Origin of the sequence: Enterococcus sp. 2201sp1_2201st1_C11_2201SCRN_220225, assembly GCF_040925905.1 — a bacterium.
GTDB lineage: Bacteria > Bacillota > Bacilli > Lactobacillales > Enterococcaceae > Enterococcus_C > Enterococcus_C asini_A.
The window spans coordinates 1-57671 of the sequence record NZ_JBCOJC010000007.1; the positions used below are offsets into that span (position 1 = coordinate 1).

The window sequence follows — 57671 nt, forward strand, 5'->3', positions numbered from 1 at the left end:
TTCCAAAACTGGCTGGCAAGCCTTTTTCAGGCGTTCATCAGGATTTAGTACTAAAGGTAAAATCATCGGTACTCCTTTTCTTGTAACCTTACTAAATAAAGTTCATCGGTTCATTGTCAATGGAAACTAAAAGTCCTTGGCGCTGGTCTTGTTGACTGTTTACCAAAATTTGCTCTAAAGCCTGTTGCAAATAAGGCTCTTTTTTATATTTAATAATCAGCTGATAGTAATAGCGCTTTTTCACTCGAGCTACATTTCCCGGTGTGGGTCCAAGGAAAATCGCTTGAGGCGTCAACTGTTTACTCAATTCATTGGCTAATAAAAAGAGTTTTTGCGCCGCTTTTTGCTCTTCTTCATGACTCACGGTAATTTTCACCGTGTAATAATAAGGGGGATACCCACTTTGATGGCGAATAAACATCTCTTGTTGGTAAAAAGCCTCGTAGTCTTGTTGCTGGGCTAGTTGAATTGCATAATGCTCTGGATTAAAAGTTTGAATCAAAACTTCACCGGCTTTTTCCGCCCGACCTGCTCGACCACTGACTTGAGTTAAGAGCTGGAAAGTCCGCTCACTGGCGCGAAAGTCTGGCAAGTTCAAAGCCGTGTCTGCATTTAAGACACCGACTAAAGTAATATCAGGGAAATCCAGCCCCTTGGCAATCATTTGTGTTCCTAGCAAGATCTGGGCTTTTTTCTCCCCAAAAGCTCGTAAAATTTTTTCATGGGCGCCTTTTTTTCGTGTGGTATCCACATCCATCCGCAAAATCTTGGCGTCAGGAAAAAGTCCTTGTAGTTCTTCTTGGACTTTTTGGGTCCCAGTGCCATAATAACGAATTTTGCGACTGCCACATTCCGGACAAGTATTGAGAATGGCTTCTTCGTGACCACAGTAATGACAGCGCAGGCGCTTGACATCCATGTGCAAAGTTAGCGAGATGTCACAGTTCGGACAATCTACCACATGACCACAATCTCGACACATAACAAAAGAAGAATAACCACGACGATTTAACAAAAGTACGATTTGTTCGTCATTTGCTAAGCGGTCCGCAATTTTTTCTTTTAAGACTTGAGAGAAATTTCCTGGATTTTTGTGGCTGTATTCTTCTTTCATATCCACAATCGCCACACTCGGCAAGCTAGCTTCAGGATTCGCCCGCTGGCGTAAGCGCAACAGCGTGTAAACATTTTTCTGAGCTCGGGCTCGAGATTCCAAGGAAGGCGTGGCACTGCCGAGAACGACAGGACACTGATGATACCCACCTCGCCAAATGGCCAAATCTCTTGCATGGTAACGGGGAGTTTCATCTTGTTTATAGGTGGCTTCATGCTCTTCATCCACGATAATCAAACCAATATTTTCTAAAGGAGCAAAAATTGCTGAACGAGCTCCCACTACCACTTTGGCTTCTCCCCGTTCGATTTTTCGCCATTCATCATAGCGTTCTCCTTGGGACAAAGCGCTGTGTAAAACTGCCACGGCGTCCCCTAAACGACTTTTAAACCGTTCTACCATTTGAGGAGTTAGCGCAATTTCCGGTACTAGCATAATTGCACTTTTACCAGCTGCAATCACTTGGGCAATACTTTGCAAATAAACTTCAGTCTTGCCACTACCAGTAATTCCTTCCAGCAAAAAGGTGCGGGCTTCTTGTTTTTGAGCTGCTTCATTAATTGCCGTTACCGCAACCAACTGATCTTCATTTAATGCCAAAGCTGTGGTCTGTTCAAATTCTCGATTTTCAAAAGGATCCCGATAAGTCTCCACCTCAGAAAAACTCAACCAGCCACTTTCTGCTCCTTGATTTAAGACATTTGTGGAGATTCCTTGCTGGGTGTACTGTTTTACTGGCAAAGACTCACCTGCTGCCGCTTCCAGCATGGTTAATAGCTGAGATTTCCGGATAGCGGTTTTCTTCAACTGATTTTTTGCCGTCACAAACTCTTCTGGTGACAAAGTAGGCGTCACCAAACGAATGGTTTTGACTTTATTTTTCGTATGTACTTCATAACGCAAACTAATAGCCCCAGCTTGGCGCAATTTTAATAAGGTGCCTAGTTGCCCGCTATTTTGGGCACTCAGCCAATCCAGTTCCCCTGCTTGGTCAAATAGTGCTTCCACGCCAGCTTCTTTTACTGCCATAAAATCTTTTAACAGTAATTTCTTCTGATACTCTGCCTTCATAACACTTGGCAGCATCGTTTGCAGACAAGTGATTTTAAAAGCGAAAGTGGTTTCCTTCATATAGTCTGCCATGGCTAACAGTTCTTGATTTAAAACTGGTTCTAAGTCTAACACCCGCAAAACATCTTTGGTTTCAGCGATTGCTTGATTGGTTAAACCTGTGACAAAGCCTTGGATATGACGGTTGCCATTACCAAAGGGAACCTCGACTCGCATTCCTGGCTTAATGATTTCTGCTAGTTTTTCCGGGATGCCATAGGTAAAAGGCTGATCCGTTTGCATGGCTGGCACATCGACAATAACTTCAGCATATTTCTCCACAGTATCCCTCCTTGGCAAATTTTTTCTTCTATTATTGTACCCAAAAACTACCTGTTTGTCTGTAGCGGGAAATCCCCGTTAAGACAAGCTTTTTACGAGAAGCACTAGGTCAATAAGAAACCAGAAGAAGTTTCTATCAAGATAGAAAGCTCTTCTGGTCTTTTCATAATTATCGTGGATTAGAAACTGTTCTAAATCTTTTGTTCGTTGCGAATACGGGTTTCCAATTCTTTCGTTTTCATTTCTTCTTGGCTTTTCCGTTCGTCTTCTTGTAATTTAATCCGTGCCCGTTTGATTTCAGGATGTGGATCATTGATTACGGTTTCCGCTTCGATTTCTTCCAAAGCTTGACCTACACCTTTTACGGATTCAAAAGATTCTAAAGTAGGTTTTGCCCCTGCATCTAATTCGTGAGCCCGTTTACTGGATAAGATAACTAATGAATATTTAGAATTCACCCGGTCTAACAACTTATCGATTGAAGGTTTTAACATCATAAGCTTACATCTCCTCTAACATTTTAATATATTTTCCGATTACCCGATCCACGCGAAAATGTTCGCTGGCAATGATGTTTTTAATGCGGGTGACCGCTAGTGGCACTTCGTCATTGACTACGGCATAGTCATACAGAGCCATCATTTCGATTTCTTCTCGGGCGACTCTCATCCGCTCTTCGATAATCTCCATAGCATCGGTGCCTCGATTGACAATCCGGTTTTTTAGTTCATGTAAATCCGGTGGCGTTAAGAAAATAAAGACGCCATCAGGAACTTTTTCTTTTACTTGCCGCGCCCCTTGAACTTCAATTTCCAAAAAGACGTCTTTGCCTTCTTGTAACGTTTTTTCCACATAAGGTAGCGGGGTGCCATAGTAATTCCCCACATATTCGGCATATTCCAACATATCGCCGGATGCGATCAATGCTTCAAACTCCTCCCGGGTACGGAAGTAATAATCCACGCCTTCCACTTCTCCTGGCCGCATGGGGCGAGTGGTCATGGAGACAGAATATTGAAAATCATTGTCGTCACTTTCAAAAATGGCTTTCCGGACGGTGCCTTTTCCTACACCAGAGGGTCCGGATAACACGATCAACAACCCACGATCTGACATAATTCGGTCCTTTCCTAAAAAACAAAGCACTCGGCTTTGTTTCAGTCTTTACTTATTTTTCTATTTTGCACTTTTTTCCCGAAAGTTTCAAGGGTCTGTTGCAATCTGGAGAGAATCTTTACCTTTACTCCTTAAAAGCCCATATTGGAAAGGGTGTTGATCACATTGGTCACTTCGTCTTTACGCTTTTGGGCTTCTTCAATGGGATCTTTGACCTCTTCCACATCAATACGAGCTAAAAATTTGCGATTGATGATAACATAGCCCTCATTTACCAATACGTACAGTTCGGTTTCCGTCACTTTTACACAAGCATCTTGCCAAGACTCAAAGGGATCCTTAGCAGAAGGCACCGTTCGCTTCACCACAGTCCGACCAGTTAAGCCATGAAAGGTCACATCATAGTATTTCATTTGATTTCCCACCTTTGCTTTTTTCTTCATTATAACCAGTAGTCTTTATTTTGACGAAGATTAGCCATCAAGAAGCGTTCCCACTTTTTGAACTCTTTTTCGCTTATTCCACATTTTGCACTTGTTCACGAATTTTTTCCACGGTAGTCTTCATGTTTACTACCAGCTCTTTGATTTCAATAGCACTGGATTTAGAGCCAATGGTATTGATTTCCCGATTAAACTCTTGAATCAAAAAGTCTAACTCTCGGCCCACTGGTTCTTCTTTGATCAACAAGCGATCGAAGTTTTGCAAATGAATGGTCAAGCGGTCGATTTCTTCTTGAATGTCGCCCCGTTCCAACTGAATTGCCAACTCGGTTAACAGCCGTTCTTGCTCTACCGTTTCTTTTAGATAATCTTGAAGTTTCTTTTCAAAACGTTCTTTGAATTCTGCTTGATAAACTGCAACAAAATCTTTTAGCTTTTGCAAGGAAGCTTCGATTTGTTGGCGGTTTTCCACCATGACAGCTTCCAAGGCCAAACCTTCTTTGGCGCGATTGTTGGCGTTTTGTTCGGCGGCTTGCGTGGTGGCTGTCACAAGCAATTCTTCCAAACTCTCATCTTCTTCTTTGGCTTCGGTGATTTCCACAAAATCCGGTAGCGCAACGATTTGTTCTAAAATTGCTCGTGGCTCTAAATCCACCACGCCATAGCGAGACTGACCTTCTTTTTGTAATGAGTCTAAGAGCTGATCAACTAGCCCCCAGTGAACAGTCACTTTTTTGCTGTCATCGCTGGTTTCTTTCAATGTGATAAAAGCATCGACTCGCCCCCGGGGTAAGTATTCTTTGATGATTTGACGCAGCTTTTGCTCATAGGAATTGACTTGCTTGGGACTGCGCAATTGAATATCTAAAAAACGATGGTTGACACTTTTCAGTTCTACTTCCACGGTGTAATGCTGATTTTCTGATTGTCCTCGGCCAAAACCGGTCATACTTTTTAACAACTGCCTCGTCTCCTTTACATCTTGCTGATAGCTTCTTTCAATGCTTGAAATTCTTCATTGCTCAAGGTAACGCCTTTGCCCATCTTTTCATGATTTGGTGCCCAGTCTCTAATATCAAATTTCGCTGGCCGTCCATTCCAACTGACTAAATTAAATTCCTTACGCCAGCCTTTGGGATTTTCTGATAAAACGGCAATTTCTTCTAAGATTTCATATGAAAATTCCTGTGCCATCTGTTTTTCTCCTTTACTCTGCTTGAAATAATGAGGCGATAAAAGCCCCCATAACCGCCGTAACCGGGGTTAATTCTAACAAACGTCGACTGGGTTTGACTTGACTAGTGAAGCTATTCCACCAATAAAGCAATTGGCGAGCCTCCGACCAAGCCACCAGACGTTCTCGATACAAATGAAGCCATTCTGCCATGGACAATGCCCCAGTCACTGGCGTATCTTGTGCGTGAAAGGCTGTCTTTAACGCTTCCACGAAACTTTCTTCTTGATAGATGTTCTCCGGAGCAACATTTAACAACACGCCCGCCAATTCTAAAAAGACTTGCCCTGCTGTTTCAAAGCAGACCGGTTGTTGATAGTCTTTTTCTAGTTTCTGCCAAAAATCCGGGGTGTTGATTAATTTCCACAGCGGATCTTGACTGTGACGTAAATTACGGCAAAACTTTTGCCAAAGAAGCTGTCCTACCTTTTTTTCTTCAAAAGTATACCAAAACCCGCTATAGCGACCAAAGTACTTCATCGTCTCTTGGTAGCCCAATTGGTAATTAATCCGGGACCGTTCCCGGTCAAAGACCAAAAAGCTCCCTAACGTCCAAGGAGAATTCAAGGGAATTTCCGCCACTTTTGTCGATTCGTTCCACCGTTTGACAAAACCGGGACCTTTTACGTCCACTAAGATACACTCACAAGCGCCCTTTTTTAAAGCGACATCAATGGGAAGATTGTTGCGATAACCCCCGTCCATATAGTACTCTCCAGCAATTTCTTTCGCTTTCATGGCCGGATAAAAAGAAGCTGAGGCAATCAGCCAGTCTTGGCTTTTTTTAGCCTGGCTTTTGTCAAAGTGAACCACTCGCTCCTCAAAATCCGGTAGATGGGTCGTACAGACATACAGCTCACTGGAACTTTGACGCATCTGCTCCTCATCTAAAGCATTTTGAATCAGCTGATTTAACGGCTCTGTACTCGCCCCATTTTCTCGTAAAGCCGTCACCGTCAATGAACGCATTTGTTGCAAAAGAGTGGCCAAGCTGGTGATACTTTCCGCTGCTTGGGGAAATTGTAGGACCTGATCTGTGGACAAATCTAACCACAACTGTTTGCCCCGCTCCACATCGCCTACTAAAACCAAGCCACCATTTAAAGCTCCTACAGACGTCCCGGTGACAATGGGCAAATCGATTTCCAATTCTTTTAGTGCTTGCCACACCCCAATTTGATAACCCCCGCGAGCCCCGCCGCCGCCTAAGACTAAGGCAGTGTGATAAGTCAAAACTTTCTCATAGCCTTCACCTTGCTTATCAAAACCTTTTTTCAACAGCCACTCCTCGTTAGCCGCTGTAGTTTCTAAAACCAACTTTAGTTTTTTCACAAAACGGGTTCGGGCATAGTTTTCCAACAATTCCACTAAGGTCGTCCAAGTAATCTCGCCGACTACTAAAAGATTGGTTACTTGTAAGCTTTCTCGCAACTCTTCTACAACTTCAAAGTACAAAGTATGCTCCAAAGCCTTCATACAATAAGCCCGACCAGATTTCACCCCCACCAAGTATTGCTCTTGAGCCCGGGAATGGGCATGAAAAAAGGGCAAGACCAGCTTACTTTGACGAAAATCGAGATTGTTTTGAATAAAATGGCTAGGATAAATTTGTTTTACATTCATCGTGCAACTCCTTTATTTATTGCCAATAAAACTCATGAATCTGATTGCGATAAGGTTCGGATTCTTTTAAAGGATAAACCACAAAATCATGCATCATACCCGTCACTGATTCCAAAATCAGATGAGTACCGCTTGTTTGCTCTACCAAATCTTTCAAGCGCAAAACATCTGGATGCAAAATATCCGCCGTACCACTGATCACAAAAAGTTCCCCTAAATAACTTAAATCACCAAATAAAGGAGACACTCTAGGATCTGTTAAAGACAAATTCCCCGCATAATTTTTCGCCGCTTCTTTTAGGCGATTGCGTTCCAATAATACATCTTGTGCTTGTAATAACGCCACCCGGGGATCTTCCAAAGTCAAATCCAACCAAGGAGAAACCAAGGCTAGTTTTAATGGACGATGAGGATGATCCATCGCTTTTAGCTGTTGTGCCACGCTTAAGGCTAAGCCGCCACCAGCAGAATCTCCAAAAAAGTAAAAGCGGTCATCTGGATACAAAAAACTCAAGCGAGAAAATGCCGCCAAGGTTCGGCTTAAAGTAATTTCTGCTGTATTTTCCGGAGCCAGCGGATAATCAAAATAACTGACTTTTAATCCTGTGGCCACCATCCCCGCCTGAATCTCTTTATGAAAAGGAGAGGCTTCCAAAGCATAACCTCCACCGTGGAGATAAAAAACATGCCGGTTAGTGGGATGTTCAGGAAAAAGAGTGATTAGTGGCGAGTCTTCAATCATCTCTTTTCGTTGAGGTAAATCACTGCGCTTTAACTGGCGTAGCGTGATTTCTCGCCGTTTAGGAGGAGTGACCATATTTGCACCCACGATTTTTTTCATATTGATTACTTTAAAAACTTGTTTGACAAAATTTGCCGAAAAACGCATCTGCTCAGTCCTCCCTATTTTATTCTTAATAAAACATGGTATGATGGTTTTATCTATTATGCCAAGCATACCTTACTTGAACTGGAAGTGTCTATTATTTCAAAACAAAGTCGTGATTTAGCCTTCGATAATATGCGAGGCTTGTTAATTTTCTTAGTGGTCTTCGGGCACGCTTTAGAATATTTTCGCTTAAGCTTTCCGCCGGCACAATTTTTGTATGTCTTCATTTATTTTTTTCATATGCCGGTGTTTATCTTTATCTCCGGCTACTTTTCCAAAAACCTTCAAAGAGGTCGAGAACAAGCGGTACGCCAGTTTCTTTTGCCTTATCTCTTGTTAAATTTGATTTTAAGTATCATCATGCTCGCCATTGGCAAAATCGATCAAATCTTGATTTTAAATCCCGGTTGGACTCTTTGGTATCTTTACTGCATGTTTGGCTGGCGCTTGCTGCTGCCTGATTTGGTTAAAATCCGCCACATCTTTATTGTGAGTCTCATAGTAGGCGCCCTTTCCGGTTTTTTAACGGAGTTCGGCACTTATATGGCCATGGCCCGAACCTTTGGCTTTTTACCTTTCTTCTTAGCCGGTTATTTTTGCACTCCGGCCCACATTGAAAAGATTCGCCACTGGCCTTATCGTAAACTGATTAGCATTGGGGTGGTACTTTTAGGACTGGTTACTGCCGCATTGTGGGTTAAACTTGACTTACCTGCAGAGATTCTCTGGGGCGATCGGGCTTACGCTTTAATGGACTTGCCATTGTGGCAGACTTTGCCGGCAGATTTGTATTTTTATGCTTTAAGTTTTGCCTTTATTTTTGTCTTTTTAACTTTAGCCACTGGCAAGCATCACTTCTATACTTCTTGGGGGCAAAAAACCTTAGCTGTTTACTTGCTCCATGTCTATCTCGTGGCGCCTTTAGTCGAATTTACAGAAAAAATTGCCAATCCATTGATTCACTATGCCTTACTCTTTATTGGAAGTCTGGGAATTTTATGGTTGCTAAGCCGCGATATTGTCACCAAGAGACTAACACAAGTTTTAGACAGTATCACAAATTTTGTCATGCCACCAAAAAACAACTAAAAGACCTGTGAGAGTAGCAATTTTCCCCACTCTCACAGGTCTTTTTTTTGATTATTTGACTTTAATTTTTAGCCCTTTGCCAACTTGAAAGACACTGAAAACTGCCCCAGAAACCAACAATGCTTTTCCTGTATTCCGAGCCACTTTTGCCAAGCGGGCGCCATCCATTTCTTTGCCCCCTTCGTAAGCTTCGGTGATCTGTTCTTGGGCAAAATCAACACTATCGATAATCCCCTCAGTGCTCATCTGAAGGACTTCTGCCAGCTTAGCTTTCCCCTGTTGCATTTTTTGGCGATCTCTTTTAATCAAGCCAATTCCGCCGTCAATCACCCCATCCAAGGTTTGGCCAGCATACTTTCCAGCTTTTTTATTTCCCGCAAAAACTTCTGAACCAGCTTCTTGCAAGACCTTAGCTTGGGTCAATTCCCCGGCAAAGTTCAAGGCACCACCCATGACACCTCCTGCCAAAGAACCAGCACCTTCGCCTAATTTTTGAAATAAATCCATCTTTATCACCTCTTCATTCAAAAAGTTACTATGTTCTATTATCACCATAAAACTTTTTGAATGGAACGACAAGAAATTACAATAATACTGCCATTATTCTTTTAAAAGACTTAATCCTTCTTCCAAAACAGCAGCCCCATTTAATATTTCATAGTTTTCTTGACTGATTAATCTAAAGGGAATTTTTTTTAAGCTTAGCAAATCCTCCAAGCGCTGAATTTCATATCTTGACTGTGGACCTATGAGGATACCATCGATTTGTTGCTCATTGATAATCTGACTTGCAATTATTGCAGGTGCAGAGTACACATGAATATTTAAGTTATTTTCGTCAATGCTCTTTTGAATATTCCTTACTAGCATACCAGTTGTGATTCCTGATGCACAAATTAGCAGGAGGCTTTTTCCATCCATTACGATTCTCCTTTCAAGAACTCAAATATGGAATTACAACATTTTATTTTCCTTTGTTCTTGTTGTAAATATCGAAGGCCACAGCTAGTAATAATACCATACCTTTAATAGCTTGTTGCCAGTCAACACCAATTCCCATTAAAGACATTCCATTATTTAGCACTCCCATTACTAAGCCCCCAATAATGGCTCCTAAAACAGTTCCAACCCCACCATAAGCAGAGGCACCACCAATATAACAAGCAGCAATCGCATCTAGTTCAAATCCGTTACCTGCTGTTGCAGTAGCAGCATTAAGTCTAGCCGAGAAAATAATTCCGGCAATTGAGGAAAGTAAACCCATATTCATAAACATGATAAATTTAATCTGTTTTGTTTTAATACCAGAGAGCGCAGCCGCTTTTTCATTCCCACCTGTTGCGTAAACGTACCGCCCTACCGTTGTTTTGTTCGTAACAAAACGATAGACCATAATTAAAACTGCCAAAATAATCAATACATTCGGGAAACCTTCATAAGATGCCATAATATACGTAAACCAACCAAGCATAGCAATAACCAAAATCATTTTCGTAAAAAATAAAGCGTTTGACTCCATTGGAAATCCGTAAGATGCTTTCTTTTGTCGATTTCTAAAAGAAAACCAAATGAATAAACAAGCAGTAATGATACCAACAATCAACGAAACAAGATGTAATCCGCCACCGCTAGAAATGTCGGGCAAAAAACCAGAACTGATTTGTTGGAAAGCAGTTGGAAAAGGTGCCAATGATTTACCATCTAAAACAACAATCGTTAGACCTCTAAAAATCAACATTCCAGCAAGAGTGGCAATAAAGGCAGGGACCTTGACAAAGGCGACCCAGAAACCTTGAAAAGCTCCGATTGCAATGCCAATCAGTAAGCATAGTAGTATAGCGATTGGTGTTGACATACCCATTTTTATAGTGAAAATTGCTGAAAGTGCTCCAATAAACGCCGCAATGGATCCAACAGACAAGTCAATATCCCCTAAGATGATTAGAATGACCATTCCAATTGCAAGAATAAGAATGTAACTATTTTGAAGAATAATATTAGTAATATTTAGTGGCTTTAGCAATACACCATCAGTCATAACTTGAAAGACAACCATGATAATCGCAAGGAAGAAATACATACTGTATTTTTGGAAACTCCCTTTAAGAATTCCTAGGATTCCATCTGACTTTTGAGTATTATTTAATTTTTTTTCTTGTTTTAATTCCATTTACGCTCCCACCTTACTTGTCATGTGTTCCATTAGTATTTCTTGATTTGCGTCTTGTTTTAAAACTTCGCTAGTGATTGTACCTTCATTCATGGTGTAAATCCGATCACACATTCCAAGAATCTCAGGTAATTCAGAAGAAATAATGCAAATCGCTTTACCAGCTTTAGCCATTTCTTGAATAATTGCATAGATTTCGTACTTAGCGCCGACATCAATTCCTCTAGTTGGTTCATCCAAAAAAAGAACATCTGGTTGGGAAAGCATCCATTTAGCTAGAACTACTTTTTGTTGATTTCCGCCACTTAAACTATCAACCGTCTGGAAAATACTATTACTTTTTATTCTCATTTTCTCTTTATAGTATTCGGAATTTTCGATTTCTTTATTCTCATCAATAACTGTCGATTTGGATATTCTTTCTAAACTGGCCATAGAGATATTTTGGTTAATATCTTGAATCAAAACAAGACCATTTCCTTTGCGATCTTCCGTCACATAAGCTAATCCGGCATCAATGGCTTGCCCAACGTTATTAACCTTGATTTCTTTACCATCTTTCTTAATAGAGCCGCTAATTTTATTACCATAACTTTTTCCGAAAATACTCATGGCTAATTCCGTTCTACCCGCGCCCATTAATCCGGCAATGCCAACAATCTCACCTTTTCGGATGTAAAAACTCGCATCATTGATTACTTTGCGATCTGGATCTTCCGGATGGTAAACATTCCAATTCGAAACTTCAAAATATTTTTCTTTAATATCCGGCGTGTAATCTGGATATCGATTGTCTAAGTCTCTACCTACCATCCCTTTGATAATTCCATTTTCAGTAACTTTATCCTCTTCTTTATCTAATGTACTGATTGTTTTGCCATCTCTCAAAATAGTTATTTGATCTGCTACTTTCATAATTTCATTGAGTTTATGGGAAATGATAATACAAGTCATCCCTTGACGTTTAAATTCTAACAATAACTCTAACAAGTTTTCACTATCATCCTCATTTAAAGCCGCAGTAGGTTCATCCAAAATAAGAATTTTCACTTCTTTTGAAATAGCTTTGGCAATTTCAACTAATTGTTGTTTCCCAACACCAATATCCAAAACAATAGTGGATGGATTTTCAGAGAGCCCCACTACCTCCATTAATCCCTGCGCTTTTTTCATTGTCATATCAAAATCAACTACACCGTACTTTGAGATTTCATTACCCAAAAATATGTTTTCGGCAATTGATAAGTAAGGAATCAAAGCTAGTTCCTGATGAATAATTACTATGCCTTTTGCTTCACTGTCCTTGATATCTTTAAAGTGACATTCTTCTCCATTAAAAAGAATTTTTCCAGAATAATTTCCTGCCGGATAAACGCCACTTAATACTTTCATTAATGTAGATTTCCCAGCACCATTTTCTCCGCACAAGGCATGAATTTCTCCTCGCTTAACTTTTAAATTAACATCATCGAGGGCTTTAACCCCTGAGAAATCTTTAGTGATATTTTCCATTTCTAAAATATAGTCAGCCATTGGGATCTCCTCACTTTTAAGATATAGCTGAGCTAATTTTTAGCTCAGCTATATCGATTCAACCTATTTCACTTCGGATTCTTTCAGATAACCACTGTCAATTAATATTTCTTGGTAGTTGTCGCTATCTACTGATACTGGTTCAAGTAAATATGTTGGAACGACTTTTTCATTGTTATCATATGTTTCAGTATCATTTACTTCTACTTTTTTGTCATTGAGAATTTGATCTACCATTGTAGCAGCAACACCAGCTAATTCTTGCGTGTTTTTAAAAACAGTCATGGTTTGATCACCAGCAATAATTGACTTAACAGAAGCAGCTTCGGCATCTTGACCTGTAATAACTGGCATTGGTCGATCACCCGAACCATAACCGACCCCTTTTAAGGAAGACACTACGCCCATCGCCACCGCATCGTTTGGAGCTAGTACAGCATCAACTTTTTCATCAGTATAAGATGCACTTAACAAGTTATCCATTCTTGCCTGAGCCGTTGCACCATCCCAGTTTTTAATTGCAATTTTGTTAAAGTCCGTTTGTCCGCTTTTTACAACTAATTTTCCTTCATCAATAAATGGTTCCAAGATTGACATTGCTCCATCATAAAAGAAGCGCGCATTGTTATCATCAGGTGCACCACCAAACAATTCAATATTAAAAGGACCTGCTTGGTTTGCTAAATCTAGTTTATCTACAATATATTGCCCTTGAATAACACCTACTTCAAAATTATCAAAAGTTGCATAATAATCGACACCCTCTGCATTCATAATCAAACGATCATAGGCAATAACAGGAATTTCTTCTTTTTGAGCTTTAGAGACAACATCTGTTAGCGCTTCCCCGTCAATTGAAGCGATTACAATTACATCAACGCCTTTAGTAATCATATTTTCTATTTGGGAAACTTGAGTGGGTACACTGTCCTGAGCATATTGAATATCTGTTTCGTAACCTTTTTCCTTTAATTGACTAACCATATAGTCTCCATCTTTTTCCCAACGTTCAAGAGCTTTTGAAGGCATAGCAATACCTACTGTTTTACCATTTGCATCCGCTCCAGAATCAGATCCGCCTGATCCACATGCTGCTAATGAAAAAATCCCTAATCCTGCCATTAATGTCATTGCTAATTTGCGTATTTTCATTCTTCTCTCTCCTTAAATAGATTCTATATTATTAATAAAAACTACACATACTTCATTTAAGCCTTTACTACACCAAAGCATCATTTAATTATCAAAAATAATACCCCGCAAGCAAGCTTGTTTTAATTAACTCTTTATACGAAAACATAGTTCTAATTATCTCTGTAGCACTTGCTTTTGAACCCATTTAATAAATGTTTTTCAAATAACCATCATCTCCATACTGTAACTAATAACTATTTTTTGAATAAGTCACTTGACAGTTCTAATGCTCCAACTCCCTTGCTTAATATTATGTCTAGAAAATGAGCCTACATTCCTCCGCTTCTTTCTAAAAAAATCGAATTCAAAAAGAAACATAATTTTGGAGTTCTGCTATTCAAATTACTAGTATGTCGCAAAAGTAATTTGTGTAACCTTCGTCAGAAAATAAATCTTTTCGTTTAGTTCGTTTTATAGACAAACCAACTTTACAAATAGTGTATCCGGTTACATTTGATTCGTCAAGTGTTTTTCTATAGCTTTTAATACTTTCCTTATTTTAGTGTTAATGAAAGTTTATAAATGAAATTCTTATCTAATAATTAAATTATAAAAAAGTAAATTAATCTATTAAATCAACATAATCCCCTTCCTAATATATACAAAATAAAATAACTTAATATCAATTATCTTAATTCATTTTATCATTTGTCAATTAACCTAAACTCAGCCTCATCACTACTTATGTAACCCAAAAGACTTCCATTATCATATGGTAGTTCAATGATTTTATTAGAATATGGTTTCATTTTAAAGCCACAAATTGAATACTCAGCTACAGTATTGAAAACCATTTCTCTTCCCAACCAATCAGAATGTCTGATATCCACCTTTCTTAATCTTGAATTGAGTATGCTTTCCTTATTCCTCAGACAAATCAGGGCTATAGGACTCACAACTTGTATTTCTTTAGCCGGATCATGAGTTGGTGCAACATAGATGACTTTTTTAGTTATCTAGCTTAATTTTACAATTATCGGTTGAAAAAAGCAGTAGTGGAAAATAAGCTTCGATTTTCCCACAGCACGAAATATTATAGAACCAAAATAGCCGAGCAACCATTGTTTTTCTGTTGGTTACTCAGCTATTTCCAATTTTTATTTTTTTAAATAAATTGCTAAGGTTAGGATTTTCAGCCATTACCTAATTACGAATCAAATAATCAAAGGCGCCTAATGCGGCCGTGGCTCCGGAACCCATGGAGATAATGATTTGTTTATAGGCACTATCGGTACAATCCCCGGCGGCAAAAATCCCTGGTACATTTGTTGCACCGTGGCTGTCTACCATGATTTCACCACGATTGTTTTTCGCAATTTCTTCAGGTAACCATTCTGTATTTGGCATTAAGCCGATTAAGATAAAGACACCTTGTAGATCTAGTGTGTGACTTTCATTGGTAACCCGATCGGTGTAGCGTAAAGCTTCTACATGGTCACGCCCGGTGATTTCATCAGTTTGGGCATTGGTAATTACCGTCACATTCTTCAATGTAGCGAGTTTGTCTTGAAGAACTTGGTCAGCTTTTAATTCTGGCAAAAATTCTAAAACATAGACATGCTTAGCGATAGTGGCCAAATCAATGGCCGCTTCAATCCCAGAATTGCCGCCACCAATTACCGCTAAATCTTTACCGGCAAACAATGGGCCATCACAGTGGGGACAATACGCAATTCCTTTGTTCTTGAATTCTTTTTCCCCTGGGACGTTGATTGCCCGCCAGCGAGCCCCAGTAGAGAGAATCGCCGTACGAGATTTCAAAGTCACGCCGTTTTCTAATTCGACTTCGATTAAATCCGTTTTGCGAATGGCTTTGGCCCGTTGTCCTTTCATCAAGTCCACTGGATATTTTTTCACATGTTCTTCTACTTGAGCCATGAGCTGTGGACCTTCTGTATAAGGTGTGCCAATCATATTTTCAATGCCTAAGGTTTCAAGAACTTGTCCGCCAAAGGTTTCTACTACCATTCCGGTGTTAATCCCCTTACGAGCTGCGTAAATGGCGCTACTTGCTCCTGCAGGTCCGCCCCCTACTACTAAGACATCAAAAATATCTTTATCAGCCAACGCTGCCGTATCCATTGGTCCTGCAACTTTTTCTACCAATTGTTCAATCGTCATGCGTCCACTGGCAAATTCTTCACCAGCTAGAAAAACAGTCGGCACTGCCATGACATTTTTGGCTTCCACTTCTTCTTGGTACATTCCTCCTTCAATCATCGTATGGCTGATTAAAGGATTCAATACTGACATGATATTCAAAGCTTGCACGACATCTGGACAATTATGACAAGTCAAGCTGACATAAGTCTCAAAATGCAACGGGCGATCAATGGCTTTAATTTGGTTGGCCACTTCTGGATCAATCTTCGGCGGACGTCCCGCTACTTGTAGCAAGGCCAAAATAAAGGAAGTAAACTCATGACCTAAAGGTAGCCCGGCAAAAGTAATGCCACTTTTACCGCCTACAGGATTGATTTCAAAACTTGGTGTACGAGACAAACTTGCGGTTTCCAAGGTAATTTTATCGCTCATTGCCGCCACTTCATTTAAGAACTCAGCAGTCTTTTCAGAATTTTCATCCGTACCTAGACTGGCTAAAAATTGGACATCGCCTTCCAATAACTCTAAATATTGCGCTAATTGTGCTTTCGTTTCGTTATCTAACATAATTTCTCCTTAGATTTTGCCCACAAGATCGAAGCTAGGTTTCAACGTTTGACCGTCTTCTTTCCATTTAGCAGGACAAACTTCTCCGGGATGACTGCGTACATATTGCCCCGCTTTGATTTTATCAATCAAGACGCTAGCATCTCGACCGATACCATCAGCATTGATTTCCATTGCTTGTACCACGCCATCCGGATCGATGATAAATGTACCCCGTTGTGCGGCACCGGCTTCTTCATCCAAAACATCAAAGTTGCGCGCAATGCTGTGATTTGGGTCGCCAATCATAATGTATTCGATTTTTCCAATGGCGTCAGAAGTTTCATGCCATGCTTTATGGGTAAAGTGAGTATCTGTAGAGCAAGAATACACTTCTACGCCTAATTGTTTCAATTCTGCGTATTGTTCTTGCAAGTCTTCTAATTCTGTTGGACAGACAAAAGTAAAATCAGCAGGATAAAAACATAAGATGCTCCATTTCCCCTTGAAATTTTCTTCTGAAACCTCAATAAATTCTCCTACATGGTAGGCATGAGCTTGAAATGCTTCCACTTCTTTACCGATTAATGACATACTACTACTCCTCCGCTTCCTATTGAGAATAAACTCTTATAATTGAAAATAAAATCCTTTAATCACCGGAAAATCCGCTGATTAATTAAAGTGATTATAAAATAAAACCGATTGCACTGTAAAGGAAAGTGCACTCTCACACAAGCAAAAAAGCAACTTAAATCAGTCAGCAAAAAAATTTTTCTCAAAAAGCAACAACTTCCACTTTCTTTCATTGAAATACGAATACTCTCTGATAAAAAAGACCGTTTAAAAAGCTCCTTCCTCACTAGTTTACAAATGAGAAAAAAACTCAATTAATTTTAAGCCCATTGATTGCTACTAATCACTGACAACAAAAAACTCGCCGCTGGTCAGGCGACGAGAGGGAGGAGAAAATGAAAAAGTGTTAGGGGTGTTTGTTGGTATGTATATAGAATAGCCAAGAAATTTGAAGATTTTGTGATGGGAAAAAGGTTAAAGAGTAAAGAAATAATAAATGAAAAGTAAAGAGAACAGCCCACCATAGACAAATTAGCGTCCTGAGTCGAAACTAGGCTGTCGCTAAACTGGCATGGAATAAAAACCTTTAACAGTTTCGTTTTCTTAAAACTAGCGACTTATCCAGCACCACAAAAAGCCAGACAAAATGTCCGGCCTTTTGTGCTAAATATCTTCTAATCCCTCTTGATCTAAAACGGTAATTTGTTTTTTATCGCGACGGATTAAGCTTTGATCTTCCAATAGCTTAAATTTTCGAGAAAGGGTTTCTGGGGTGGTACCTAAAAAGGCCGCCAGTTCTTTCATCTTCATAGGCAAAGTAATTTGAGGGCTTTCAGCAACTACGCTCAAATCCAGCAAGTATGCGGCTAATCGTTCCTCCACTTTTTCCATCACCAAAAATTGGGCTTGTTGTTCCATGCGTAAGGTTTTCTCTGCATTGATTTTCAACAGTTTCAAAGCAATTTTAGGATACTCTTCCAAAAGTTTGGTAAAATCAGCTTGCCGCAAAACACAGACTTCACTGGGAACCAAAGCCTCACCAAAACTTGCAGTATTGGCTGCACCAAAAAGCTGATTTTCCCCTTCATAGCCTCCAGGTTCCACAATGCGCAAGAGCTGCTCTTTGCCACTTGTAGAAAGTTGGTAAACTTTCAAATTGCCTCGCGCCACAATGACCAACTGGGCCTCGCCTTCAGGGGAAAAAGCTTGTTCTCCTTTAGCCAGCACCCGATGATGGGTCAAAGCGTTGACCTTTTTTTGATCTTCTAAATCCAAATGATTGAACAAAGGAACTAAAGAAACACATAAATGTTCTTCTGGCACAATCTTCACCCCCAACATTATCCTACCACCATTTCCCAAAAAGAGTTAGGAAACTGCTTTTTCAACAGCTTTTAAAACAGGGTAGCCAAGGTCTTCTACCGTTTTTTGAATCGCCGCCAAGCTGGTTTCTTCACTGTTAAAGTTGGCTTTTAATTTGCTTGCGTTAAAGAGGACTTTCACACTGTCACTCTCCACGCCCTTCATGCGTTTGACGCCACTTTCTATCTTTTGCATACAGGTTGGGCAAGCTAAGGTTTCTAACGTTAAAATTGCTTTTTCCATGGTTATTTCCTCCTTATTGTTGATTCAACTGATCGGCTTGAGCCAGCATTTCGTAGGTTGCTGTCATGGTAGGGCAAGCGTCACTAGGGATGGCATAGCTTTTGGTCACTTGGCGCAATTGATCAAAATCTGAATTCAAATCTGTCTGGCTTCCTTGAGCAGCGATTTTGTCCGTCATTTGCGTGTAAATTTTCTTTACGTCAAACACTTCTGGATGGTGTTTCCCATGAGCTCTGGTAATGGCCGTGGTGTATAGTGCTAAGGTTTCGGCGTTTTCATTTAAATAAGTTACTGCTGACATGATGATTCCTTCTTTCTTTTATTCAGAAGTTGCATTCGTCCTGTTAATAATCCAACTCCTTGTTACATTTTTAGTATAGGGGTGTTACTTGGAAAAATAATTGACAGTAATCAAGTTTTTCAACTTTCTTTGACTTTGTATCGCAATAGGCGCATGCCATTTAAAATCACCACTAAAATACTGCCTTCGTGAACAAACATGCCAATGGTCATATTCATCCAAGAACTGAAAATTAAACTGGCTAATAATACTAGAACCACTCCAATGGCAATCCCAATATTTTCTTTCATATTACGTGCGGTGGCTTTAGTCAAACCTAACGCGTGAGGCAAACGAGCAAAATCTGAGTTCATTAAGACTACATCAGACGTTTCAATGGCTACATCGGTTCCACCACCCATGGCGATTCCGATATCAGCTAAAGCGAGAGAAGGACTGTCGTTAACGCCATCTCCCACAAAGGCTACGGTTTGACCTTTTTCTTGTAAATTCCCAATATAAGCTGACTTGTCTTCGGGCAACATATTCCCGCGAGCTTCGGTTAAGCCTAATTCTTTGGCGACTAAATCCACGGTTCCTTGATTGTCTCCAGAAAGCAACACTAGGTTTTGCACTCCCAAGTTTTTCAATTGTTGCAAAACTTGTTTCACTCCCGGGCGCAACTGATCCCGAATTCCTAAAAGAAGCTGAAGTTCATCGGCCACAGATACTGCCACCAAGGAATTTCCTTTTGCTTCAAAGTTTTTGGCATCTTGTAACATTTCCTTTGTTAACTGGACACCTGATTGTTTCATAAGAGAGAGATTGCCTACTGCCACTGTTTTGCCTTCTATTACAGCGGTCACACCTCCTCCTTTCACAACTTTTGTCTCCGTCACTGGCAATTTTTCAAAAGTACCCAGATGAGTTAAAACGGCTTTGGCTAAAGGATGATCGGACTCGGCTTCCAGACTGCCCAGATAAGCACGAACTTGCGCTTCTTCCTGATTGCCATAAAAGCGACGATCTGCCACTTCCGGATTGCCCACAGTTAACGTGCCGGTTTTGTCAAAAACCATGGTATCCACTTGGCTGAAGCGATTGATGACTTCACTCCCTTTTAGTAAAATCCCGTGACGTGCACCATTACCAATCCCAGAAACATTGGATACGGGAACGCCAATCACTAACGCACCAGGACAGCCTAAAACTAAAATCGTAATCGCCAGTTCCAAATTGCCCGTAACTGCCCAGACCACAATGGCTAACAATAAGACAATCGGCGTGTAATACTTGGCAAAACGATCAATTAACCGCTCTGCTTCTGATTTAGAATCTTGGGCTTCTTCTACCAATTCGATAATTTTGCCAAAGGTAGTATCTTCTCCTACTTTGTCTGCTTGAATTTGCAACGTGCCATTTTCTAAAATAGAACCGGCAAAGACATTGCTTCCTACTTTTTTGGTCACAGGTAGGGACTCACCGGTGATGCTGGCTTCATTGATATGACCTTCCCCGCTGAGAACATGACCGTCCACCGGCACCTTGGCTCCGGTTTTGACTAAAAGTACATCCCCTTTTTCAACTTCATCCACATCCACTTCTTCGTATTGACCATCTGCCACTTGTAAAAGTGCACTTTCCGGCGCTAATTCCGTTAATTCTTTAATCGCTGAACGGGTTTGATTCAACGTACGTTGTTCCAAATAAGCACCAAATAAAAAGAGGAACGTCACCACAGCCGATTCTTCAAAATTCTGAATAGCGAAAGCCCCAATTACAGCAATGGTCACCAAAAGATCAATACTCACCACCCGAACCTTCAACGCTTGATAGGCCTGAATGGCAATCGGCAAGACCCCTAAAAGTGAAGCAATCACAAAAGCGGTGATCTCCAAAGGCTCATTGTGTAATAAAAAATGAGCACCAAAGCCGATAACTACGAAAATACCATTAACTAAAGCAATTTGATTTTTATGACTCATGATTGTTTTTTGCATCTTAACTCCTCCTCATCTACACACTTAGTATAGCGAGGGGCTTGGTAGAAGAAATTGACTACCATCAAGTTTTGGGATTTCTCACAAAAAAATGCTAAAACGAAATAGAAGGAGGAATTTTTTACGCAAAAAAGACACGACTTTTACTAGCCGTGTCTTTTTGGAAGTAATCAGTTTAGCTCTTTTCCACAATCGTCTCGCCAATCGCTGCTAAGCGTTTGGCTACTTCGTCTGGGGACCAACCGCGCTCTTTGACATAACGATTGTGGTCACTTTGGCGACAATCTGCCGAACAGCCTCCTAGATATTTTTCTTGATTGGCTTCAGAACACAAGATTTGGCGGTTGCACTCTGGATTGCCACAGTTCACATAGCGCTCACAAGGGGTGTGGTCAAACCAGTCTTTACCGATGATAGTTTTGTTCACTTGGTTAATCTCTACTGCAATCCGTTCGTCAAAGACATACATGGCCCCTTCCCAAAATTCTCCTTTGGTTTCTGGAGCTTTGCCATAAGTGGCAATACCGCCGTGAAGTTGGGCTACGTCTTCAAAGCCTTCTTGTAACAACCAACCAGAGAATTTCTCGCAACGAATACCACCGGTACAATAAGTGACAATTTTCTTACCAGCCAATAACCCTTTGTTTTCGGCTACCCAATTTGGCAACTCGCGAAAATTGTGAATCGCAGGTCGTATCGCTCCTTTAAAATGACCTAAATCGTACTCGTAGTCATTTCTAGCATCCACTACCACCGTGTCTTCATCAAACAAACGCTCACGAAACTCTGAGGGCGAAAGATAAGTCCCCGTAAGCTTACGAGGATTGATATCTTCTTCAAGGTTTAACGCTACCAATTCTTTTCGCGGGCGCACAAAAAGCTTTTTAAAGGCGTGCTCTTGTGCCTCATCAATCTTAAATTGGGTATCTTGAAAGCGAGTATCTGCTAGCATAGTTTCCATATAAACTTTAGTTTCCGCTTTTTCACCAGATAATGTCCCATTAATCCCTTCTCCAGCCACTAAAATCCGGCCTTTTAAATTCAAAGAGCGACAAAAAGCCAAGTGCTCCTTTGCAAAAGTTTCCGGGTCTTCGATTGGAGTATAGTTATAAAAAAGTAATACTTGATAGTCCATGGCTTGCTCATCCTTTACTGTTTTCGATAATCTTCAGTATAAAAGGCCATGGTTGGACAATCGAGTTTTCTGCTTGTTGAAAAATGTACAAGAGTCGTGAAGAAATGCAAAAAAAGACAACCCGAACTCTTTTCCAGGTTGTCTACTACTGACTTATTTTTGATAGATGTGTGGCCCTTTGCGCATATTGCGACGATCATTTTTAGGGGTATCCTTTTGTTGGGACTTGCCGCCACCTTGTTTCTTTTCAATTAAGGCTTGCATCTTTTCTTTTGCGTTCATTCTTCCACCGCCTTTTTTCATCTTTGTATTCATAGCACATCTTTTTTAAAGAAGCAACTTTCACTACAACTTTCCTTTACCGAATGCGAACTAACTGACGCTTACAAATTTGATAAACTTGGGTTGCCACCTTGTCCACAAAAGCTTGGTCATGGGAAGTAAACAAAACTGTCCCCGGATAAGCTTGAATCAAGTTTTCCAAAGCTTCAATCGTAGCCAGATCAATGAAATTTGTGGGCTCATCTAAGAGTAAGACATTGGCTGGCCGCACAAAAACTGAGGCTAATTCTACTCGGGTGGCTTCTCCGCCACTTAAGACTGTTAAAGGCTTGTGAACTTCCCCCGGGCTAAATCCTAGATTGTGCAAGATACTTCGCACCAGCTTTTCCGGATATTCCGTTTGTTTCATTAAATAATGAAGCACCGACTCTGGACCTTGTAATTGATAAGACAATTGCTGATAAATAGAGCAGACTACTTTAGGGGAACGAATTACGTGTTCGTTGTTTTCAAGTAAAGCATTTAAAAAGCTACTTTTTCCCACGCCATTGGCCCCTACAATGGCAATTTTCTCTCCAAGCGCAAACTGAAAATCAACTTGTTCTAGCAAAATTTTCTCTCGTTTCAACGTAAAGTTGGTGCCTATAAAAGGATATTTATTGTGTAGTGCCACTGTTTTGCTAGGAGGAAACTTGATTTTTTGCAGTCGTTGAGAAGATTCTGGTGCTTCCAATTGCTCTAAACGACTCGCCAAGGCTTTGGCAGTTTTTTGAAGATTTTTTTCCACCGTATCTTTTTGCTTAGAAGAAGACAAACGGTCTGGGCGAATATTTTTTTGACGTTTTTTTGCCGAAAGTTGTCGGCTCTTTTCCGCTTGCGCCTTTTTGGCAGCAACCGCTACCTCCAAGCGTTGTTTTTCTTTTTGATATTGGTCTTGGGCTTTAGTTGTGACAGCTTCTTGCAACGCTTTTTGTTCTTGATACACATCATAGTTTCCTGAATAAACCGTCACTTGACCATCTTGGACTTCCCAAATTTTGGTCGCCAGTTCGTTTAAGAAAGTTCGATCATGGCTAACAAAAAGCAACGTGCCATAATAATAGCGCAACTCTTCCACTAGTAACTGAATTCCTGTAGTATCTAAATGAGTGGTGGGCTCATCTAATAATAGCCCCATTTCATAGCCAGACAAAAGCTCCGCCAAACGAAACTTCGCTTGCTCCCCACCGCTTAAACCGGGGGTATTTTTGGTTAAGCCAAAACGACTGATTAATTCTCCATCCAGCTCTTTTTTTGCTGGGGTAATTAGCCCAGCTTGGGGAATTTGAGGATAGTATAAAAAATCAATTTCTCGTTGCACTTGGCCACTGTCCGGCTGGATTTCTCCCTTTAGCAAGCGCAACAAAGTAGACTTTCCTGAACCATTGCTTCCTACGATGCCAATGCGCTCATTTTGATACACTGTAAGTTCTTCAATGTGTAAGACATCTTTTATTCCGTAACTTTTTTTGATATTTTTTAATTTGACTGCTAGTTCCATCAGCAAGCTTCCTTTCCTGTTCTAGGCAAAGGACAAGCCGCAAAAAAAGGCATAGCCAATAGCTACCCCCACATTTCGCGAATTAGAAAAAAGGACAGACTTCGCCCTTGAAATTGAGTTTACCTAGACTTTTGAATAGTATTCAATTAACGATTCAAAAGGTTGTAACGCAATCTCATGGATGCTGTCATGCTCTTTTCCCTCCTCGATGGATTTGTTAAAGTATAACATGAAGCAGTTTTTTAAAACAAGTTTCAACTGGCGTATGCCCACGAGTTTGCTTTTTGATACTCAAAGACCGAAGAACATGATAAGCTTACCATAATCTGTAAACAAGGAGGCTCGGTATGCGAATTGGATTACGAACTATCAAAACTGCCCTAAGCGCCACTTTGGCCTTGCTTTTAGCTGAGGCATTTCATTTACTCTACCCTACAGCAGCGGGAATCATCGCTTTATTAAGCGTCACCAATAGTAAGCGTTCCTCCCTTATAACCGGACTTTCTCGTTTGGCTTCATTGGCTTTGGCTACTGCCATCGCCTATCTCTGCTTCACTTTCATCGGCTTTAACGCTTGGGCTTTCGGCGTTTACCTGCTCTTATTCATCCCCGCCACCGTCTACTTTAAGCTCTCAGAAGGCATTTCGGTCAGTTCCGTTTTAGTCACGCACTACTTAATTGAACAAGACCTCTCTTGGCAAATCATCGCCAATGAATTTGCCTTAATGATTCTCGGTGTCGGCTTTGCTTTATTATTTAACCTGTACATGCCCGACCGAGAAAAGAAGATTAAGGAAAATCAACTAATCATTGAAACACTCTTTAAAAAAGTCTTAGAAGAAATGGCGGACTCTTTAGAAGACCCCGAAAAAGAAACCCAGCTATTGACCAATTGCCAAAATATCCGCAGTTTTATTCAAGAAAGCAGCCAAGAAGCCCAGATTCAAATGGAAAATCGTTGGCTAGCTAAAGACAGCTATTACTTGGATTACTTCAATATGCGCCGACTCCAGTCTAATTTCTTAAAAGATATGATTGAACTCTTGGAAAAAACCACCATCGAACCCTTACAGTCCAAACAAATCCGAGATGTTTTATTGTATACTGCCGATCATTTGGCTGAAGAAAACGACGGGCAAGAAAACTTAAACAAAATCGCCGAAGTCTATGATTCTTACCGCACTATGGAACTGCCTCAAAGTCGCGAAGAATTTGAAAATCGGGCACGACTCTTTCAGTTTCTACAACTTTTTGAAACCTTTATTGAAATCAAAGCTGATTTTTATGCACAACAAACCAGATCATAGACAAACCTAGTAAATCTTAACAGCAATCATCTTCTAAGCTAGTCCAAAAGACTAACAAAAAAGCAAAATCTCCCATTATTCTCCCGCGGCAGATTTTGCTTTTTTATAATACTAATTGGCTACGACATTGAAACCTAGTGTGGCAAATATTGAGTCCGACGCTCTTGAAAATCCCCACCTTTAAGACAGACATTTCTCGATCTGTCTTTTGTACATATTCAACTTCAATGATTGGCGTTATCCTAGTTTTCTTCTTTCAGACCCTTTAATTTACGATCCACATTCTGCTGAGTTTTCTGCTTTACCTCTTCCACCCAGGATTTTGTGGCTAAGGATTGCCGGTAATTTTCCGCAAACTGACCCACATCTGTTCCTACATAGTCCAAGACCGGAATCTGATTGGTCGCTCCTTCTTCCAAGAAGTCCACCAGTTGATAAACCCCTGCCAGAGTATCCATCCCTGTGCCTGCCGCAAAACTAAATAAGTATCTCTCTACTTCTTTGTAAACAATTTGATAATCCTTGGGCATTTTTTTGACTCGCGTCATCTGAGCCCGCCACTCTTTTTTATCTTGAACCATCTGTTCTAGCTTTTTAATGGGTTTCAATTCACTGGCCTCCTAACTTTCTTTGAATCCGTTTGTTGATTTTTTGCTGACGCTTATCGAAGTAATGATCCATCCAATTCGGTAGTTCTACAGCTTTACCAAAGTCTTTGGCAAATTCAGTCACATCTGCTCCCACAAATGCTTCAGCAGTTATTCCTTGGGCGGATGCTTCCTCTAATAAATCAATGAGCTGATACTGAACTTCCATTAAATCCAACCCATCAAAGCCTCCATAAGTGGCCGTTAAGTACTCAGATACCTCATGAAAGACGCTTCGATAATCTGCCGGCAAACTTTCTACCCGTTGCAATTCTTCCTTGTATTTTTCTTTAGTTTGTTTCAAATATTTTAAGTCCCAATATTCTCGTTTTATCATCTTATTGCTCCTTTAATCGTGTTAATCGCTCTGTGATAAAGCCCCACTTCTCCCAGAAATAGGCCAGCTCTTTTTTCCCTGCGTCATTTAAGCTATAAAATTTTCGCATAGGGCCAATCTCGCTTTTGCGTTTAACAATAGTCACCAAACCTTTTTTCTCTAAGCGAATCAAAATAGTATAAACCGTACCTTCCACAATCTCATCAAAGCCTAAATCCTGTAAGGTCTTGGTGATTTCATAGCCATAGGTTTCGCCTCGGCTGATGACTTCTAAGATAACCCCTTCCAAAATTCCCTTCAGCATTTCCGTTAAATTCTTCATCTTTCCACCTCTATATTGTATTACTTAGTAGATTAGACACTGCAACTTAAAAATCTCGCATCCCCTTACTGACAGGTACATAATATTACAGAGTAGCTAAGACGTCGACTACTTTGTATTGAAAAGTAGTTGATACCTTTTAAGCGGTCTTCTAAATGATAGAGTACCCCAGAATCTTTTTTTACAAGCAATAGTTGTATCAGTGTCTCTTAGATGCGATAATGAAGCAAATTATTATTAGAAGGTGAGTTATTTATGGATCATCATTATGAATTAGTACCCATAACTGATTCAAAGATCATAGCTGAGCTTAAAAATAAAACATTACAAAGTTTTCAACTCCAAGAAAAGGAACAAAAAGATTTGCTGATTACTTTTCTTAATGATAATAAAATTCAGCTTCAACAAGGATTAAGTGATATTTTTAGTGGCCTTAATAACATAGCCATCGCAAAGACTCTTGAAAAAGGGATCAAAGCCACAACCAAATATGGTGATAAATTCATGGTAGGTTTAGAGAAAGTAAAAAATTCTCAAGGAGTTACAACTGGCGTAACAAATATCTCAAAAAATAAACTATTTTCATCAAAAGAAGTACCTGAGGCATTCACAGGGGGCATTAAAGCAACAAATGGCGGTGTCGGTGGCGGCCAAGTTGTATTGAAAGAAACCCAAGTAATGACAACTATGTCTAAAAGTGCAAAAGTCGCAAAAACCGTGAACGCTTCTATACAAGTAGCGTCTTTTGTTGTCGGACAATACTATATGTCAGAAATCAGTGATGAGCTAATTACATTAAGTAATTCAATGGCCTCAATAAAAGACATGATGAAAAGTGACATTTTAGCAAGTTTGCAGACAATAAGTGATGATTTACAAATAATTGCCGATCACCAAGAAATGTTGCTTAAGGACGAAACGATTCGTAACAACACATTAGAAAAAATAGATCACCTTAAGAGTAAAACGGCCAAATTAAGCAATCAAGCCCATAACAGAATCAACACACTACTTGATCCCCCACTTGAAAGCATCGAAAAAGAAATGATGCGGGTGAAAGACTTACAGGAATGGCAATTTGTAGGTTGCTCTAGTCTCAACTTATTGAATATCGCATCAGAACTGGAGTATATCTTTGGCCTAGGTCATCTTTCACAAAATTATACTGAAAGCCTATTAACCACACACAAAACTCGTTTTAAAAAAATTAAGGATCGAATGAAAGAGTATTCCGAAAAAGTGAACCAGGAATTCAAATTAACAGAACGAAATCCAGAAACTAGAAAAATGAGCAAAGATGGGATAATCACAGAGGTAGGAATTACAACTACTCTTCCCTTTGGCAAAAAAATAGAACCCATCAAGTTAGACAAAAAATTACAAGCCTTTGCAAGTAGCTTGGCTTCGTCTTTAGATGAACGTTTAGACTATGGTTTGAATTTTAATCTTTCTGATTCAAAAATCCAAAAAGAACTAGCGGAGCCTATCCAAAAATTAGTTGAGGAACGGCCAAGGACTTCCAAAATACCACTCATTCAAGCGGCTTTCGATAGTGAAACTCAAATACTAGTAGACGACCAAGGAAAATATTATTATCTCACTGAAACAAATAAGCCCCATACAACCTAGTTATTATCATCCGCTATCTAAAAAAATCCTGACAAACAAGCTGTCAGGATTTTTTTCATTTGTTTTATTTAGCAATCTTAAGCCATATCGCCTGAGGTACTTTCTTGTTCTGAATGAGCTTGTTGGCCATCTTCGGTGATTTTTTTACGGTTGTATAGCGCAAAGACAATCACAATAACGCCCAAAGCCCCAGCACCAACGGCTCCAATATTAGCAGTCAATTGGTAGACAATCCAAGAGAAAGGACTTGCAGCGAAATCGATGGAAGCGACAGATTCAGTTCCTTGAGGGATTAAGGCACCATCTACCATTTGTACTGCCTTGGTAAAGATTGTAGAAAGAGACGTCGCGAACAATACACCGGAAACCAAAGTCAAAATACCAGTGATCAATGAACGGAAGACGTTGCCTTTTGTATATGGCAAAACTAATGGGAAGATATAAATCAATCCAGAAAGAGAAGCCAATGGCAAGAAGCGATTTCCAGGGATAATAACGGACAAGAACAAAATAATTGGCACTAGTAACAAAGAGCAAACAAGGGTAACAGGATGGCCAATTACTAAAGCAGGCGTCATCCCAATATTGATTTTACGACCACCTTTTAATTTGGAGCCGATTAATTCTTGTGAGCGATGAGAAATTGGATTTAACCCTTCAATAAATAGCCCAGTGATTTTTGGAATCAAAACCATAACGGCTGCCATGGTAATTCCCAAAGTAAGCATTTCCGCTACTGAATATTGAGCAATCAAACCAAGGAGAATCCCTACGATAACCCCTAGGAATAATGGTTCGCCCACGATGCCAAATTTTTCTTGCATTTTCTTAGCATCCAAATCGATTTTATTTAAACCAGGAATGCGTTCGATAATCCAGTCAGTAACAATAGCAAAAGGAATAAAACCTACACAGAATGCTTGAGGTATGGATATTCCTTGCAAATCTTCCCCATAAAAAGCTTCCACTTTTTTTTGAGAACGGTCAGCACCAATCAAAGTCACAGCTACCGTCACCACAACAGCGAATAAGCCCCACAAGAAGCTATCCGTTGCAATCGAAACAATCGATCCAACAAAGGCAAAATGCCAATAGTTCCACAAGTCGATGTTGACAGTATTGGTAGTTTTAGTAAGCAACATAATAATATTGACCAATAAACCTAAAGGAATTACAATCGCACCAACTTCAGTTCCGTAAGCCACTGCAGCAGCTGCCGGCCAACCAATATCTAGCGTTTTCAAATCTAAGCCATATAAAGAAACCATTTTATTAACGGCTGGTCCTAAGTTATCTGCTAATAATTTCGTAATCACGCTCAAACCAACAAAACCGATTCCCACTGAAATACCGGCTCGTAATGATTTTGAAACCCCTAATCCTAAAATAATTCCAAAAATAGTAAAAATAATCGGCATCATCACGCTTGCACCTAAGCTCATGATGTAATTAATCACTGCCATTTTTGTGTTCCTCCTTATTTGCTAAGTTATAAATTACAAATTTCACAATCAATAATAGAAAGCAAGGCTGGCCGAACCAGCCTTGTATTCTTTGTATTCACAATTTTTTATGGTTGCTTGCCAATATAAGCCAAAATCCCGCCATCTACATACAATACATGGCCATTGACAAAGTTAGAAGCATCTGATGCCAAGAAGACTGCTGGTCCTTGTAAGTCTTCTGTCGTACCCCAACGAGCTGCTGGTGTTTTGGAAATAATAAATTGGTCAAATGGATGACGGCTGCCATCTGCTTGAAGTTCTCGTAATGGCGCTGTTTGAGGTGTAGCAATATATCCAGGCCCAATCCCATTACATTGAATATTTGCTTCCCCAAATTCAGAGCAAATATTCCGAGTTAACATCTTCAAACCGCCTTTAGCTGCGGCATAAGCGGAAACTGTCTCCCGCCCTAATTCACTCATCATAGAACAGATATTGATGATTTTCCCATGACCTTTTGCAATCATGCCAGGAATTACTGCTTTAGCCACAATAAATGGCGCATTTAAATCAACATCAACAACTTGACGGAAATCAGCAGCAGACATTTCTAACATTGGAATTCGTTTAATAATCCCAGCATTGTTCACTAAGATATCCACCGTACCGACTTCTTTTTCAATGGTATCAATTAATTGTTTGACTTCTGCTTCATTGGTAACATCGCATACATAACCTTTTGCTTCAATCCCAGCTTCTGCATAGTCGGCAACTGCTTTATCCACCAATTCTTGTTTTAAATCGTTGAATACGATTTTAGCTCCTGCTTTGGCTAATGAAGATGCAATTGCAAATCCAATCCCGTATGAAGCCCCTGTGACTAACGCAACTTTGCCATCTAGCTTAAACGCATCTAATGTAAACTCTGACATAAACTCTTCCTCTTTTCCTATTTGGAATATATATTTTCCAAATAAACATTTTTCATTTGTGATTATAAGCGGATACATCGCAAAAAACAAGTCTTTTTTAGAATTTATTGTAAGTATTTTCAAACTTACTATGCCCTAGTGTTATTTTTGAGCATACGAACTTTTAAAAGAACAAAAAAAGCCGGTTAGTCCTAAAAGTTGGACTAATCGGCTTTGTGGCCATTACAGGTTATCATACACTTTCTGATTGTAGACAATGTTCAATTGCGGTTTTAGTTTTTTGAATCTTGGTTACTACTTCTTCCTCAAAAGCAGGAGTATAACGAAACTTAGGAAAACTGACACTCATAGCCCCAATGACTCGATCATTGGCTTCTAATTTAACCGCTATACAGTAGCCATCATTTTCTTGCTCCTCATCATCAATAGCATATCCTCTTTCACGAATCGCCACTAAATCACGACGCAATGCCTCAGGTGTCGTTATCGTATTTTTCGCTAGGGATACTAGCTCGGTTTTGGCTAAGTAGTCAGTCAATTGCTCTTCACTAAAGCTACTCAATACCGCTTTACCCATTCCTGAACTATACAATGACCGCGCTAGGCCTACTTGAGAGGTCATATAAATCCCCTTATTTTGAGGTTCTAATTTATCAATATAAACCATTTTATCATTTTCTAAAACAGAGAGATGAATCGTTTCATCCACTGATTCGCGCAATTCTTCTAAATAAGGGCGCGCAACGGCTAATAATCGTTGGGCTTCAATATTTTGCGTATGATACTTCATAAATTTTGATCCTAAGTAATACAGCTTATTCTGATCACGTATTACATATCCGATATGCATCAAAGTTTCCAAAATTTTTGATAGATTAGAAGGCGAAATTCCCGTCTCCTTGGATAATAACTGAATGGTTTGTCCACCCTTTTTTGCTAAGGCATCAAGAATCTCCGCAGCCTTCAATAACACCGAACCATAAAGCTTCTTTTCTGTCACATTCTTCCCTCACTTGTCCAGGCCGCTTTTCATACTCAGCAGCTTCTCGATAAGTATATCACTTATTTTCTTGTTGGTTGCAAATCCTGTGAAAAAGTATGAGATTTCTTAGGATTGGCCTTGAAAATCTCCAGCATCATAATTGCTTTCAATTAGCAAATACAATCGCTCAATATAAAATAATTGCTGCTGTTTTGAAAATCATTTTTTCCTCATCCGTTTTTCACCGCCATTTTTACTATTTTGGCGGTGAAAATTACATAATGACGGAGAAAATTCGCACAGCCAATTTTCAATTAGATAAGAATCTCGAAAATTCACAGCGATACCAACATCACAAGAACTTATGTAAATACACCAAATGTGATTCAAATGCCTATTGGTGAAATTGCCTATCGTAAATTGTCTCAAAAAGAGTCAGACAAAAATGGTGTCAACTCAAAAAAAGACGCTTCGCAAAATGAATTGCGAAACGCCTGAAAGTACTGATATGAAGCTGTTTTTAACGTTTTGAGATGTGACTCGTACTTATTACAAGTACTTCTATCAATAGAAATCCAATTATATCAACATTACAAACATCTAAAAAACAGTTTGATATGGATAAAATAGGATTAATATTGATATTACTTGAACCAATTTGAACCAAAGATGAATGGTAGTTGAATACAATTTTCTTACTAGTTTATCAATCTTTTTTAGAGTTATTCCTCCCCTCTTATTTATTTGAGACCGTATTGATGGCTGGATAGCTGTCTAATAGGGGTTTCAAGGCCAGAATTAGCTAAGCTACTAGATTCTCGAATAATTGTATAAGCCGGTCACACCTACTTAAATGTGATTGAGAAGGTCAAATATAGGGTCAAAAAATACTCGTCAGTATGTCAGATAGATAAATCCAATTTTACGCCAAAAGCAGATCCTTTTCTCTTAAAATAGTAAGAGCCATCGAAGATTTATGTTTCACTTCGCACGGCTTTTACTTTAATTTTCCAATTTATCAAAAGGACATTTTACGTCTTTTTATCTTTTACCGAGATAGATGACAGTTGCTACTTAATCTAGCAAATTCGCTACACGACTTTTTATATCATCTCTAATTTCTCTGAATTTATTAATGATTTCTTCTTCTGTTCCAGTTGCTTTGGCTGGATCTTCCAAATCCCAATGAACATGCTTAATCCCTTTTGGAATTACTGGACATTTATCTTTGGCATCGCCACATAGCGTAATAATTAGGTCTGCTTGATTAAAATAATCCATATCGATCAAATCAGATGTTTGCGTAGAGATATCTATCCCTTCCTCAGCCATTACTTGAACGGCTCTAGGATTTAACCCATGTTGTTCAATGCCGGCGCTTTTAATTTCAAATTCATCTGTTGGCAAAATCGCTTTCCCATAGCCTTCTGCAATTTGACTACGACAAGAATTGCCTGTACATAAAAAGTAAATTTTTCTCATTATTATTTCCTCCGATATCAGACAATTCTGATGGATTTTGAATGAACCAATTTTTTTGTGCGATTAGATATTTTAACTAACAGTAACATGACTGGCACTTCAACTAAGATGCCAACTGCCGGCGCTTATGTAAAAATATAGATAATCATCTATGTTTTGTCAAATGCTTCTGTCTTTCAGTTCAAATTAATTAGTTTATTATTTGCATTCGATTCAATCTAATTTGAAAATCACTACTTATATAGATGCATCCATACAATCTATATAACTCCTCACATATTCAAATTAAAATTTGATTATTCTATTAATCTATGATACACTACATTCAAATATCCATTAGAATAAAGGAGGAGCTGTATGAAAAACGAAATTTGTGAAATCTCATGTGTTCATGAAGATAAAGTTTTACTAGGAAAAGAAAAGTTACAAACTGAGGATATTTCGAGCTTAAAAAGTGTCTTCAAAATTTTAGCTGATGAGAATCGCTTAAAAATTATCTACGCCCTAAGTTATGAGGATGAATTATGTGTATGTGATATCGCAGCAACTATCGAGGCAACCGTGGCAACAACCTCACACCATTTATTATCATTGAAAAAAAATGGAATTGTTGTGAGTCGGAAAGTAGGGAAATTGGTTTATTACTCTATCAAGAATGATAAATTTGTCCAACTACTAAATTCCAAACTGTATTTAGAAGATGAGGTGCTAGTATGAGTGAAAAAAAACAAGTCTATCGGGTTGAAGGATTGAGCTGTACGAATTGTGCGGCAAAATTCGAAAAAAATGTTTCTCAAATACCAAAAGTTACCGATGCAAAAGTAAATTTCGGTGCCGGAAAAATCTCTATCGAAGGCGAAGCGACTATTGCGGAAATTGAAGCTGCAGGAGCTTTTGAGAATCTTAAAGTTCAGTCCGAACATGATACAGAACCTCGCATTGAAACAAAAGAGCCTTTTGTGAAAAGAAACTGGAACCTATTGGTTTCACTGTTTTTAATTATTTTGGCATTAGGATCTCAAGTAGTTAACGGTGAAGATGCGCTATTAACAGAAGGATTATTTATACTAGCGATTATTATCGGCGGATTTAGTTTGTTTAAAGAAGGATTTTCAGACCTATTAAAATTGAATTTCTCAATGGAATCTCTTATGACAATTGCAATCATTGGTGCTGCAATTATTGGCGAGTGGACTGAGGGCTCAATCGTTGTTATCTTATTTGCAATTAGCGAAGCTTTAGAACGGTTTTCAATGGATAAAGCAAGACAATCAATACGTTCCCTAATGGATATTGCTCCGAAAGAAGCATTAATTAGAAGAAATAATGTTGAACAAATGATTAATGTTTCAAAAATCGAAGTAGGCGATATTATGATCATTAAGCCTGGACAAAAAATTGCTATGGATGGTCAAGTCATTAAAGGCCATTCCTCAGTAAATCAGGCTGCGATTACCGGTGAATCTGTCCCTATTGAAAAAAATATTAATGATGATATCTTTGCAGGAACGATTAATGAAGAAGGTGCACTTGAAGTCAAAGTTACAAAGCATGTGAACGACACGACAATTGCCAAAATTATTCACCTAGTTGAAGAAGCACAAGGTGAACGAGCACCTGCTCAAGCATTTGTCGATAAATTTGCGAAATATTATACACCCACCATTATGGTGATTGCCGCATTAATCGTCATCGTTCCCCCATTATTTTTTAACGGAGATTGGAATACTTGGTTGTATCAAGGGCTCTCTTTATTAGTTGTTGGCTGTCCTTGTTCTTTAGTAATCTCAACACCTGTGTCTATCGTTTCAGCAATTGGAAACTCTGCTAAAAATGGTGTTTTGGTAAAAGGCGGTATTTATCTTGAAGAAATTGGTGGCCTCAAGGCGATTGCCTTTGACAAAACAGGAACATTGACTAAAGGAACACCAACGGTAACAGATTTCACTACAGTTGATTCAAAAGACGAAGAGAAATATTTCTCAATTATTACAGCATTAGAATCATATTCTCAACACCCTCTCGCGTCAGCAATCTTAAAAGAAGCTGATAATAGAGCGATTTCTTATAAATCAGTAGTTGTTGACGAGTTTACTTCAATTACTGGAAAAGGAATACAAGGAAACATTGAGGGGATTACCTATCTTGTAGGGAGTCCAAAGCTTTTTGAATCTATCTTAACAGATAACTCAAAGATTATTGAAAATTACCAAAGACTTCAGCAACAAGGAAAAACAGCAATGCTCTTAGGAACAGATAAACAAATTTTAGCAGTCATTGCAGTAGCTGATGAGTTAAGAGAATCAAGTAAAGCAGTCATTGAAAAATTACATGATTTAGGAATCGAGCATACGATAATGCTGACTGGTGATAATGCTACAACTGCTCAGTCAATCGGAAAACAAACAGGTGTAACTGAAATAAAAGGCGATTTGATGCCTCAAGATAAATTAGATTATATTAAATCACTTAAGGAAACCTATGGAAAAGTCGCCATGGTTGGTGATGGTATTAATGACGCACCAGCATTAGCTGCCTCAACAGTCGGTATCGCAATGGGTGGCGCTGGAACAGATACAGCTTTAGAAACAGCTGATGTAGCTTTAATGGGTGATGACTTACAGAAACTTCCCTTTATAGTTAAATTAAGTCGACAAACATTGAGAATCATTAAGCAAAATATTACCTTCTCATTGGGAATCAAACTATTAGCATTATTACTTGTAGTTCCAGGCTGGTTAACGTTATGGATTGCTATCTTAGCTGATATGGGAGCAACTATATTAGTTACCTTGAACGGCTTACGACTGATGAAAGTTAAATCTAAATAGACAAGTAGTAGCATAAAAAGAGGAAAGACTAGCGACGGCAGCGCCGTATAAGCTAGTCTTTCCTCTTTTTAATGCTGTTGCAGGACGGCGTAGCCGGACTGCATGGGCAAGCCCCTCTTTCTAACAGGGGGCTAACAAAGAACAGGAAACTGTGACAACTACCCATTTGGGAGTGTCCTAGCAGTGTTTTCTTTGTCACATGCTTATCAATCTTGTCACCTTATTTTGATTGCGGATACGCTGCATTTAACAGGCGTTCTTTCTCGATTTCCATTGCGAATGGAAGATAGAGGTATTGTTGTTCTAATAGGTATAGATTATCTTCTGTGTATTGATAGGAGGCTGTTTCTTTTGAATAGACTAATGGGGCGATTCGAACATCGCCGGTCAATTGATTGATCGAGTATAGAAGAATGACTTTTTCACCTAGTTCCTTGGGCAAATGTTTCCCAAAATAGGAATAGGATTCTTGATTTGCTAAATAGACGAGTAAGCGATCCACACTAAAGTTGGAAAAGGTAAAGGGCAGAATGTGCAGAATGTGATTTTGATTATCATGGTGTAAATAGAGTTGAGCTTCTTTACCAAATTTAGTTGAACCAAGGTAAAGCTGCTTTTTCTCATCGATACATTGATAAGTAAATTGGTCTTGTTCCGTTGGTGGAATGAGGTTTATAATAAAAAATTCAATCATCCGATCCATTTCTTTTTCACTAACAAGACCGGCTTGTTTCAGTTCGTCTACTATTAGCCCTTCAATCTTAGGATCAAGCTTACCTGCCTTCTTTTGAAGCATTTCTAAAATGTATTGGTTTTCTTGAGTACCATACAAAAGATATTCGTTGGTGACATGGCCTATTTCTGCAATTTGGTGAAGGGTTTCGGTTTTTGGAAGGTTAATCCCGCGTTCCCAATTATTGACAGTGCTTCGTGGTAAATCACCAATTAGTTTGCCAAATTTCTCCATACTCAACTTTAACTCTTGGCGAATCTGGCGAATTCGATTGCCCACTGCTTGCTTGTCTATCTCCATGAAAAAACCTCCTCATGATAAGTTCTTAAATTTATTATACGTGTGTACTTAAAAAAAGTCAAAATATATTGACTTAAAATAAATACAGGCGTACAATCCATTTGTACTTAAAATAAGTCTGAAGGTTCTTTGACAAGTAAATAGCAGAAGGAGGTTTTTCTATGAATCAAGTGAATCAACATGATCTCGGGGAATCGATTCGAGTTTCTCGAGAAGAAAGGGGGTGGACCCAGCGATATTTAGCAGAAAAAGTAGGGATTTCGAGATCGTTATTATCAAAGGTAGAAAAAGGAACGAGACAATTAAGTGAAGAAAAATTGAATCTTATACTGGATAGTTTGCAAGAAGCGGTCATTCCAGTTAACCGTGTTTTGATTGATTATCTAACCATTCACTTTTTCTCGAATCAACATTTAAAGTTGATTGAAGAGATTATTGGCATGCCTATTGAACGCTTTGAGGAACTGGATTATGCACCAAAGGGCTATATTGGGCAATATGTTTGGAATCAAGTAATCACGATTCGGTATTCCATTGACGATACGGTAAAAGGAACCGTAATGGAGTTTTCAGGTCAAGGCTGTAAACATCTTGCCATGCGTTTGAAGACCGCAAAATCAAACTGGCAAGAGTTCTTTCGTAAGGTATTAGATTATCAGGGAAACTTTACACGGATTGATTTTACTTTAGATGATTTTGTGGGGAGTCTCAGCATTCCAGAACTGAAGCGTAAGGTAACACTAGGCCATGTGTGGACCACTTTTCAAGTGAGTGAATCTCATGGCGGTACGGATATCATAAACAATGAATCAAATGGTGAGACCTTGTATTTAGGCTCAAAGAAGAGTCAGTGTCGCTTTTGTTTTTATCAGAAGGATTATGAACAACGCAAAAGACGAGGAATTCCTTTAGAAGAAGCAGAAGTAAAAAATCGCTTTGAACTACGGTATCGAAAAGAGAAAGCGCAAAGCTTGGCAAAGATTATTTCAAGAACCCATGATTTAACCAAACTGTTCTTTGAGTTACTTAATGGCGCAATTTGTTTTTATGACCGTGATCCAAATGATCCAGGTGCAAAAGTCGATAAAAAATGGGCAGCCTTTATTGGCAATCATGGCGCAATCACCATTTCTTTAGAAACAATTCCTCAAAGCTTTGAAAAAAGTATGAATTGGTTAATTCACAGCGTTTCTCCCACCCTCGCATTTATTCAAGAGGTAGATAATCATTTTGATTCAAATTTGATTAACGAGATTATTAGCTGCGGGGAACTTAGTTCACGGCAGCAAAAAATATTAGAAAATTTGATTGCTGAGCCTGATTATTATCAGGAAGAAGTAGAATTTTATATCCAGTGTCTTCAAAATATGAAGACAGAAAAAATACACAAAAAAAGCAAAGCACAGCTTACACATTAAAATGTATAAACGTACTCCGCCCTAGACAAGTTGAGTATAGCACATTTCCTTGTGTCAGCCAAAAAACATTTTTGGAAAGGAAATAGACTATGAAAAATACAATAACTACTTATGAATTGCCCTATCTACTTACTAGAGAACAAGCTTCTCAGTTTTTAGGGATTGATCCAAAATCTTTTGATAAATTCGTTCGCGCAAACGATGAGTTAGAGCGTTTTATGATAGGAAGACAAGAGCGATACACTGTCACTTCTCTTATCAGTTTTATTAAGACGCACTCTATCTAGCTAAAATATCGTAGGATGGTTGATTAGATGCTTTTCGCCATGTAGAATGGCGGTGTATTCAACTAGCATTTATCAACCATCTTTCAGTGAAAGGATTTGTTATAAATGCCTAGTATAATTAAACGTGGTAACTCATATAGAGCTCAAATTTCACTTTATAACCATGGTCAACATAAGAAATTGACAAAATCATTTAGCTCTAAAAAGGAAGCAACTCGTTGGGCTTTGGAAAATGAATTGGAGAAAGGAAATGGAAAACAATTAGCAGAGCGTACAACAACATTTGCTGACTTCTTTGAAAACTGGATTCATATCATAAAGAAAAACGATGTAAAAGAAACGACTTTTCAAAATTATCAAAGGACTTCTCAAGTGGTGAAGAAATTATTTGGTGATATACAGTTAAAGGATTTGAACGATATTGTAGTACAACGAAAAATAGATAAGTATGCGGAGACTCATTCTCGTAAAACCACTCATGAAGTACTATTGAAAATCAAAACAGCATTACGTGATGCTTATGCTCGTGGCTATCTTGCTACCGATTTTGCAAATTTAGTCAAAACACGAGGGAAAGTTTTGGATAAGAGAAACCGTGCGCTTTCCATTACCGAATTAAAGAAACTACGTACTTATGTCATTAATCATCAAGAAAATGAATTTAACATTCTTGTACTCCTTGCCTTAGAAACTGGTATGAGACGCGGAGAACTTTTAGGTATGCGTCCCGAAGACCTCTTTGAATATGGTGTCCATGTCAGACGTTCTCTTAGTCCAACTTCTGAAGATACTTCGTTAAAAACCAAAAATTCAAGACGAGATATTTCCATTAACCAAGAAGTCTACGATATTCTAAAATCTGTCCCGATTAAGGATAATGGATATTTTTTTGATCCTGACGGCTTTCAACAATCTGCTAAGCTCGCCAGATTACTGAAAAAACTAGATATTCCAAAAACTACCTTCCACGGCCTAAGAGATACCCATGCTTCTTTTCTATTTTCACAAGATATTGATATTGCCTATGTATCAAAACGCTTAGGTCATATCAATATTCAAACAACACAGAACTATTATCTTGAACTGATGCCAGAAAAAAAGCACCAGCAAGATGCTGATGCTTTAAACCTCTTAAATTCTTTGTCAAATTTATAATTTGAACCAACTTGAACCAAAAAATTCTTGTAAACGTTGATACAATAAGGAATTGATTAACGTTTTGAGAATTGAGAAGCTTTACGTGCTTTTTTAAGACCTGGTTGGCAGTTCAACTGTGTTATTTTAAATCAATGAATATCAAAAATGCTGATTTATCAGTATTTTTCGCCTCAAGATTTGTACTGGATTTCAGTCGATTTTAGGCACTCGTAACCACGATTCGTAACCAATTTTGAACGTAAGACAATTTGGTTACGACAAATTCAGAGCATATCAGTATCTACTACACTTCTTTTTTATCTTTCCATTGAAGAAACTGCATGGTAAACCCATGTGGTCTTTTTAACGTTGCAAAGTCAAAGATAAAAGAACAAATCCTCCAAATGTTAGGCGCTCTTTGCGGAGGGGTTCGCCTCAAGCGAATTCCCCTTCGTAAAGAGTTCGCCTTGAACACGAGTGGGCGCTAGCCCGCGAGTGTTGTTTCACCCCCCCTATCTAACAGGGGGGTACAAAAACACGAAAAACAATCGAAAAACTACATACAAACACTGTTATACCAAGGAAATAAGCACTTATTGACAAGTGTAAACTAATTTAAAAAAGTTCACACTTTGTTTTCACTGGTTTTAGCGAGTTTCAAATAGTGTATTGAGCTAATATTTTTAGTTATGCAAGTTTCAATTAGCCTCATTGAATTTTAAACTACCGATTTTGTGCTTCTATTAATGGCCCGTGAATCGTATTACGATTTGAATTCATTTATTAGCTGATACTTAGTCGAACGGCCTTGCCCGACTTTTTGAATCTTATTCTCTGTTTGTAGCCCAGCCAAGGCCCGTTCTATCGTTCGCTGGCTAATATCCGGCAACAAGTTCTCCATGTCAGCTCTGCTTAGAGGTTCAAAAGACTTCTCTAGTTCTTCTACTACCCGCTCTGCTGGTGTTAGCTCCTGATTGATAATAATCTCGAAACGCTCTGAGAAGTTTTCATAGGCTCGCAAAATGATTCCCACAAGATAGCGAACAAACGGCGTATAGTCTTGTTCATTTTCCAACCATCCCACAGAACTCGCCTGTAACGCTTCATAGTAAGTTTGCTTCGATTCTTCAATCAGCATCTCAATACTGATGTACTTGCCGACTAAATAGCCCGACTTGTACAGCAACAGCAATGTCAATAAACGAGACATCCGCCCATTTCCATCACTAAATGGATGAATTGAGAGAAAGTCTAAAACAAAGCAAGGAATCAGCAGTAAGGGATCAATCTCAGCCTTCTGAATGGCTTGATTGTATTGGTAGCACAGCTCATCAATTAAATCAGGTGTCAAATATGCAGGCGCTGGTACAAACCGAACTCGCTCGTTACCATCTAAATCTTTTTCCGTAATAACATTATCGCCACTTTTAAACTTACCTTTGTAACTTTTAGCCGAGTAATTATATAGATTTTTGTGTAACGTTAAAATATCGTTGGGCACGACGCGAATATACTCGTAACTATCATGAATCAGTTTCAACACATCTCGATAACCGGCAATTTCTTCTTCATCCCGATTACGAGGTTTTACTTTTTCCGCTACGATTTGCTTCAAGCGGCCATCTGTTGTTGCAATTCCTTCAATTTTGTTGGAAGCCTCTGTACTTTGAATCAAAGCCAAGTCTGTCAGTTTGCCTAAAATCTCTGGTTTTGTGGCAATATACAGTTCTTGTTTCCCCTTATAATCATGAATCTTGGTCAGCATATTTAGCAAATCATGACTAAGAGAGAGCTTTTTCAACTCATGATAATCAAATTCTTTCACCGCCATTCACCTCTTTTCTCCGCCATTTTATCTTATTTGGCGGAGAAAAACAAATAATGGCGGAGAAAACTATATTTCATCATCACATTAGTTTTACTATTCAAATACAAAAAGCCCTAAAAGTATTTCACAAATTCAATTCAAATAAACTAAGTTTTAGTGAGCTTCGATAATCCAATTTCTTTTAACTGGTAGATTTTTTAGGAAAAAGAGTAAATTCTACGTAAGAGCTACAATTAAAGCTCTAAATGTTGATATTGCTTTTATCAGTTGTGACTGATCTTCAAAAAAACAACTATTCGATGTTAATTTGTAGCTTTTAAATGGGATATCATTGTAAAAGCATTAACTTCTTAACCCTCTACCTGTATCGACTAAATAGTAACAAATAGAATAAAGAACAACAATAAATAAAATAAGTATTGTAATCGACATAGCTATTGGTACATCGGTTGTTCCTAAAAATCCATATCTAAACGCTGAGATCATATAAACAATTGGATTTATTTTTGAAACACCTTGCCAGAATGGGGGCAACATCGATATCGCATAAAATACTCCTCCTAGATAAGTTAACGGCTGTAAAACGAAGGTGGGTACGATCGATACGTCGTCATAAGATTGAGCAAAAACACCGTTTATCAAACCAGCTAATGAAAATAATATTGCAGTCATTAATAACGTGAGAATAACAATAATCCATGAATGAACATTAAGTGGCACAAAAAATAAGGAAATAATCGTTACAAGTGATCCTACGAGAATACTTCGTCCTAACCCACCAATAACAAATCCCCAAATGATGATATGTGTTGGTACTGGAGCAACTAATAGCTCTTCAATATTTTTTTGGAACTTTTGAGAGAAAAAAGATGAAGATACATTAGCGTATGAGCTTGTGATTGCTGACATCATAATTAATCCGGGTACGATAAATTCCATATAAGTGAACCCACCCATATCTCCAATTCGGCCACCAATCATTTTCCCAAAAATGATAAAATACAACGATGTCGTTATAACTGGTGGCACCAGAGTTTGTACCCAAATACGTAGATAACGGTTAGTTTCCTTAATAGCAAGACTTTTTAAAGCAGTAAGATAAATATCACGCATTGGTTTCCTCCAAAAATCTTTTTTCTTCGGTGATTTTCAAAAATAACTCTTCTAAACGATTAGATTTATTCCGCATCGATAAAACTTTCATCCCTTGATCACTGAGTTGATTAAAAATATCATTTACTCCTTGATTTCGTTCAACTTCCACTGATAAAGTCAGATCGTCTTCTAAAGAATACGTATATCCTTCTATCTTAGGAACTGCATCATGAGGTGCTAGATCTAAAATAAATGTTTCAAATTGTAATTTGGATAGAAGTTCTTTCATACTAGTATTTTCAATCAATTCTCCTGATTGAATGATCCCTATGTGTCGACAAAGCATTTCAGCTTCTTCCAAATAATGAGTGGTCAAGATAATAGTGGTTCCATTTTCGTTTAATTCTTTTAAGAAGGACCACATTTCACGTCTCAGTTCAATATCCACCCCAGCGGTTGGTTCATCCAAAATTAATAGCTTTGGTTCGTGCATTAGTGCTCGAGCGATCATCAGCCGGCGCTTCATCCCGCCAGAGAGCATCCGAGCACGTTCGTTACGTTTTTCCCATAAATTTGATTGCTTCAAATACTTCTCACTGCGCTTCAATGCTTCTTTTCTCGGAACACCATAATAACCTGCCTGATTCACTACAATTTGTTGAACAGTCTCAAATGGATTGAAGTTGAATTCTTGTGGTACAAGACCAATTTGCTGCTTTGCTCTTTCTAAGTCTTTATCAAGATCGTAGTCGAAAACTTTTACCATTCCAGATGTTTTATTGACAAGAGAAGTAATAATACCAATGGTTGTCGACTTCCCAGCACCATTGGGCCCTAAAAGGGCATAGAAATCACCCTCTTCAACTTGGAGATCAATTCCACGTAATGCCTCAACACCTGTTCCATAGATTTTTTTTAAATTCGTTATTTCAAGTGCATATTCCATATACTTTTTCCTTTCGTAAAACAATTCTTAAATTAGAAGTCGCTCTAACTTTTATACTGTAAAAAGGCATGTGGTCAATTGACCACATGACCTTATTTTTTCTTACTTTGTTTTTCTTTCCTTTTGGCCAATAAATAGAATACCAAAATTAGCGTAATAAAGTTGATAAATATTCCAATACTAATTGGATAATTTAGTAATTTAGCTAGAATAAATGCCAGTGACATCCCAAATAATCTAGCAACGGCTCTCTTTTCTTCAGACATAAATTATATTACCTCAGCAATTTACTATTTAATCAATATTCTCATAAATTTCTTGATAATTTTTGTTTCCTCCGGAAAGATTGTACACGTGTTTGAATCCTTCGTTTAACAGTATATTTTGTGCAGCATTCCCGGTAACACCTTTATTACAGTACGTAATTGTCAAAACATTCTTGTCTAACTCATCGTAGCGTGTCCTCAAATCAGATAATGGAATATGAATAGCTCCTTTAACCTTTGATTTTTCGAATTGCTTTTTGGATCTTGTATCAATTATCTGTAACTTTTCTTTTCTGTGTTGTCGTTCAATTAACTCAATCGGGGACATCAAAGGCGCTCTTCTCTTCACCGCGTTATCTAAGGCCATTCCAGTATAATGAACGGGATCCTTGGTTGTTGAAAATGGTGGTGCATAAGCTAAATCTAAATCAAACAGTTCTTCCGCCAATGCTCCAAAGGAAATAGCCGTAGCAAGCACGTCGATTCTTTTATCTACTCCGTCATAACCGATAATTTGGGCACCCAGAACTCTACCGCTGCTTTTATCTGCTATTGCTTTGATGACCATTTCTTTGCCATCCATGTAATCAGGTTTATTTGGTTTTATATTGTATAAAACGGCAACTTCTAATCCTTCTTTAAGAGCTTCCTTTTCAGTAAGACCCGTTTGTGCAATGGCTAAATCAAAAAAGCGCAAAATACCGGTTCCTAATATTCCTTTAAATCGTAAAGAGCCACCAGTAATTGTGTCACCAGCAATTCTACCCATCTTGTTCGCAGTCGAAGCCAAGGGACGATAGATTGGTTGTTGAGTAATGCGATTGTAGCTTTCTGCTACATCCCCTACTGCATAGACATTTTTCAAATTGGTTTCCATTCTATTGTCTACTTTAATTGCTCCCGTTTTGCCCAACTCTATTCCTATGGTTTGAGCCAATTCTGTATTTGGCCTTACTCCTGTTGCCAATACAAATAAATCGGCTGATAATTCATTCCCTTTTGAAGTCTTAACAGCAGTTAGTTGTTCTTCACCTACTAATTCAACAACCGTTTCTTTTGGCCTAAAATCAATCTGTTGTTTTGCTACTTCGTTCTCTATTCTTATAGCCATATCCCAATCTAAATGAGACATTGGATGGTTGCCTCGTTGCAGTAACGAAACAGCTATTCCTTGTCTCTGTAATTGTTCAGCCATCTCTAACCCAATATATCCAGCACCTACAATAACAGCTTTTTCTACTTTATTAGTCTTAATAAAGTTGTGAATATTTTTACCACTGGAAACATTTTTGATTTGAAATACATTTTCAAATTGTCTATTAGAGAATATAGCCGGTGTATTGTAAATTGAACCTGTTGCAAATACTAATGCATCATAATCATCTGAAAACGACTTTCTAGTAATCAAATTTAGTCCGTAAATACGTTTCTTTTTATGGTCAATACGTTGTACTTCATGCGAAGTATGAATATCTACGTTGTATCTCTTTTTGAACCACTCAGCATTCCGTGGAGTCAATTCATCGAATTTTTCAACTTCTCCTCCAACAGCATATGGAATTCCACAAACAGAATATGAGATGTCGATATCTTTATCATATAGAATGATTTCCGCTTCTTCTGTGTTCCTTCTCGCTTTTGCAGCAACACTTGTTCCTGCTGCAACAGACCCGATGATTATTATTTTCATACTATGCACCCCAACTACTCATATAGATTTTCAATTTGGTTAGTATCACCTGACTTAACAAACCATGACTTAGTATTGTTGGAAATCTTTACTAATAGCAACATGATCGGTACCTCAACTAACACTCCTACAACTGTTGCTAAAGTCGCGCCAGACTGTAGGCCGAAAAGTGAAATCGCAACAGCAACCGCTAGTTCAAAGAAATTGCTCGCACCAATCATTCCAGCTGGTGAGGCAATCTCATGAGGCAACTTCCAAAACCTTGACCACCCATAGGCAATAGTAAAAATTAGTAGCGTTTGAATGGTTAGTGGAATTGCAATTAATAAAATATGAATTGGATTGGCTAATATTTTTTCACCTTGAAAAGAAAAAATAATAATCAACGTTAGCAATAATCCAATGATTGTAACAGAGTCAAATTTCTTTAAAAAGACATCTTCGAAATAGTACTTACCTTTATTTTTTATTATAATTACTCTAGTAACGAAACCTAGAAGTAGTGGCACTACTACAAAAAGAACTGTAGATAATAGCAATGTTCCCATTGGAACAACAACATTGTCCACACCAAGTAGAAACGCTACAATGGGTGCGAATAGAATCAAAATAATTAAATCATTGATCGCTACTTGTACCAGAGTGTATGCTGCGTCACCTTTCGTTAGATAACTCCATACAAATACCATAGCTGTACAAGGTGCAGCACCTAATATAACAGCACCAGCAACGTACTCTTTTGCTAATTCTATAGGTATAAGATTCTTAAAAATCACATAGAAGAAAAAAGCGGATATAGCATACATTGTAAAAGGTTTGATTAACCAGTTTGTCACGCAGGTAACAACTAATCCTTTAGGCTTTTTGGCTGCACTAACAATACTAGTGAAATCAATCTTCAACATCATTGGATAAATCATTAACCATATCAAAATTGCTGTAGGTATTGATACCTGATAATATTCAAACTTACTTAAGGTGTCAGGAACGCTCGGCAAAAATTTTCCAATTAGCACCCCAATAACCATACACACAATTACCCATAACGTCAGATATTTTTCAAAAATACCTAATCCTTGTTTTTCATTCTCTGAACTCATTTATTTCCTCCTAATGGCTTGCGCCTTCTTTCGAAAAATATTTTTGTTTAAATTTTAAAGCAACATTCACTAAAGCAATTAAAACTGGAACTTCGACCAAGGGGCCAATAACCGCCGCAAATGCTTCACCCGAATTGATCCCAAATACACCTACTGCTACGGCTATCGCTAGTTCAAAATTATTACTTGCAGCCGTAAAAGATAACGACGCCGCGATTGGATAACTTGTGCCCATTTTTTTTGAGAGTAAAAATGATACAAAAAACATAATTACAAAATAGAATAGTAGTGGGATAGCAATTCGAACTACATCTAATGGCAACTCAATCACTTTTTCACCCTTTACGGAAAACATTACGATAATTGTAAATAGTAATGCAACCAAAGTTATTGGGCTTATTTTAGGGATAAACTTAGTTTCAAACCATTTTTTCCCTTTCATTTTGATCAAAATAAATCTTGAACTAAAACCTGCAATAAATGGGATTCCCAGATAAATAAAAACGCTTTTGGCAATTTCTCCCATTGTAATATTAATCGTATGTGTCTCTAAACCAAGCCAGTTCGGTAATACTGTGACAAAGATATATGCAAATAATGAGTAAAATACAATTTGAAAAATAGAATTAAATGCTACTAATCCAGCTGTATACTCGTTGTCTCCTTGGGCAAGCTCACTCCAGACGATTACCATAGCAATACATCGAGCAAGCCCAATCATAATTAACCCAACCATATAACTTGGATAGTTGTGCAAAAAGACTACTGCTAAAACAAACATAATAATTGGACCGACAATCCAATTTTGAACTAGTGAAAGTAAGAGTACCTTCCAATCCTTAAAAACACGCCACATTTCTTCATATTTTACTTTTGTAAGTGGTGGGTACATCATCAAAATTAAACCTATTGCAATTGGAATCGAAGTCGTCCCAACTTCTAAATGATTTATTACTTTAGGAATATTGGGAAAAAAATACCCCATTCCTATACCAATTGCCATTGCAATAAAAATCCATAATGTCAAATATCGATCTAGTAAAGACAATTTCTTAGTTACTTGATTCATTTTTCCATCTCCAGCAGAATAAAAAATTTATTTTCCTCAAACGAATAGATGAACCTATATATAGATTGTTATCTATATATAGGTCAAAAAATTAATGAACTAATTTTGCGTCAAAGTTAGGAACCCACTCTGTTACCGCAAAATGCCCATCTGAAAGATCTTTTACTTTATTGATCCACTCAATTTCATTTGTAGCGCGCGCCTTTAATACTTCATTGGACGTATCGGTAGCATACATACTTTGATTGACTAGCCACCAAGTATGAGCAATCTTTGCACGATTCAAATCTTCATCTAAACGCATCGATTCGTACACTGGCGTTGTTTCAGGCAGAGTAACCATCAATACTTCCGTTTCATTGCTATTTTGTAATCTTGGTAATAGCTTTTGAATCGACAATGGCACTTCGCCAGAACTTCTTTCAACTTCTTTGGCATAGCTTTGCGTGGAATCCAAAAGAAGCAATGTGTGTCCTGTTGGAGCGGTATCTATTACCACAATTTCATTTTCTGACTTATCTACAATTTCCGCAAATGCTCTAAATACTGCAATTTCTTGCGTGCAAGGTGAACGAAGGTCTTCTTCGACATAAGCGACATCATCCGCATTCATCGTCAGACGAGCTTTTGAAAGAACCTCTTTTTTGTAAGATTCTAGTTCCTGTTCTTCATCGATATGGCTGATTGAAATTGGCAACTCATTCGAAATAAAAAGATTTAGATGATCGGCAGGATCCGTTGTCGCTAAACGAACTTTTTTACCTGATTGTGCCAATTTTTCTGCGATTTGAATAGCAACAGTTGTCTTGCCAACGCCACCTTTTCCCATCGTAAAAATAATCTTTTTATTCGTTCGAATAAACTCACTCACAATAAAATCTAACGTTGGAAACTCAATCGGTTCCTGTTCATGTTGGTGAACAGCTGGCTGTTGATTACTCAATAAAATTTGAAGCTTATCTATTCCTGCAACGTTATATGGGCGAAGTGGAATATAGTACTTTTCTAATTTGCTCAAAGGCTTTGGCATTTCTTCTAGATCACTTTGTTGTTCACCGTAGATTACCTGAGAAATCACATCATCAGGATTATTCAATAATCCGTTAACCACTAGTAATTGATTCTTAATCCCTAATTTCAATAGTTCCTCGGAAGCACGTTCAGCTTCAATTAGTGGTGCTTTTTGCGGTCTGGTCACTAAAATTAAAGATGTTTGGGTTGCATCTGTAAGTGTCTCCACTGCTTTTTCATATATCTCTTTTTTATCACCCAATCCGGATAATTGTCCCAAGCAAGAAACTCCAGTTGTATTTTCATCCAGATAATTATTCCAAGCAGAAGGTAATTGTAGCATTCTTAGCGTATGCCCAGTGGGGGCGGTGTCAAAAATTACATAATCAAATTGCTCTGCAACTTCTTTATCAGTTAAAAAGTTCGCAAACTCGTTAAAAGCAGCAATCTCTACTGTACAAGAGCCTGATAATTGTTCTTCCATATTAACTAGTGCACTATCTGGTAAGATTCCCCGATAAGGACCGACAATACTCTCTTTGTATTCTTCTGCCGCTGTGATTGGATCAAAATTTGCAACTTTCAAATGGCTAATTCCGTCAACCGTAGTCGGTTTATTTGTTAATTTTGTTTGGAAAACATCTTGCAGGTTTGAAGCCGGGTCTGTGCTGACTAGCATAACCTGGTTGCCGTCTTCCGCTAAAGATGTCGCCGTGGCACAAGCCGTAGTCGTTTTCCCAACCCCACCTTTACCTGTGAAAAACAGATATTTAGTTAATTCTATCTTTTTTGGTATATATTGAAGCATTGTATCTCCTCCCTTTCCCTTTTAAAGAGGTCTATTAACAACAGCCTTCGCTCCCATTATTCCCTCCACAGCAGCTACCAGAACTAGCTGATTGAACTACAAAGCGAACCTCTCCATACTTTCCGAATTCCTCTAAGGTTGGATAAGAACCTTCTTTGACAATTTTTCCATCTAATAAGGTTATCGGCAAAATATCATTACCATTTTCTTGAAGCAACTTCAAGATTGTTGGATTTTTGACAAAAGCATCTGGATCACTGGTTAAATTGTGACGAGAAGCGTCAATTGAATCCAGTCCTTCGAAATTTTCAAATACTGAGGTTACCATTAGTAATTCTTCATCAACTGATGGACCGCAGACTCCTGTTGAACAACACATTGCTGGTTCAAATAGCTCCAATTTTTTCATCATTTTTTTCCCCTTTACAATTACAATTTAGTTTATTACAAATGCAATCATCTTTATCAGAAAACAATTGCATCATTGAACCCATAAATTGATCGGCGAAGCTTTCCGTTAATTGATAATGATGCCATATTTTATCCTTAGTCACTGTGACAATCCCAGCCTTTTCTAATACTTTCATATGATGTGAAAGAGTTGGCTGAGTGAAGTCAAAGTGATCTAAGATATCGCAGGCACACAAACTACCGCAAGACAATATATCAATGATTTTTAAACGTTTTGGATCAGCAAGAGCCTTAAGCATTATCGATATTTCATCATAATTCATATCTTCTACTCCTTTACATAGATGGATGTCTATGAATAATATAGATGAACATCTATATATTGTCAATCGCTTCTGTCTTTTTATTTCTTACTTTACTTTGAAACCTTTACTGCAAAAATGTAAATACTACCTATCACTCAAAAAGTAATAGATGGTATTTATCAAGTAATTATACGTATCAACCGCACTATTTCAATTTTAAAAAATAAATTTGCATTCTACTTGCCTCAGATTTAAAAGCCTTGTATATAAAATTCGTAGTATCTTCGTTCTTAACTTCAAATCGTTTTGACTGGCTGTTATAACTATACTCAACAATATTCAATTTTTCCTGCGCACGTTCAAAGCCATAGTAAATAATTCTAGACTTAGTTAAGTCTACACCTAGCATTGGAAAAGCTCGTGTAAAATAATCAATTTCAATTTGATTCCTTAAATCCGGAAAATTATGGTATAGATATTTTTGTCGCTTCGCAAATGTATAAGGCAACAAATGAACTCGGTTGTTCTTAACGTCTACATAGGCATAATAACGTGGTGATGGATCCAATGGGTCATTAGCCGCGGCCGCCGTATAAAGAGAATCTGTTCCTTCAACTTTGGAATACGTTAGATACGGATCATTTCTCTCCACTAACATACCGGAATCCATAATTCCTTGCAGAAACTCCATAATCGTCATTTCATCATAGACATCCACTTTTTGCTGTTTCAAGAATACCAACATTTGTTGTAGAAATGCTGGATTCACTTGTAACTGAAAATGGTCCTTCAATAAATTTGTTAGTACTTCCTCTGGCGTCCCATACAATAGCTCTTCTACCGTCGTCTTACCCAATAAGGCGATTTTTTTTAGTTTATCTTCTTTGGGCAGATTAATTCCTCGCTCCCAATTATTAACTGTGGTTTTGGGAGAATTACTGATTAGCTCACCAAACTGAGCCATACTGTAGCCTAAATCCGTCCTTATTTCACGGATTTTTTTTGCTACTCTTTGTTGATCAACTTTCATAGTCCTCATCACTCCGATATTTTTCTAGTTTAATCATATCAAACTTTCTTAATAATCGAAATACAAAAGTACTTATTTTCGAACTTTATTTTATTGACATTCTATCGAATTGGGTGTACGATAAACAAAAGTACTTTTATAAGTACTTTTGAAATGCCCTTTGAGAACTGAATAGCACCTTTCTTCTTTTCACTTCTAGATCGGAGGTAGATCAATCAATGGCAGTTGAAATTACACTTTCGCCTGATCAAGAGACGAGTTTAAGAGAATATATGTATACCTTAATGGTAGATGAAGTGAGAAACGCACGAATAGCCGTACATTTAGAGAATCGCTATTTATCAAAAAAAGAGACTTGTGAGTATTTAGGTATCGCCAACAACACGCTTGATAAATGGATTGATGCAGGACTTCCCATGATACATCTTTGGGGTGTTGTACGATTCCAGCGAGAAGAGATAGATAAATGGCTAAGGGAGTATTCCAAAGCACAGCAAGGCGCTGTATGATGAGTGTGTAGTGATACTGATATGCCATTTTTGAAAGGAAGATAGAAATGGCAATTAGTCTAATGGAAAATGGCTCGTATAAAGTCAATGTTTATATGGGGGCGGATGCTTCTCGATATGTGGCTTATGCGGACAGCAAACATGAAGCAGAGATTTTAGAAACAGAAGCAAAACTAAAAAAATTGAAAGGAGAAGTGAAAAAGAAGAAAGGTTCTTATACATTCAAAGAGGTTTACCAAATGTGGTGGGATAAGAAATACACCGTTACACAACATCATGAGCAGTCTACTTTGGATCGAACTAAGACTTGCTTTGAGAAGAGAATTCTTCCTTACTTAGGGGATGTTCCGATTAATAAGATTACCTATGACCTATTAGAAGATACCCAAATTTTGTGGGCATTTGGCAATGAGGAAAAAGGCATTAAACCTTATGCTAACTATAAACACTGTGTCTCCTACACCAAACAAGTATTACGCTATGCCCTAGTGAAAGGTTATATCCAAAAGAATCCCTATGATTTGTTGGAGATGCCTGTAAATGCAGACCTAAAGAACAAAAAGGAAAAAAAACGTCAGCAAAAGTACTATTCTAAGGAACTCATCCAACAAGTGTTAACTTTGATGAAGCAAGAATATGGGGTGCGAGACTATACGTTACTTTCTTTGATTTATCAATTAGGGGCAGCCAAAGGAGAAATTTATCCCTTGGTCTGGTCAGATATTGATTTCAAAAACAAGACGATTTCCCTCATGCATAAATTGGTGAAAAATAAAGCTACCGGAAAATACGAACGTGTAAAAGGGATGAAAAACTCCTATCGATTTCGAACGATTCCAGTAGCAGATTCCGTTATTAATCTATTGGCAAAATGGAAAAAGGTTCAATTTAATGAACTTCAACAAGTCAATATTTTTCCAACCGATGATCAATTTATCTTCACTTATACAACTCAAAAGGGAGAACTGAATCAACCTTTGCATCCAGACTACCTTAACAATAAACTTGATGCCCTTTCAAAGAAATTTGACCTTCCAAAAATAACACCCCACGGCTTACGACATACTTTTGTCAGTGACCTTTTAAACAATGGTGTGGATGATTTAATCGTAAAATCTCTAGTCGGTCATGCGGAAACGTCAGAGATTACACGAAATGTTTACGGGCATGTAAATCCAGAAGTTCAGAAAGAAACCGTCAAGCACTTGGAGGATTACCGGCAAAAAACAAGTTAAAAAAAATAGTCGTAACCAAACTCGTAACCAAAATAAAAAAAGCACCTTCCAACTGAATGGAAAGTGCTTGAAATCGTTGGTATAACAACGATTAACGTTTAGAGAATTGAGAAGCTTTACGGGCTTTCTTAAGACCTGGTTAGCCCAACCGTTTTTTCAAACAGCTTCATAATGCTTTAATAGCAACGATTTAAAGAGATTGAAACACAAAAAATTTTATTGGCTTTCCAATTATTTGAAAGCAATGGTGTCAATTACTTGCGAGCCGATTCAATACTATTGAATTCATACACATAAAACATCAAGTGGGAATAAAGATCCAACAGAATATGGAGGAGTAATCCCTATAAATCAACATCCTTCAATAGCTATAACACTTGATTTCCATTAAAAATAAGATGGCTTCCTAACATTTTCCCTACCAAAAATCCTTTTCAGATTAACGACTGACAAGGTTTTTTCTTTTGTTTACTATTTTTTAGGAATGAATAGATCAACTTTTTTAAACACTTCAAGTCACAGCACTTTATAACTTACTATTAAAAAAATTTTTGCTGAAATCTTGTTTTATAATTCAATACTATGAGTAATTTCAGCATCAACAGAACATTATAGAGAGGATTTTTATAGATGCTTATTTTCATGATACTGCCATAAAAGACACTTTGCATAAAAGACACTTTGTTAGTCCAAGCATCTCCTCTATAAAGGCAGGTCTTTCTTATCAAAAACAATCAAACTAGCAATATAAAAGCTACAACCAATAATAAGTAAAATGATAAAATTAGGCAGAATATTATCACCTTTTGCTATAGCAGAAGTATCGAATAACGTATTTAATGAAAGATATTTTAGTTTTTCTAAGTCAGGACTAAAAGATGACATCAAGTGGAGTAAGAAAAATGCTACCGGAATCCCTCCACCGAATAATAGTGAGTTTTTCGAAAGATTAAATACACTAGAAAAGAAGAAGGAAATCGAACTTGTTGAAAACATCAATAGAAACAGTCCTAGCATCATTTTGTAAAAATCAGTCATGTTTACATCTACATCACTTTGAAATGTATGAATTGAAAATACCCCAACTCCCGTTATAATTCCAACCATAATTATTAATGAGGCAATCAAAAAAAGGGCTTGGGTTCTAACAACTGTTGCTCGTTTAGTCGGCGTGGATAATAAGTAAGCCATGGAACCTTTATCAACTTGAGAGGCAATTAAATTATTTGCAGTTAAAATTATAAAGATGATTGGTAACAAAATCCCCTGTATTGCAAAAAAAGTAGACCCTAACATACCTAAGAAGGAAGTACTTTGAATCAAGCCGGTTTTTCCTAATACATCCCCCACTCCACTAATTGTAGATGGACTAAAAACCGCAACCATTACGACCATCATCAAGCTAGTAATTATTGTCGCCATCATAAACATACGTACATTGGCTTTTAAGCTTTGTTTAAAAATTGCTCGACTAAACATTATTTATTCCCCTCGCTATATAAATTATTGAAATATTGTTCCAAAGTGTATTTATTTTCTTTCATAAACTTTACATCGTAATTTTTTAGTGTTTTAAATAAACGATTGACTTCATGATCATTCAAATTGAAAATAACCTGATTACGATCTACACGTGTTTCTTTAAAATCAAAGTCTTCTTGAACAAATCGCTCATAATCACCAATTGATTTGAACTCAATTTTAAAATTTTTATTCTCATTATGCTTAATATCTTCAGTAGACTTCACAGCAACAATACGGCCTTCTTTTATTAATGCAACTTGATCACAAAGTTCTTCAACTTCGTCAAACATGTGGCTCGACATAAAAATTGTTCTGCCTTTTTTTCTTTCCTCCTCAATAATTTCAACAAAAATTTCACGCATTAAAGGGTCCAAGCCAGTAGTGGGTTCGTCAAAAATCAAAATTTCAGGTTCGGCAATTAGCGCTGCGACAATTGCCGTTTTTTGTTTCATTCCTTTTGACATTCTTTTAAGATTCGCAGTTGGATCTAATTGTAGCTTTTCAATCAAGCTATTAGCGTAGGTCATATCTTTAATGCCTAATAAATCTGCTTGCCCTTTAAGAAAGGCTTCCCCCGTCTTTGCATCGGGAAAGGCAATTTCTCCCGGGATATAACCGACCTTTTTCATAATTTCGGATGATTGATGCCAACAGTCCAAGCCGTCGATTGTTGCGTTGCCTTTTTGTGGTTTTAAGAATCCCATTAAATGTCGAATAGTCGTCGATTTTCCCGCGCCATTAGTTCCTACAAAACCGAAAGATTGACCTTTTTCTATCGAAAGATTTATATCAAAGATACCTCTTTCTGAGCCATAATCTTTTGTAAGATGGTTAATTTCGATCAAAGTCATTTTACTTTACCTCTCTCTTACTTGATTCATAAAAACTCATGAAATAATCTTCGAGTGTAAACTTAATTTCAGAACAGAACTTCAACTTGAATTCACTTACAACAGTGATAAACTCATTAACATCTTTATCATTGTAAGAAACCTTTACTTGATTAAACTTAGGTTTAGTTCCTACAATACGCAGGTTGGCATTCTCGTGAATACTTTCCAAGAATGATTGGTAAGTCAAGTTATCGTCAAATTCTAACTTAAATGTTTTATCCGTATTGTGTCGCAAATCATCCGCGACAAAGCTTGAGATTAATTTCCCGTCACGAATCATTGAGATTTTGTCACAAGTTGCATCGATTTCTTTAAAAATATGGCTAGAGAGTAATATAGTCTTTCCTTTGGACTTTTCTTCTTTAATATAATCAATAAAAACTTGCTGCATAATTGGATCAAGTCCGCTTGTTGGCTCATCTAAAACCAGTATATCTGGATCATGCATGAATGCTGTTACAACAGCTAGTTTACGTTTCATACCAAGTGACATACGTTTTAAACTTCCTTTTGGTTCTAATTGAAATTTTTCTATCAAATAATTTGTATGGCTAAAATCTTTGATGCCTCGTAAATCTGCCATCATCTTGATAAATTGTGTTCCTGTTAAATTTTCAGGTAACGCAATCTCACCTGGGAGATAACCTAAATTTTTTTGGATTTCTGCAGACTCACGCCATGCATCCATACCATTCACAACTATTTTCCCTTTTTGCGGCTTTATAAATCCCATAATTTGGCGAATCGTAGTTGATTTACCAGCACCATTTGGACCTAAAAATCCATATACTTCTCCTTTTTCCACTTTGAAACTTATATCGAAAACACCTCGATTGTAACCAAAGTCTTTCGTTAAGTGGTTAATTTCCAACATAGACATGACTTTTTGCCCCTCTTTCTCGTTACTCTTTATTCCGTAGTCACTATATGCGTATCCAATGTTCTATAATCATCAAAAATCAAGAATGGTAAAATATCAATTTAATCTAGATTACTCTAATGTCTAAATACGTATTATATAAAATACCTTTTTCTTAGATAAACAAGATTGATATATTTGCTACAATTTTTCTCTCTCTACATGCTAAATCCCCCTTATTTCTTAATGGACATTATGTGTATTATCTAGTACTCTTCGTAGTATAGAATGATTTGAAAAAACAGCAAGTATTTTAGATAGTTAATGGACACTTAGCAAAAATTGATTAGTTGAGGGGATTATAATGAGTAAAGAGAAAGATATTCGTTTTTACAAAACGAAGGAAAGAATCATTAAAGCAATGATTCAACTTTTAGAAGAAAAAAATTTTGAACAAATAACTGTCAAAGATATTTGTAAATCTGCCGAAGTCAGCCGTAGTGGCTTTTACTTACACTATTTAGATAAATACGATTTAGTAGAAAAGTATCAACTAGAAATAATGGAACACATAAATAATATCCTTAGAAATATATCGCAGACCCACATAACAAAAGAGATGCTCATGCTTTATATGTTAAATTACCTGACGAACGAGGGAAAATTATTAGCATTATTAATATCTGAGCATGGATCTCCCGAAGTTCAAAATCAAGTAAAAGATATTGTAAAGAAAAATGCGTTAGAAAATACCTTGTCCCATCTCAATATTGAAATAGAAACAGAACTCGAAAAAAAATACTTTTTAGCTTTTTTTAGCAATGCATTATTTGGTGTCTTACAGGAATGGATTAGTAGCGGTCAAAAAGAATCTCCTGAATATCTAGTGAAAACTTTGAACAAAATAATCAATTTTGATTTGATATAAATACATTACTTATTAGTAAACTTATAAAAAATTTGATATGAAAAAAATAATATTGAAAAAAGCTTTTTATCCCTAAAGCTACTCTGCCCATATGCAGAAACACGTAGTTTTATTATTTTGCGCACAAAACTGACTGAAGTCAGTAAAAAAGTCTGGAGGTAGCTACAAATAGCTCCCTCCAGACTTTTTTATTCACTTCTGAACCAATCCTCTAATTCGTCCGTGCTAGTTTTACTATAAATTCGGATTAGTACCGGACGTAATGTTTCAAAAGCCTCTATCAATTCTTCTCCACCAAATCTTCCAGAAAAAGATTTATTCGTTAGTTCTTCGGACAATCGATTGATTAATTCTCCAGTTTTCTGTTGATCTGCCAAGATATTTATTAGTTTTCCCACTAAATACTGATTTTCAAAATTACTATCTGCAACAAAATCGTACTTATCGACTTCCTGCTTAACCAGTTTAATCATATCATCTTTTTTTTCATAATTAAATTCGCCGGCTGCAT

The 57671-nt window shown here is 37.8% G+C and carries 55 protein-coding genes (1 of these 55 running past the window's edge); 11 read left to right on the forward strand and 44 right to left on the reverse strand.

Features of this window, described 5'->3' with window-relative positions; translation table 11 throughout:
• Window positions 1-91 precede the first annotated feature (91 nt).
• The 8 genes from priA to AB5754_RS03355 all read right to left on the reverse strand — a co-directional run bounded on the left by priA (window position 92) and on the right by AB5754_RS03355 (window position 7811).
• Window positions 92-2506: a primosomal protein N' gene (priA, locus tag AB5754_RS03320; RefSeq protein WP_368251099.1), complete on the reverse strand. Its 2415-nt coding sequence runs from the start codon at window positions 2504-2506 to the stop codon at window positions 92-94.
• 191 nt (window positions 2507-2697) lie between these two features.
• Window positions 2698-3003, reverse strand: coding sequence for a DNA-directed RNA polymerase subunit omega (rpoZ, locus tag AB5754_RS03325; protein WP_311834201.1), 306 nt, complete (start codon window positions 3001-3003; stop codon window positions 2698-2700).
• A 4-nt stretch (window positions 3004-3007) separates the two neighbouring features.
• On the reverse strand, window positions 3008-3622 hold the full coding sequence (gene gmk, locus AB5754_RS03330) for a guanylate kinase (protein WP_311834200.1): 615 nt from the start codon (window positions 3620-3622) through the stop codon (window positions 3008-3010).
• A gap of 131 nt (window positions 3623-3753) precedes the next feature.
• Window positions 3754-4035 (reverse strand): hypothetical protein, encoded by a 282-nt coding sequence (locus tag AB5754_RS03335; RefSeq protein ID WP_368251097.1) that lies wholly within the window; start codon window positions 4033-4035, stop codon window positions 3754-3756.
• 103 nt (window positions 4036-4138) lie between these two features.
• Window positions 4139-5014 (reverse strand): YicC/YloC family endoribonuclease, encoded by an 876-nt coding sequence (locus tag AB5754_RS03340; RefSeq protein WP_368251106.1) that lies wholly within the window; start codon window positions 5012-5014, stop codon window positions 4139-4141.
• A gap of 26 nt (window positions 5015-5040) precedes the next feature.
• Window positions 5041-5259: a YdbC family protein gene (locus tag AB5754_RS03345; RefSeq protein WP_368251096.1), complete on the reverse strand. Its 219-nt coding sequence runs from the start codon at window positions 5257-5259 to the stop codon at window positions 5041-5043.
• A 13-nt stretch (window positions 5260-5272) separates the two neighbouring features.
• Window positions 5273-6922, reverse strand: coding sequence for a patatin-like phospholipase family protein (locus AB5754_RS03350; protein WP_368251094.1), 1650 nt, complete (start codon window positions 6920-6922; stop codon window positions 5273-5275).
• 16 nt (window positions 6923-6938) lie between these two features.
• A complete protein-coding gene (locus AB5754_RS03355) occupies window positions 6939-7811 on the reverse strand; it encodes an alpha/beta hydrolase fold domain-containing protein (RefSeq protein ID WP_368251093.1) in 873 nt (290 codons plus the stop codon).
• An 87-nt stretch (window positions 7812-7898) separates the two neighbouring features.
• On the opposite strand from AB5754_RS03355, the gene AB5754_RS03360 reads away from it, so the two are divergent.
• On the forward strand, window positions 7899-8900 hold the full coding sequence (locus AB5754_RS03360) for an acyltransferase family protein (RefSeq protein ID WP_368251092.1): 1002 nt from the start codon (window positions 7899-7901) through the stop codon (window positions 8898-8900).
• 51 nt (window positions 8901-8951) lie between these two features.
• On the opposite strand, the gene AB5754_RS03365 is transcribed toward AB5754_RS03360, so the two are convergent.
• From AB5754_RS03365 to abc-f, 14 genes are all read right to left on the reverse strand, one after another.
• Window positions 8952-9407, reverse strand: coding sequence for a hypothetical protein (locus AB5754_RS03365; protein ID WP_368251091.1), 456 nt, complete (start codon window positions 9405-9407; stop codon window positions 8952-8954).
• 93 nt (window positions 9408-9500) lie between these two features.
• Window positions 9501-9821, reverse strand: coding sequence for a PTS sugar transporter subunit IIB (locus AB5754_RS03370; RefSeq protein WP_368251090.1), 321 nt, complete (start codon window positions 9819-9821; stop codon window positions 9501-9503).
• Between the two features lie 43 nt (window positions 9822-9864).
• The gene (gene mmsB / locus AB5754_RS03375) at window positions 9865-11070 is read right to left on the reverse strand and encodes a multiple monosaccharide ABC transporter permease (RefSeq protein ID WP_368251089.1); all 1206 of its coding nucleotides are present in this window, start codon (window positions 11068-11070) and stop codon (window positions 9865-9867) included.
• On the reverse strand, window positions 11071-12603 hold the full coding sequence (gene mmsA, locus AB5754_RS03380; RefSeq protein WP_368259464.1) for a multiple monosaccharide ABC transporter ATP-binding protein: 1533 nt from the start codon (window positions 12601-12603) through the stop codon (window positions 11071-11073). It lies immediately after the preceding gene.
• A gap of 63 nt (window positions 12604-12666) precedes the next feature.
• The gene (chvE, locus tag AB5754_RS03385; protein WP_368251085.1) at window positions 12667-13755 is read right to left on the reverse strand and encodes a multiple monosaccharide ABC transporter substrate-binding protein; all 1089 of its coding nucleotides are present in this window, start codon (window positions 13753-13755) and stop codon (window positions 12667-12669) included.
• Between the two features lie 1185 nt (window positions 13756-14940).
• Complete coding sequence (ahpF, locus tag AB5754_RS03390) at window positions 14941-16467, reverse strand: alkyl hydroperoxide reductase subunit F (protein WP_368251083.1); 1527 nt, start codon at window positions 16465-16467, stop codon at window positions 14941-14943.
• Between the two features lie 9 nt (window positions 16468-16476).
• Complete coding sequence (ahpC, locus tag AB5754_RS03395; protein WP_311834192.1) at window positions 16477-17040, reverse strand: alkyl hydroperoxide reductase subunit C; 564 nt, start codon at window positions 17038-17040, stop codon at window positions 16477-16479.
• A gap of 645 nt (window positions 17041-17685) precedes the next feature.
• Entirely contained in the window at window positions 17686-18345 is a 660-nt protein-coding gene (locus AB5754_RS03400; RefSeq protein ID WP_311834261.1) for a Crp/Fnr family transcriptional regulator, read from the reverse strand.
• 45 nt (window positions 18346-18390) lie between these two features.
• Window positions 18391-18627 (reverse strand): cation transporter, encoded by a 237-nt coding sequence (locus AB5754_RS03405; protein ID WP_311834191.1) that lies wholly within the window; start codon window positions 18625-18627, stop codon window positions 18391-18393.
• A 13-nt stretch (window positions 18628-18640) separates the two neighbouring features.
• Entirely contained in the window at window positions 18641-18928 is a 288-nt protein-coding gene (locus AB5754_RS03410) for an iron-sulfur cluster repair di-iron protein, ric (protein ID WP_368251080.1), read from the reverse strand.
• A gap of 119 nt (window positions 18929-19047) precedes the next feature.
• Window positions 19048-20907, reverse strand: a complete 1860-nt coding sequence (locus tag AB5754_RS03415) for a heavy metal translocating P-type ATPase (RefSeq protein WP_368251079.1) — start codon at window positions 20905-20907, stop codon at window positions 19048-19050.
• A 175-nt stretch (window positions 20908-21082) separates the two neighbouring features.
• Entirely contained in the window at window positions 21083-22042 is a 960-nt protein-coding gene (locus AB5754_RS03420; RefSeq protein ID WP_368251077.1) for a rhodanese-related sulfurtransferase, read from the reverse strand.
• Between the two features lie 153 nt (window positions 22043-22195).
• The gene (locus AB5754_RS03425) at window positions 22196-22324 is read right to left on the reverse strand and encodes a hypothetical protein (protein WP_010754940.1); all 129 of its coding nucleotides are present in this window, start codon (window positions 22322-22324) and stop codon (window positions 22196-22198) included.
• 76 nt (window positions 22325-22400) lie between these two features.
• Complete coding sequence (gene abc-f / locus AB5754_RS03430; protein ID WP_368251105.1) at window positions 22401-23867, reverse strand: ribosomal protection-like ABC-F family protein; 1467 nt, start codon at window positions 23865-23867, stop codon at window positions 22401-22403.
• Window positions 23868-24211: 344 nt separating this feature from the next.
• On the opposite strand from abc-f, the gene AB5754_RS03435 reads away from it, so the two are divergent.
• Entirely contained in the window at window positions 24212-25171 is a 960-nt protein-coding gene (locus tag AB5754_RS03435) for an aromatic acid exporter family protein (protein WP_368251076.1), read from the forward strand.
• 242 nt (window positions 25172-25413) lie between these two features.
• On the opposite strand, the gene AB5754_RS03440 is transcribed toward AB5754_RS03435, so the two are convergent.
• The 3 genes from AB5754_RS03440 to AB5754_RS03450 are packed head-to-tail and all read right to left on the reverse strand — an operon-like array spanning window position 25414 to window position 26477.
• Window positions 25414-25779 (reverse strand): DUF1048 domain-containing protein, encoded by a 366-nt coding sequence (locus AB5754_RS03440; RefSeq protein WP_368251075.1) that lies wholly within the window; start codon window positions 25777-25779, stop codon window positions 25414-25416.
• Between the two features lies 1 nt (window position 25780).
• Window positions 25781-26155, reverse strand: a complete 375-nt coding sequence (locus AB5754_RS03445) for a DUF1048 domain-containing protein (RefSeq protein WP_368251074.1) — start codon at window positions 26153-26155, stop codon at window positions 25781-25783.
• Between the two features lies 1 nt (window position 26156).
• Complete coding sequence (locus AB5754_RS03450) at window positions 26157-26477, reverse strand: PadR family transcriptional regulator (protein WP_368251073.1); 321 nt, start codon at window positions 26475-26477, stop codon at window positions 26157-26159.
• Between the two features lie 255 nt (window positions 26478-26732).
• On the opposite strand from AB5754_RS03450, the gene AB5754_RS03455 reads away from it, so the two are divergent.
• The gene (locus AB5754_RS03455) at window positions 26733-28106 is read left to right on the forward strand and encodes a hypothetical protein (protein ID WP_368251071.1); all 1374 of its coding nucleotides are present in this window, start codon (window positions 26733-26735) and stop codon (window positions 28104-28106) included.
• 77 nt (window positions 28107-28183) lie between these two features.
• Here AB5754_RS03455 and AB5754_RS03460 read toward each other — a convergent pair whose 3' ends face one another.
• The 4 genes from AB5754_RS03460 to arsC all read right to left on the reverse strand — a co-directional run bounded on the left by AB5754_RS03460 (window position 28184) and on the right by arsC (window position 32947).
• A complete protein-coding gene (locus AB5754_RS03460; RefSeq protein WP_368251070.1) occupies window positions 28184-29569 on the reverse strand; it encodes a PTS galactitol transporter subunit IIC in 1386 nt (461 codons plus the stop codon).
• A gap of 107 nt (window positions 29570-29676) precedes the next feature.
• Window positions 29677-30483: a gluconate 5-dehydrogenase gene (locus tag AB5754_RS03465; RefSeq protein WP_311834181.1), complete on the reverse strand. Its 807-nt coding sequence runs from the start codon at window positions 30481-30483 to the stop codon at window positions 29677-29679.
• 232 nt (window positions 30484-30715) lie between these two features.
• On the reverse strand, window positions 30716-31483 hold the full coding sequence (locus AB5754_RS03470; RefSeq protein WP_368251069.1) for an IclR family transcriptional regulator: 768 nt from the start codon (window positions 31481-31483) through the stop codon (window positions 30716-30718).
• 1056 nt (window positions 31484-32539) lie between these two features.
• Entirely contained in the window at window positions 32540-32947 is a 408-nt protein-coding gene (gene arsC / locus AB5754_RS03475; RefSeq protein WP_002372037.1) for an arsenate reductase (thioredoxin), read from the reverse strand.
• Window positions 32948-33304: 357 nt separating this feature from the next.
• Between arsC and cadC the strand changes: the two genes are divergently transcribed.
• Entirely contained in the window at window positions 33305-33664 is a 360-nt protein-coding gene (gene cadC / locus AB5754_RS03480; protein ID WP_002372035.1) for a Cd(II)-sensing metalloregulatory transcriptional repressor CadC, read from the forward strand.
• On the forward strand, window positions 33661-35778 hold the full coding sequence (cadA, locus tag AB5754_RS03485; protein ID WP_002372033.1) for a cadmium-translocating P-type ATPase CadA: 2118 nt from the start codon (window positions 33661-33663) through the stop codon (window positions 35776-35778). The genes cadC and cadA overlap by 4 nt, the downstream gene beginning before the upstream one ends.
• 220 nt (window positions 35779-35998) lie before the next feature.
• Here the strand turns inward: cadA and AB5754_RS03490 are convergent, their stop codons facing one another.
• A complete protein-coding gene (locus AB5754_RS03490; protein ID WP_002406006.1) occupies window positions 35999-36811 on the reverse strand; it encodes a helix-turn-helix domain-containing protein in 813 nt (270 codons plus the stop codon).
• A 161-nt stretch (window positions 36812-36972) separates the two neighbouring features.
• Here AB5754_RS03490 and AB5754_RS03495 point away from each other — a divergent pair, with 161 nt between their 5' ends.
• The 3 genes from AB5754_RS03495 to AB5754_RS03505 all read left to right on the forward strand — a co-directional run bounded on the left by AB5754_RS03495 (window position 36973) and on the right by AB5754_RS03505 (window position 39671).
• Window positions 36973-38229 (forward strand): replication initiation factor domain-containing protein, encoded by a 1257-nt coding sequence (locus AB5754_RS03495; protein ID WP_002403996.1) that lies wholly within the window; start codon window positions 36973-36975, stop codon window positions 38227-38229.
• Window positions 38230-38318: 89 nt separating this feature from the next.
• Window positions 38319-38516, forward strand: coding sequence for a hypothetical protein (locus AB5754_RS03500; RefSeq protein WP_002403995.1), 198 nt, complete (start codon window positions 38319-38321; stop codon window positions 38514-38516).
• Window positions 38517-38621: 105 nt separating this feature from the next.
• Window positions 38622-39671: a site-specific integrase gene (locus tag AB5754_RS03505; RefSeq protein WP_002403994.1), complete on the forward strand. Its 1050-nt coding sequence runs from the start codon at window positions 38622-38624 to the stop codon at window positions 39669-39671.
• Between the two features lie 745 nt (window positions 39672-40416).
• On the opposite strand, the gene AB5754_RS03510 is transcribed toward AB5754_RS03505, so the two are convergent.
• The 10 genes from AB5754_RS03510 to AB5754_RS03555 all read right to left on the reverse strand — a co-directional run bounded on the left by AB5754_RS03510 (window position 40417) and on the right by AB5754_RS03555 (window position 51212).
• Window positions 40417-41484: a Fic family protein gene (locus tag AB5754_RS03510; RefSeq protein ID WP_172843735.1), complete on the reverse strand. Its 1068-nt coding sequence runs from the start codon at window positions 41482-41484 to the stop codon at window positions 40417-40419.
• 339 nt (window positions 41485-41823) lie between these two features.
• Window positions 41824-42594: an ABC transporter permease gene (locus AB5754_RS03515; RefSeq protein ID WP_016173365.1), complete on the reverse strand. Its 771-nt coding sequence runs from the start codon at window positions 42592-42594 to the stop codon at window positions 41824-41826.
• Window positions 42587-43522 (reverse strand): ABC transporter ATP-binding protein, encoded by a 936-nt coding sequence (locus AB5754_RS03520; RefSeq protein WP_016173364.1) that lies wholly within the window; start codon window positions 43520-43522, stop codon window positions 42587-42589. Before AB5754_RS03520 ends, AB5754_RS03515 begins: the two co-directional genes overlap by 8 nt.
• 294 nt (window positions 43523-43816) lie before the next feature.
• On the reverse strand, window positions 43817-45478 hold the full coding sequence (locus AB5754_RS03525; protein WP_029487387.1) for an FAD-dependent oxidoreductase: 1662 nt from the start codon (window positions 45476-45478) through the stop codon (window positions 43817-43819).
• Between the two features lie 14 nt (window positions 45479-45492).
• Window positions 45493-46578, reverse strand: a complete 1086-nt coding sequence (arsB, locus tag AB5754_RS03530) for an ACR3 family arsenite efflux transporter (protein WP_368251063.1) — start codon at window positions 46576-46578, stop codon at window positions 45493-45495.
• A gap of 10 nt (window positions 46579-46588) precedes the next feature.
• Window positions 46589-47647, reverse strand: a complete 1059-nt coding sequence (gene arsB, locus AB5754_RS03535) for an ACR3 family arsenite efflux transporter (protein ID WP_016173360.1) — start codon at window positions 47645-47647, stop codon at window positions 46589-46591.
• 91 nt (window positions 47648-47738) lie between these two features.
• Window positions 47739-49466, reverse strand: a complete 1728-nt coding sequence (gene arsA / locus AB5754_RS03540) for an arsenical pump-driving ATPase (RefSeq protein WP_029487386.1) — start codon at window positions 49464-49466, stop codon at window positions 47739-47741.
• A gap of 34 nt (window positions 49467-49500) precedes the next feature.
• Entirely contained in the window at window positions 49501-49875 is a 375-nt protein-coding gene (gene arsD, locus AB5754_RS03545; protein ID WP_029487385.1) for an arsenite efflux transporter metallochaperone ArsD, read from the reverse strand.
• Entirely contained in the window at window positions 49853-50200 is a 348-nt protein-coding gene (locus AB5754_RS03550; protein WP_016173357.1) for a helix-turn-helix transcriptional regulator, read from the reverse strand. Before AB5754_RS03550 ends, arsD begins: the two co-directional genes overlap by 23 nt.
• 187 nt (window positions 50201-50387) lie before the next feature.
• On the reverse strand, window positions 50388-51212 hold the full coding sequence (locus AB5754_RS03555; protein ID WP_029487384.1) for a helix-turn-helix domain-containing protein: 825 nt from the start codon (window positions 51210-51212) through the stop codon (window positions 50388-50390).
• A 218-nt stretch (window positions 51213-51430) separates the two neighbouring features.
• Between AB5754_RS03555 and AB5754_RS03560 the strand changes: the two genes are divergently transcribed.
• Both AB5754_RS03560 and AB5754_RS03565 read left to right on the forward strand, forming a co-directional pair.
• A complete protein-coding gene (locus tag AB5754_RS03560; protein WP_003128904.1) occupies window positions 51431-51721 on the forward strand; it encodes a helix-turn-helix domain-containing protein in 291 nt (96 codons plus the stop codon).
• Window positions 51722-51768: 47 nt separating this feature from the next.
• On the forward strand, window positions 51769-52956 hold the full coding sequence (locus AB5754_RS03565) for a site-specific integrase (protein WP_029487383.1): 1188 nt from the start codon (window positions 51769-51771) through the stop codon (window positions 52954-52956).
• 702 nt (window positions 52957-53658) lie between these two features.
• On the opposite strand, the gene AB5754_RS03570 is transcribed toward AB5754_RS03565, so the two are convergent.
• From AB5754_RS03570 to AB5754_RS03580, 3 genes are read right to left on the reverse strand one after another with little or no spacing between them, the layout of a single operon-like run.
• Window positions 53659-54435 (reverse strand): ABC transporter permease subunit, encoded by a 777-nt coding sequence (locus AB5754_RS03570; RefSeq protein ID WP_270598583.1) that lies wholly within the window; start codon window positions 54433-54435, stop codon window positions 53659-53661.
• Window positions 54435-55331 (reverse strand): ABC transporter ATP-binding protein, encoded by an 897-nt coding sequence (locus AB5754_RS03575; RefSeq protein ID WP_270598582.1) that lies wholly within the window; start codon window positions 55329-55331, stop codon window positions 54435-54437. The genes AB5754_RS03570 and AB5754_RS03575 overlap by 1 nt, the downstream gene beginning before the upstream one ends.
• Before the next feature lies 1 nt (window position 55332).
• Window positions 55333-56253 (reverse strand): ABC transporter ATP-binding protein, encoded by a 921-nt coding sequence (locus tag AB5754_RS03580; protein ID WP_368251058.1) that lies wholly within the window; start codon window positions 56251-56253, stop codon window positions 55333-55335.
• A gap of 343 nt (window positions 56254-56596) precedes the next feature.
• Here AB5754_RS03580 and AB5754_RS03585 point away from each other — a divergent pair, with 343 nt between their 5' ends.
• On the forward strand, window positions 56597-57160 hold the full coding sequence (locus AB5754_RS03585) for a TetR/AcrR family transcriptional regulator (RefSeq protein WP_270598578.1): 564 nt from the start codon (window positions 56597-56599) through the stop codon (window positions 57158-57160).
• 188 nt (window positions 57161-57348) lie between these two features.
• On the opposite strand, the gene AB5754_RS03590 is transcribed toward AB5754_RS03585, so the two are convergent.
• Window positions 57349-57671: the 3' end of a helix-turn-helix domain-containing protein gene (locus AB5754_RS03590; protein ID WP_368251057.1), read on the reverse strand. Its footprint extends 544 nt past the window's final position; the window shows 323 of its 867 coding nt (coding positions 545-867); the start codon falls outside the window, past its right edge; the stop codon is at window positions 57349-57351.

What these genes read in the sequence shown, in the direction of transcription:
- rpoZ (WP_311834201.1), bottom strand. Translation starts at nt 3,003, where the DNA reads ATGATGTTAAAACCTTCAATCGATAAGTTGTTAGACCGGGTGAATTCT.
- gmk (WP_311834200.1), bottom strand. Translation starts at nt 3,622, where the DNA reads ATGTCAGATCGTGGGTTGTTGATCGTGTTATCCGGACCCTCTGGTGTA.
- AB5754_RS03335 (WP_368251097.1), bottom strand. Translation starts at nt 4,035, where the DNA reads ATGAAATACTATGATGTGACCTTTCATGGCTTAACTGGTCGGACTGTG.
- AB5754_RS03340 (WP_368251106.1), bottom strand. Translation starts at nt 5,014, where the DNA reads ATGACCGGTTTTGGCCGAGGACAATCAGAAAATCAGCATTACACCGTG.
- AB5754_RS03345 (WP_368251096.1), bottom strand. Translation starts at nt 5,259, where the DNA reads ATGGCACAGGAATTTTCATATGAAATCTTAGAAGAAATTGCCGTTTTA.
- AB5754_RS03350 (WP_368251094.1), bottom strand. Translation starts at nt 6,922, where the DNA reads ATGAATGTAAAACAAATTTATCCTAGCCATTTTATTCAAAACAATCTC.
- AB5754_RS03355 (WP_368251093.1), bottom strand. Translation starts at nt 7,811, where the DNA reads ATGCGTTTTTCGGCAAATTTTGTCAAACAAGTTTTTAAAGTAATCAAT.
- AB5754_RS03365 (WP_368251091.1), bottom strand. Translation starts at nt 9,407, where the DNA reads ATGGATTTATTTCAAAAATTAGGCGAAGGTGCTGGTTCTTTGGCAGGA.
- AB5754_RS03370 (WP_368251090.1), bottom strand. Translation starts at nt 9,821, where the DNA reads ATGGATGGAAAAAGCCTCCTGCTAATTTGTGCATCAGGAATCACAACT.
- mmsB (WP_368251089.1), bottom strand. Translation starts at nt 11,070, where the DNA reads ATGGAATTAAAACAAGAAAAAAAATTAAATAATACTCAAAAGTCAGAT.
- mmsA (WP_368259464.1), bottom strand. Translation starts at nt 12,603, where the DNA reads ATGGCTGACTATATTTTAGAAATGGAAAATATCACTAAAGATTTCTCA.
- chvE (WP_368251085.1), bottom strand. Translation starts at nt 13,755, where the DNA reads ATGAAAATACGCAAATTAGCAATGACATTAATGGCAGGATTAGGGATT.
- ahpF (WP_368251083.1), bottom strand. Translation starts at nt 16,467, where the DNA reads ATGTTAGATAACGAAACGAAAGCACAATTAGCGCAATATTTAGAGTTA.
- ahpC (WP_311834192.1), bottom strand. Translation starts at nt 17,040, where the DNA reads ATGTCATTAATCGGTAAAGAAGTGGAAGCATTTCAAGCTCATGCCTAC.
- AB5754_RS03405 (WP_311834191.1), bottom strand. Translation starts at nt 18,627, where the DNA reads ATGGAAAAAGCAATTTTAACGTTAGAAACCTTAGCTTGCCCAACCTGT.
- AB5754_RS03410 (WP_368251080.1), bottom strand. Translation starts at nt 18,928, where the DNA reads ATGTCAGCAGTAACTTATTTAAATGAAAACGCCGAAACCTTAGCACTA.
- AB5754_RS03415 (WP_368251079.1), bottom strand. Translation starts at nt 20,907, where the DNA reads ATGCAAAAAACAATCATGAGTCATAAAAATCAAATTGCTTTAGTTAAT.
- AB5754_RS03420 (WP_368251077.1), bottom strand. Translation starts at nt 22,042, where the DNA reads ATGGACTATCAAGTATTACTTTTTTATAACTATACTCCAATCGAAGAC.
- AB5754_RS03425 (WP_010754940.1), bottom strand. Translation starts at nt 22,324, where the DNA reads ATGAACGCAAAAGAAAAGATGCAAGCCTTAATTGAAAAGAAACAAGGT.
- AB5754_RS03435 (WP_368251076.1), top strand. Translation starts at nt 24,212, where the DNA reads ATGCGAATTGGATTACGAACTATCAAAACTGCCCTAAGCGCCACTTTG.
- AB5754_RS03445 (WP_368251074.1), bottom strand. Translation starts at nt 26,155, where the DNA reads ATGATAAAACGAGAATATTGGGACTTAAAATATTTGAAACAAACTAAA.
- AB5754_RS03450 (WP_368251073.1), bottom strand. Translation starts at nt 26,477, where the DNA reads ATGAAGAATTTAACGGAAATGCTGAAGGGAATTTTGGAAGGGGTTATC.
- AB5754_RS03455 (WP_368251071.1), top strand. Translation starts at nt 26,733, where the DNA reads ATGGATCATCATTATGAATTAGTACCCATAACTGATTCAAAGATCATA.
- AB5754_RS03460 (WP_368251070.1), bottom strand. Translation starts at nt 29,569, where the DNA reads ATGGCAGTGATTAATTACATCATGAGCTTAGGTGCAAGCGTGATGATG.
- AB5754_RS03465 (WP_311834181.1), bottom strand. Translation starts at nt 30,483, where the DNA reads ATGTCAGAGTTTACATTAGATGCGTTTAAGCTAGATGGCAAAGTTGCG.
- arsC (WP_002372037.1), bottom strand. Translation starts at nt 32,947, where the DNA reads ATGAGAAAAATTTACTTTTTATGTACAGGCAATTCTTGTCGTAGTCAA.
- cadC (WP_002372035.1), top strand. Translation starts at nt 33,305, where the DNA reads ATGAAAAACGAAATTTGTGAAATCTCATGTGTTCATGAAGATAAAGTT.
- cadA (WP_002372033.1), top strand. Translation starts at nt 33,661, where the DNA reads ATGAGTGAAAAAAAACAAGTCTATCGGGTTGAAGGATTGAGCTGTACG.
- AB5754_RS03490 (WP_002406006.1), bottom strand. Translation starts at nt 36,811, where the DNA reads ATGGAGATAGACAAGCAAGCAGTGGGCAATCGAATTCGCCAGATTCGC.
- AB5754_RS03495 (WP_002403996.1), top strand. Translation starts at nt 36,973, where the DNA reads ATGAATCAAGTGAATCAACATGATCTCGGGGAATCGATTCGAGTTTCT.
- AB5754_RS03500 (WP_002403995.1), top strand. Translation starts at nt 38,319, where the DNA reads ATGAAAAATACAATAACTACTTATGAATTGCCCTATCTACTTACTAGA.
- AB5754_RS03505 (WP_002403994.1), top strand. Translation starts at nt 38,622, where the DNA reads ATGCCTAGTATAATTAAACGTGGTAACTCATATAGAGCTCAAATTTCA.
- AB5754_RS03510 (WP_172843735.1), bottom strand. Translation starts at nt 41,484, where the DNA reads ATGGCGGTGAAAGAATTTGATTATCATGAGTTGAAAAAGCTCTCTCTT.
- AB5754_RS03515 (WP_016173365.1), bottom strand. Translation starts at nt 42,594, where the DNA reads ATGCGTGATATTTATCTTACTGCTTTAAAAAGTCTTGCTATTAAGGAA.
- AB5754_RS03520 (WP_016173364.1), bottom strand. Translation starts at nt 43,522, where the DNA reads ATGGAATATGCACTTGAAATAACGAATTTAAAAAAAATCTATGGAACA.
- AB5754_RS03525 (WP_029487387.1), bottom strand. Translation starts at nt 45,478, where the DNA reads ATGAAAATAATAATCATCGGGTCTGTTGCAGCAGGAACAAGTGTTGCT.
- arsB (WP_368251063.1), bottom strand. Translation starts at nt 46,578, where the DNA reads ATGAGTTCAGAGAATGAAAAACAAGGATTAGGTATTTTTGAAAAATAT.
- arsB (WP_016173360.1), bottom strand. Translation starts at nt 47,647, where the DNA reads ATGAATCAAGTAACTAAGAAATTGTCTTTACTAGATCGATATTTGACA.
- arsA (WP_029487386.1), bottom strand. Translation starts at nt 49,466, where the DNA reads ATGCTTCAATATATACCAAAAAAGATAGAATTAACTAAATATCTGTTT.
- arsD (WP_029487385.1), bottom strand. Translation starts at nt 49,875, where the DNA reads ATGAAAAAATTGGAGCTATTTGAACCAGCAATGTGTTGTTCAACAGGA.
- AB5754_RS03550 (WP_016173357.1), bottom strand. Translation starts at nt 50,200, where the DNA reads ATGAATTATGATGAAATATCGATAATGCTTAAGGCTCTTGCTGATCCA.
- AB5754_RS03555 (WP_029487384.1), bottom strand. Translation starts at nt 51,212, where the DNA reads ATGAAAGTTGATCAACAAAGAGTAGCAAAAAAAATCCGTGAAATAAGG.
- AB5754_RS03560 (WP_003128904.1), top strand. Translation starts at nt 51,431, where the DNA reads ATGGCAGTTGAAATTACACTTTCGCCTGATCAAGAGACGAGTTTAAGA.
- AB5754_RS03565 (WP_029487383.1), top strand. Translation starts at nt 51,769, where the DNA reads ATGGCAATTAGTCTAATGGAAAATGGCTCGTATAAAGTCAATGTTTAT.
- AB5754_RS03570 (WP_270598583.1), bottom strand. Translation starts at nt 54,435, where the DNA reads ATGTTTAGTCGAGCAATTTTTAAACAAAGCTTAAAAGCCAATGTACGT.
- AB5754_RS03575 (WP_270598582.1), bottom strand. Translation starts at nt 55,331, where the DNA reads ATGACTTTGATCGAAATTAACCATCTTACAAAAGATTATGGCTCAGAA.
- AB5754_RS03580 (WP_368251058.1), bottom strand. Translation starts at nt 56,253, where the DNA reads ATGTCTATGTTGGAAATTAACCACTTAACGAAAGACTTTGGTTACAAT.
- AB5754_RS03585 (WP_270598578.1), top strand. Translation starts at nt 56,597, where the DNA reads ATGAGTAAAGAGAAAGATATTCGTTTTTACAAAACGAAGGAAAGAATC.